We start from the raw sequence: 53,133 nt of genomic DNA, 5'->3' as shown, positions 1-53,133 counted from the left end.
TGAACCGCCCCGGGTTTGGTGGAGGGTCTTGATTTCTACGGGAGAGTGGAGTCATGCCTGCACCGAGGAAGTACAGCGACGAGCTGCGTGAGCGCGCGATACGCGCGGTGAACGAGACGATCCGGGAGAGTCCGGGGTTGCCGGTCAAGCGCGCCTGCAACCAGGTGGGTGAGCAGCTGGGCATCCCGGGTGCCACGCTGCGGAACTGGTTCCGTGGCCCAGCACCGGCAGCGGGGTCGTCGGCGACGGCGGCTGATCCGCACGAGCGGCTCGTGCAGCTGGAGAAGGAGAACCGGGAGCTACGCCGGGCCAACGCGATCCTGCGGTCGGCGTCGGCTTTTTTCGCGGCGGAGCTCGACCGCCCATCGAGTCGTTGATCTCCTACATCGACGAGCACAAGGACCAGTTCGGGGTCGAGCCGATCTGCACCGTCCTCACCGAGGCCGGCGCGAAGATCGCCCCGAGTACGTACTACGCGGCCAAGACACGTCCCCCGTCGAGCCGGGCGCTGGCCGACGCGGCCCTGGATGAGCGGATCAGGGCGACCGACGAGGCCAACTACGAGGTCTTCGGGGTGATGAAGATGTGGAAGGTGCTGAACCGGCAACACGTCCTGGACGAGCACGGCGAGCCGACCGGTGTGCGCTACCCACCGGTGGCGCGGTGCACGGTGGCCCGGCGGATGAAGGCGTTGGGCCTGGTCGGCGCGGTCGCCGGCGACCACAAGCAGCCCCGGACGACGGTATCGGCCAAGGACGGGCACCCGGCCGACCAGCTGAACCGGGACTTCACCGCTGCGGCCCCGGATGACCGGTGGGTCGCCGACATCACCTACGTGCCGACCTGGGCCGGGTTCGTCTACGTCGCGTTCGTGATGGACCTGTACTCCCGACGCATCGTCGGATGGAGGGTTACCGCCTCGCTGCACACCGACCTGGCCCTGGACGCCCTGGAGCAGGCGATCTGGCAGCGCCAGCGTCAGGGGCGCGACCTGACCGGCCTGGTCCACCACGCCGACCGCGGCGTGCAATACCGAGCCATCCGCTACACCGAGCGCCTCGAGGAGCTCGGCATCGTCGCCTCGGTCGGGTCCAAGGGCGACTCCTACGATAATGCGGCCGCGGAGGCGCTCAACCGCGTCTTCAAGACCGAGCTCATCCGCCGCCGCGGCCCGTGGAAGACCCTGGAACACGTCGAGCTCGAGACCCTGCGGTGGGTCGACTGGTACAACACGACCCGCCCGCACTCATGGTGCGACTACCTCGCACCCGCAGCGTACGAACACGACCACTACGCTGCCCACAACCCTTCGCCGGCAACCGCCGCCGAAGCACACACGACTCTCCACTGAACCCGGGGCGGTTCANNACAACCCGGTGTTGCAACGACCGGTTGAACCCAAGCAGTACACCAGCATCCGGCTGACCGAGCACCTCGCGCTGCAGGAGATCCGTCCCTCGATCGGGACCGTCGGCGATGCGTACGATAACGCGCTCATGGAGACGGTCAACGGCCTCTACAAGGCCGAGTGCATCCGCACCACCGTCTTCCACGACGGGCCCTACAAGACCATCGCCGACGTCGAGTACGCCACCGCCGGCTGGGTCGACTGGTACAACAACCGCCGGCTCCACTCGACCCTGGGCAACGTCCCACCGGTCGAGTTCGAGCAGGTCCACTACGCTGCCCTCAACCCCGAGCCGCAGCCCACATGAGGACGGCAGAGAACCTGGGGCGCTTCATAGTTGCTCAGAGTCATGGCGCTTTAGGCTGGGAGCGTGGGTGGCTTCACCTCAGCCAGAGGGAAACGGCCTCCGGGCCGGAACGTGACTTGCAGGTCTCGAATCTGACACCGGGCTGACACAGGGGGAGTGGAGCGAGCATTGATGCTGGTCAGAGCACTGGCGAGCAGTTTCCCCCACCTCTCGCCGCTGGCACCCACCAGCAGCGTCGACGCACCAGATCATCCTGGGTCGCCTTGTGCCATGGCGGAAAGGGCTGCAGCGATCTGAGCGTCGCGACCTTTCGCAGCATGTTGGTAGCGCATCGCTGCGGCTGGGGTGGAGTGCCCTAGCCTGCCCATGAGTTCGGCCAGCGTCGCGCCCGTTTGAGCAGCGAGCACTGCGCCGGTGTGGCGCAGGTCATGCCAGCGGAGATCAGGCCTTCCGGCGACGTCGCGAGCCCGGTAGAACACTGTGTAGAGCGAGGCGGGAGCCAGGTGTTTCAAAGGGTCGCCAGCAGCCGGAAACAGCAGGCCGTCCTGGCTTGTCACGTTCGCGGCAAGGTGCTCACGCACGGAGGGCAGCAGGTGAGGGGGGATCGCCACGTCCCGGATCCCGGCCTGGGACTTTGGGGTGCCAACGACGAACTTCCCACCAACGCGGGTGACGGCACGGCGCACCTTGACGACACCGCTCGTCAGGTCGACGTCCTTGCGGCGCAGTTCCGTCAGCTCCCCGAATCTCAGTCCGCACCACGCGGCGAGCAGTGTCATGACCTTGTAGCGCTCCGGCATAGCGCTCACCAGACTGGCGAGCTGTTCGAGGGTTGCAGGCTCGGTCTTGGTGGCGCGCTTGGCGTTCCCAGCACCCCGGATGTGCACGGGGTTTGCCGCGATCTTCTCGTCCAGCACCGCGGTGCCCATGATGGTGCGGAGCAGGCCGTAGGCGTGTGAACGGATCGTCGGTCTCTGGGGATCGAGATCGGCATACCAGTCCCTGACCACTTCGCGCGTGATCGCCGTGAGTGGAAGCGCGCCAAGGGCTGGGAGGATCTGCCGCTCCAAGAGCTGCGTATAGTGCTCGCGGGTGCGTGGCTTGAGCTCGCGATGCCTCAGCCATCTCTCGACGTAAGCTGCGAGGGTGGTGGCCTCGCGCTGATGTCGGATGCTCACGCGCTCCTTGGGCGATGACCACTCATTGCCCGTTGTCAGTCGACGCTCGGCGGCCAGCCATGCCTCGGCGTCTTCGGCGGTCTCGAAGGTGGTCGCGGCGTAGTGCAACCTAGCGTCTGGCCCCGTGTAGAACGCTTGCCATCGCTTACTGGGGAGGCGGCGCAACTGGCCGAAGCCACGCTTCTTGCGACCAGGCATGTGCTTCCTCTCGTGCAGGATACGTGCAGGATCAGAGTACATCGGTGTCGATTTAAGTCCTCCCATGTCATGCGATACTGTTGACCGTACATGCAGGTCAGAGTCCCTTTCCGCAGGTCAGTATCAGTATCGGGTTTTGGTGGTGGAACTGATTCGATCCCAGTATCGTCCACCAACAAGCCCCTGACCAGCAGGTATACCGGTCGGGGGCTTTGGTGTGTCCGCAGCACGAGACCAAGGAGATCCGTTGAGCCATCCGCACCCCGAGCTGGGCGCCCCGCCCTCCCTGCCCCGCAACGGCCTGAGGGTGGTGGCGCTCGGAGGCCTGGGCGAGGTCGGCCGCAACATGGCCGTGCTGGAGCACCGCGGCAAGCTGCTCATCATCGACTGCGGCGTGCTGTTCCCCGAGGAGCACCAGCCCGGTGTCGACGTGATCCTGCCCGACTTCACCTTCCTGCAGGGCCGGTGGCAGGACGTCGTCGGGGTCGTCCTCACCCACGGTCACGAGGATCACATCGGAGGGGTGCCGTACCTGCTCAAGGAGCGGGGGGACATCCCCCTCGTCGGCTCGCGCCTGACCCTGGCCTTCGTGAGCGCCAAGCTCAAGGAGCACCGGATCAAGCCCAGGACCACGCAGGTCGCCGAGGGTGACCGGCTGACCCTGGGCCCCTTCGACTGCGAGTTCGTCGCGGTCAACCACTCCATCCCGGACGGGCTGGCCGTCATGGTCCGCACCTCGGCCGGGTCGGTGCTGCACACGGGCGACTTCAAGATGGACCAGTTCCCCCTGGACGACCGGATCACCGACCTGCGCGCCTTCGCCCGGCTGGGGGAGGAGGGTGTGGACCTCTTCATGGTCGACTCCACCAACGCCGAGGTGCCCGGCTTCACCACCGCGGAGAAGGACCTGTCCCCGGCCATCGACACCGTGTTCCGCACCGCGCCCGGGCGGATCGTGGTCTCCAGCTTCGCCAGCCACGTCCACCGCATCCAGCAGGTCATCGACGCCGCCGCCGCGCACCGGCGCAAGGTCGCCTTCGTCGGCCGCTCGATGGTGCGCAACATGAAGATCGCCCAGGACCTGGGATATCTCGAGGTGCCCCGCGGGCTGGTCGTGGACGTCAAGGAGCTCGACAACCTGCCGCCCGAGAAGGTCACGCTCGTCTCCACCGGCTCCCAGGGCGAGCCGATGGCCGCGCTGTCGCGGATGGCCAACCGCGACCACCAGATCCGTATCGGGGAGGGCGATACCGTGCTGCTGGCCAGCTCGCTGATCCCCGGCAACGAGAACGCCGTCTCCCGCATCATCAACGGCCTGACCCGCTGGGGCGCCAAGGTCGTCCACCAGGGCAACGCCAAGGTGCACGTCTCCGGTCACGCCAGTGCCGGGGAGCTCGTCTACTGCTACAACATCATCCGACCCCGCAACGTCATGCCGGTCCACGGTGAGTGGCGGCACCTGCGTGCCAACGCCGACCTGGCCATCGCCACGGGGATGCACCCGGAGAACGTGGTCGTCGTCGACGACGGCATGGTCGTCGACCTGGTGCAGGGGAAGGCGAGGGTCAGCGGCAAGGTCCGCGCCGGCTACGTCTACGTCTCGGCGGGCAACGTGGGGGACGTCACCGAGGACGAGCTGCGCGACCGGCTGACCCTCAGCCAGCAGGGCACCGTGACCGTCGTCGCACTCGTCGACGCCGACACGGGCAGGCTCACCGAGGCACCGGACTTCGTGGCGCGCGGCCTGGGCACCGACGAGCGCATGTTCGAGGCCTCGGTCCCGGCGATCGAGAAGGCGCTGGCCGAGGCCGCCGCCCAGGGCATCGGGGACACCCACGAGCTCGAGCAGCGGATCGCGCGGGCCGTCTCCCGGTGGGCGTTCCGCACGCACCGTCGCAACCCGCTCGTGGTGCCGGTGGTCATCGACGCCTGAGGGCGTAGCGGCTCAGGAGCCCTGCGGGGCCGGTTGCTCCGGGAGCCGTCGGGTGGAGACGATGGACTGCGCGATGTCGAAGAGCTTGCTGTTGCTGTCGCGGGAGAGCCGGACCAGGACGTCGAAGGCCTGCTGGCTGTCCAGGTCGAAGCGTTCCATGAGCAGACCCTGCGCCTGTCCGATGGTCGTACGACGGTCCACGGCCAGCTGGAGGTTCTCGATCTTCTCGCTCGAGGACAACGCGAGCGCGGCCTGGCCGGCGAGGATGAGGCCCTCGGCGTGGTCGTCGGTGGTGAAGGCGTCCGGGGTCAACGAGTAGAGGTTGAGGGCGCCGACCAGGCTCGAGCTCGTGAACAGGCGGTAGGACAGCATGGAGCGGACCCCCAGCTCGTCCACCACCCGAGGCGTCCAGCGGGGCCAGCGGACCTCGGAGCGCAGGTCGGTGCTCTCGATGAGGAACTCGTGGGGTTGCATGGCCTCCAGGCAGGGGCCCTGTGCCTGCTCGTACTGCCACCGGTCGCCCGCGGCGCACCAGTCGTGGGACGAGGCGACGGTGCGGACCCTGCCCTTGCGGACCAGGGAGACACCCGCCGCGTCGCACCCCGAGACGAGGGACATCGCCAGCCCGACCACCACCTCGGCCGTCAACGCCACGGTCGGCTCGCCGTGCACGATCCGGGCCATCTCGGCGGTGCGGCGGGGCAGGTCGCTCTGGACGGCGCTCATGGGGGTGACAGTATGCCCGACGGGAGCCGCCCGGGCCACCCTCCCGGTGGACGGTGGCTGGCTGCCCGGCTGTTCACGCCGACACCGAGTCGGTGCCGTCGCTCTCGTCGATGAGCTGGTCGCCCCTCCCGTGCATGTAGCGCGCCGTGGCGGCAGCAGGGTGCTGCCGGTAGACGACGGCCCCGCGCAGCTGCCGGCTCGAGCCGGCGCCGGCCATCGCTGCGGCGGCAGGGGTGACGGCGGCCCTGCCGTCCTGTGCGAGCTCGCGCCAGGAGTCCCGCACCTGGTCCCAGTGCCTCGTGAGCAGGCCGAAGGACGCCGGGGTCGGGCCGGGCCGGCTGTCGGCTCCGCGGTCCTCGGTGGTGGCCCACGTCTCCAGCTCGCTCGAGACGGGGTACCCCAGCGGGCCGGGCGGTGCGAGGGCGACGACCTGCGCCTCCAGCACGGTGGGTGGGGTTCCCTGCACGTCCCCGGCCTGCTCCGCGTAGGCCTGGAGCAGCCCGGGAGCAGGGATGCTGTCGACCGCCATGAACACCAGCACCTCGGCGTCGCTGTCCGCGGCGGCGTCCATGGCACGCACGAGGGCCTCGTGCTCCCACGGGCGTGTGCCACCCGGCATCTGCAGCCGAGGCACCCGCGTCTCCCAGCGGTCGGACCGGATCGGCAGGCGGTTGCGGGTCAGCTCGCGGTCGCTGACCGAGAGCACGACATGCAGGTCGGGTGGCCAGGTGCTCATCGCGAGCCCGTCGACCTGGCCGAGCAGGGCCTCGTGCTCGTGGTGCACGATCGTGGCCACCGCGAGGCGGGGCCGGTCCTGACGGGGCGTCGTCATCATGCTGCTCCCACAACGGTACGTCGGACGCCCGCTGTGTTGGAGGCTCGAAACAGGGTACTACGCGCCGAGCCCCACCAGGGATGGGCGCGGCATCACCCGGCGCCGCGACGGGTGCGGGCCCGGCCCACCTCGCGGAGCCGTGGTGCGGTGCGCACGGCCAGGATCGCGGCACCGGGGAGCGTGGACAGCAGCGCCAGGATGCCGTAGCCGATCGAGACCGTGACCCCGGTGCCCATGTCGAGCCCGCGCACCATGAAGATCCATCCCGCGGCAGCCTCGCGCGTCCCCCATCCGCCGACGGTGAGCGGCACCGACATCGCGGCGACGGAGACGGTGGCCAGACCCGGGGCGAGGGACACCTCCACGTCGGGTGCGACGACGACGACGGCCAGGACGAACATCGCGACGAAGGCTGCCCACCCGGCGACCGACAGCAGCAGGACGAGGGCGAGGTCCCGCAGCGGCAGCACCCGCAGCCACCGCCAGGCCACGGCCGCGGTGACGACGGCGCCGGCCAGGCAGGCGACCCCCACCAGGGGGACCGGTCCCAGCAGCGCCACCGCCGCGGCGAGCAGCACGACCGTGGTCCCCACCAGACGCTCCGCGGCCACGGCGGCGAAGCCGCTGGCGAGCGCGCGCCGCCCGTCCGGCGCCTGGGCGTCGCTGCTGTCGTCCGCCGCGCGCAGCGCGTCGCCGGCGACGCCCCCGGGCAGCACGCTGTTGAGGAAGGCGGCCTGCCAGCAGCGGGCCACGGCGGGCCCCACGGGCAGGGAGATCCGGTGGTGCCGGGCCACGATGCGCCAGCGCAGCGCCTGGAGGACCACCCCGGCGGCACCCAGGCCGAGGCCGGTCAGGACCGCCCACCAGGGCAGTGCTCCCGCCGCGGTGGTGAACGGGCTGAGCCCCCACAACGCGACGACGGCACCCAGCAGGCCCAGGGTGAGGAGCACCTGCAGCGTCGCCCCGACCACGAGGCGCCCGCGGCGGGGCCGTGGTCGGGTCGCGACGAGGCTGTCGCTCACCGGCTCCGCGGTGCCGCGCCGGCACCCTCGTCGTCGGCCCCGCGGGGCAGGCTCAGCAGGTCGAGGTGACCGACGCGCGCCCGGAGCGAGCCGGTCTCGAGCTGGTGCGACCGCTCCTGCAGCCACTCCCGCACCACGGGAGCCAGCCCGGGGTCGTGCTCGACCGCCACCGCGGCGCGGTCCTCGAGGTAACGGCGCAGCAGCGGCTCGTCCGCGGCGTCCAGGACCCAGTCCGTCGCCCGGAGCTCCACGCGCGCCCCGCGCCGCCGCAGGGCGCGGGCCATGACCTCCGCGGCGTCCGGCCCGGGCCGACCCTCCCGCCGCTGGTGCGCGTCGAAGGCGGCCGTGACGGCCGCGTCGCCGGGGTGGCCGGGGGTGAGCGCGACCTCGCCCGTGACGCTGAGGCTCAGCAGGGCTGCCGCACCGGGCGCCGCCTCCGGTGCCACCACCTCGGCGAGCGTCTCGATCTCCGCCTCGGACAGCAGGTCGAGCAGCGCCGCGCACGTCAGCAGGACGGCACCGTCCTGCGGGACCAGGGAGGGCAGGTCCTCCACCGTCGCGACGGCCCGCTCGGTCGTGACACGGTCGCCCGCCTCGGCCGCCGTCTTGAGCTCGAGGAGGTCGGCGTCGTGGTCGACGAGGAGCCACCGTTGCCGTCCGGGCAGGCGCGGCGCGAGCCAGGCCTGGTTCGAGCCGGTGCCGGCCCCCACGTCGACCACCACGGTCTCGTCGACGCCGCGCGCCCGCAGGTGGTCGGTGAGCAGGGCCAGCAGGTCGCGAGCCTCCTCGCGGGCACGGTGGTCGGCGCGACGCCGCAGTGCCAACCAGTCGGCGGGCACCGGGCGGGCTACCACCCCAGCGCCTCGGTGACGTCCGTCGCGGTCGTGGCCCACCCGCGGAGTCTATCCCGGTGGGCCAGCGCGGCCTCCCGCCAGGCGCGCCGGACGTCGCCGTCGTCCAGCCACCGGGACAGGGCCCGGGACCAGGCCTCCGGGTCGGTGGCGTCGACGGCGGCGCCCGGCGACGGCAGACCGTCTCGTTCGCCGGACCCCAGCAGCGCCTCGACGGCCCCGGTCCCGGCCGGGACCAGGACCGGTATGCCGTGCGCGAGCGCCTCGGTCACCACCATCCCGTAGGTCTCGGCGCGGGAGGGCAGGACCAGGAGGTCGGTGGCCTCCCAGACCTGCTCGAGGTCCTCGCCGGCGCGGGGACCCAGCACCCGGACGCGCCCCTCGAGCTGCGCCGACCGCTCCCGCACCGCCGCGACGTAGGTCTCGTCCGGGCCGGCCGGCCCGACCAGGGAGGCGGTCCAGGGGCGGTCCGCCACCGTCCGGAGCGCGTCGAGCAGGGCGAGCGGGTTCTTGCGGGGGGTGACCGCGCCGAGGTGGAGCAGGTGCGGGGGAGTGCTCCCGCCCGCCGGTGTCGCCGCGTCCGCCCCGGGGGGCACGGAGTGCACGGCAGCCAGCCCGTAGCGGCGGCGCAGGTCCTCCCGGGCCCAGCCGCTGGTGGCCACCACCGTGTCCGCGACGTGCAGGGCGGCCCTCTCCAGGGCCGCGAGCCGACGCTGCTCCCGAGCGCTGGCACCGCCCTCGGCGGGCAGCGGCAGGTGAACCAGCACCGCGACCCGTACGCCGTGCACCCGGGCCCACGACAGCTCCTCGGGTGCGGCTGACCCGATGATCCCGTCGACGACGACGTCGGTATGCCGTCCCAGCGCCTCGCGCAGCACCGACCGGTCCACCTCGGTCGGTCGGGGCCACGTCCCGGGCACGTGCTCGACCGCCACCGCGAGCCCGCGGGCGAGGAGCTCCTGGACGACCCGGTCGTTGTAGTGGTTGCCCCCGCTGGGCCCGGCGAGGTCCCCGGGGACGATCAGCGCCCGCGAGGCAGCGTTCTCACGAGCGGAGGTCGAGGTCATACGTCACCCAGGCCTGCGGATGCTCGCGCACCACCACGCCGATGCCGTCGATGGCGGGCTCGGCGCGGGCGGCCAGCGCGTGCGCGACGTGGGCGGCGACGGCCTCGGTCGTGCTGAGTCGGCCCGCGAAGTCCGGGTGCTCGTCGAGGTTCTGGTAGCGCAGCGGGTCGAGCACCGCGGCCAGATGGCCCCCCGCCTCGCCGATGTCCACCACCACCCCGTGCTCGTCCAGCTCGCGGCGGCGCCAGGTGGCCTCGACGACCAGGGTGGCTCCGTGCAGACCCTGGGCCGGCCCGAAGAACGGGTCGGGCAGGCTGTGGGCGATCATGACGTGGTCGGTGACGGTGAGTCCGAACATCGTGCTCCTCGTGGGACGGGGGGACAGGGGGTCAGGGGGTCAGGGGTGCCGGCCGGGGGTGGTGGGCTCGGTGCCGTCCGCGTCGGGGTAGGCCAGCAGGACGCACCCGGCGAGGTCGTCGTGGTGCTCGAGCTCGTCGAGGGCGCTGGTGACCGCGGCGAAGGGTCGGACCCCGCCGAGGAGCACCTCGAAGGCGGGGTCGGACAGCAGGTCCAGAGCGGTGCCCAGCCGGGCCGCCGGGTCCCGGCGGTGGCGGCGGGCCGCCCCGACCCGCGAGACCTGGCTGGCGACCAGCCGGAGCCGGCGCGAGTGGAAGTCCTCGCCGAGCGGCACCTGCGGTGCGGGGGAGCCGAACCACGAGAGCTCGACGACGTCGGCGTCGTCCCCGGCGAGCGAGAGCGCCAGCGCGAGGCCCGGCTCGCTGGCCGAGGCGTGGAAGACGAGGTCGCAGTCGCCCTGCGCCTCCTGCGGGGCCACCGCGTCCAGCCCGACGTCGGCCAGCTGCCGACGCCGGGCGGCATCGGCCTCCACCACCTGCAGCCGGGCCAGCGGGAAGCGGTGCAGCAGCAGCGCGAGCGCGCCGCCGATGAGCCCGGCCCCCACGACGGCCACGCGGTCGCCCGCGCACGGCGGGGCGTCCCAGAGGGCGTTGAGCGCCGTCTCGGTCGGGCCGGTGAGGACCGCGCGGGGCGAGGGCACCTCGTCCGGGACCCGGGTGAGGGCGTCCACGGGCACGACATACCGGTCCTGGTGCGGGTGCAGGCAGAACACCCGCGCCCCGACCCACTCCCGCGGTCCGCGTTCGACCACCCCGACGGACAGGTAGCCGTACTTCACCGGGAAGGGGAAGCCGCCCTCCTGGAAGGGCGCACGCATCCGGTCGACCTGCGAGTCGGGCACGCCGCCGCGGCGCACCAGCAGCTCGGTGCCCCGGCTGATGCCGCTGAACGACGCCCGCACGAGGGCCTCGCCCGGCCCCGGCTCGCCGAGCTGCTCCTCACGCAGCTCGCCCTGGCCCGGCCCGGTGGCCCAGTAGGCCAGGGCCGTCTGCGCTCCGGCGCTCACCCGCGCGTCTCCAGGTCGACGACGTCGCGGACGAACGAGGCGGCGAGCGCCACGAGCGCCAGGGCCACCCCACCTGCGGCCCACGCGGGGGGCACGACCGGCACCAGGGCGACCCACAGGGCGATGCCCTGGACGGCGGCGACCGTCCGGCGGGCCAGGCTCGGCCTCAGCTCCGCCCGCAGGGCCGGGCGCACCCACGAGGCGAGCACGAAGACGTAGCGCATCGCTCCGACGGCCACGACCCACCAGCCCAGCGTCGCGCCCACGAGGGCCGACAGGACGAGCAGGAGGGCGGCGTCGGACTCCATGTCGAGCCTCGCCCCTGCTGCGCTCGCGGTGCCCGTGGCCCGGGCCAGCCACCCGTCCACGGCGTCCAGCAGCAGCGCGGCCCCGACGACCAGCGCCACGGCCCACGTGCGGGCGGGCAGCTGGCCGGCGAGGACGAGGACCGTCGCGGTCGCGACCACCCCCGTCAGCGCGACCCGCGCCAGGGTGACCACGTCCGGCGGGCTCACCGTCGCGGGGCGACGACGCACCAGCGCCGCGGTGGCCACGACCGGTACCACCAGGCCGACGGCGACCGCGAGGACGCCCACGCCGAGACCGGGACCGACGCGGGTGACCAGCCCCACGCACAGGGCCAGCGGGAGGAGGACGACGGCCGACTCGACCACCCCGCCGCCGCGCAGCCGTGCCGCGGGCGCCTGTGCCGACATCAGCTGGCGTCCGGCACGTCGGCCGCCAGCGTCGAGGGCACGGCGTCCCTGCGCCGGAGGTCCAGCTCGGTGACCATGTCGTCCCCGAGCTGGTAGCGGCGTGCGGGCGGCCGGAGGGCGTCGGACAGCAGGTCCTCGCCGGCGACGCGGAGCCCCGGCACCCCGTCCCCGATGAGCACCGGCGCGGTCGTGAGGTAGAGCCGGTCGACGGCCCCGGCCCGGACGAAGGCCGACACCAGCCGTCCGCCACCCTCCACGAGCACCCGGTGGAGGCCGCGGGAGGCGAGCAGGTCGAGCACGGCGCGCGGCTCCATGGGGCCCTCGCCGGGCCAGCGGACGACCTCGACGTGCCCACCCACGGGGCCGACGGGGGTGTCGCCCCCGCGGACCCACAGCGTCGGCGCCGCGCCGTCGGTGAGCACCGCGGCGTCGGCCGGGGTCACGCCCCGCGGGTCCAGCACGACCCGGACCGGGTGCGCTCCGCTCACCGCGCGAACGGTGAGCCGGGGGTCGTCGCAGACCACGGTGGCCGCGCCCACGACGACGGCGTCCACGAGGGCGCGCAGCCGGTGGAGGTGCTCACGGTCCTGCTCCCCGGTGACGAAGGCGGCGTCGCCGGTGCGGCTGGCGATGAAGCCGTCGAGGCTCTGGCCGAGCTGGGCCAGGACGAGAGGGCCGTCGGCCCGGTTGAGGTCGCCGTAGCGGTGGGCGAGCTCACCGGACGCCGGGATCCGCCCGGCGAGCAGCTGCTCCCACTCGCCCTGGTCGGCCTCGTCGTGGCCCATCCGCGTCCGCTTGGTGGCCAGGTAGAAGGCGTTCTCCTCGCGGTCCGGGACGACGAGCGGCACCCGCTCCACGACCTCGATCCCCAGAGCGCTGAGGGCGAGCTCCTTGGCCGGGTTGGACGACAGCAGCCGGACGCGGCGCATCCCGAGGTCGAGCAGCATCGCGGCGCAGTGGTCGTAGGTGCGGGCATCCGCCGGGTGCCCGAGCGCGAGGTTGGCGTCGACCGTGTCCACCCCGCGGTCCTGCAGGGCGTAGGCCCGCAGCTTCTCCGCGAGTCCGATGGCCCGGCCCTCGTGGCCGCGGGCGTAGACGACGGCGCCCCGGCCCGTGCGGGCCAGCAGGTGGAGCGCCTGCTGGAGCTGCTCGCCGCAGTCGCAGCGGCGGGACCCGAGGGCGTCCCCGGTGAGGCACTCGGAGTGCACCCGCACCAGGGGGGGCGGGAGGTCGGGGCCGTCGTCGTCGCTCACGCCGAGGCTGAGGACGACGTGGTCCATCCCCGTGTCGTCGCGGTATGCCGTCATCCGGAAGGTCGCGTGGTCGGTCGGGAGACGGGTGTCGGCCACCCGTTCGACCCGCCGCGGTGCGGTTCTCGCCTGCTCACCCATCCTCCACATTATGGTCGTGGCCGGCGATCTTCTCCTGCGGAGGGGTGAGCAGCGTGTCGACCGCCCGGGACGACGAACGCGTCGACCCCGGGGACCGCGGCCACGGTGCCCGCCTCGAGCAGCTCCTGGCGACGACCCTCGTCCTCGGCCACCCCGACCACCGGCACACCGGCCGACCGGCCGGCCTGCACGTCGGTCACCGAGTCGCCGAGGAAGACCGCGTCCTCGGGCCGGGCGTCGAGGAGGCGCATCGCGCGCAGCAGCAGGTCCGGAGCCGGCTTGAGGTCGCTGACACGGCCCGCAGAGCGTCCGACGACGAGCAGCCGCCCGCTGGTGCCCGGCCGGGCGCGGTCCAGCACGCGGGCCACGACCTGCGGGGTGTTGTTGGTGACGACGGCCAGCGAGGCACCGCGCTCGAGGGTCCGGTCGACGAGGTCCAGCGCTCCGGGTCGGGGGGACACCCGGGAGGCGGCGTCGAGCTCCAGCTCGGTGACCAGCCGCTCCAGGGGTGCGAGCAGGCCGGGGGAGTGCTCGTCCACCAGGCGCAGGCACTGCACGTGGTCCGGCTCGTCCTGCAGCCGCTCTGCCAGCCCCGGACCCCCGAGCCGGTGCGCCTCCGCCCGCACCCGGTCCCCCAGCTCGGCCCAGGACGACCCGGGGAAGAGCCGGGCGAGCGGCCCGTCGAAGTCGACGAGCAGGGTCCGGGCGTCCTCGACGAGGCGGCGGGCGGTCTCCATCCGACCGACCCTAGCGAGGTCACCCCGTCCGGCCACCGACACCCTCCGGGGGTCCGCACGTAAATTCACGCAAACCCTTGTGAGCCCCGGAGGCGGTGACCTATACCTGTCAGGGCAAAGACGCAAACGTTTACGCACGCAAGGAGAGACAATGACGTCACGGCTCCGACCACACCGGTCCCGGAGATGGACAGCCCTCACGCTCGCGACGACGGTCGGCATCACCGGCCTCGCACCCGCCGCCCTGGCGGTCCAGCCGGCCACGCAGGAGGCCGGGGGGACGGACCAGGAGGCGGCCGACTTCACCGCCCTGCTCGACTTCGAGACCTACACCCCCGGCCCGCTGGACGGTCAGGACGGCTGGGTGGGTTCGGCGGCCGCCTCGGTGGTGCAGGACCCGCTCAACCAGAACAATTTCGTGGGTCAGCTCAACGGGCCCGGGGAGAAGACCTACCGCGAGATCCCGTCCATCGAGGACGGTGAGACCGGGACGCTGTTCTTCCGGTTCCTGCGCACGGAGACCGTCGACACCTCCTTCGGGATCACCGACGTGGACGTGCCCGGCACCTACACCGACAGCCGCGCCTACGTGAACAACCAGAACGACGACATCCTCCGCGCCCGCGACGGAGGGGCGTTCGAGTCCGTCGGCATCTGGGGCCAGGACTCCTGGCAGTGCGTCTGGATCGTCGCCGACAACGCGGCCGACGAGGTCGCCGTCTACAGCCAGGGCGGCCCCTACGAGGAGCAGACCCGGCTCCCGGACGGCGCCGAGGAGCAGTTCGACTTCCGGGTCCCGGTCTCCGGCGCCCTGGACCGGTTCTTCTGGATCAACGGCTCACGCAGCCCCGGCGACCTCTACCTGGACGACGTGGGCATCGACACCGCGGGGGAGAACCTCGCCATCCCGAGCGGCAACCCCGCCGACTGCGAGGCGGGGGAGATCCCCGAGCAACCGCTGCTGAACCCGCTGCCCGACCCCGAGCCGTCGACCCTGGGCATCGAGGTGGAGGAGCTCGTCCAGCTCCCGGAGTCCACGACGACGCCGGCGGCCAGCGACCAGCGGCTCATCCGGCACAACCGGATCACCCACCTGGACGAGATCCCGGACGGCTCGGGCCGTCTGGCGATCCCGGACATGAACGAGATGCTCTACCTGGTGGACAAGGAGACGGGGGACTACAGCCCCTACCTCAACGTCCGCGACCAGTTCGTCGACAACTTCCACAACCACGCGGGCCTGGGCACCGGGTTCGGCTTCGTCGAGCACCACCCGGAGTATGCCGAGAACGGCATCTTCTACACGGTGCACACCGAGGCCGGCAGCGCGCTCACCGAGGACGAGCCGGACTTCCCCGCCTTCGGCGGCACCGGCTACCACAGCGTCGTCACCGAGTGGACCGCCGACGACCCCGCCGCCGACGTCTTCTCCGGCACCAGCCGTGAGCTGATGCGCGTGCCGTTCGCGGGCCGCGTGCACACCCTGCAGCAGATCGCCTTCAACCCGACCGTCAGCCCGGGCGACCCCGACTACGGGATGCTCTACATCCTCTCCGGCGACGGCGGCAACGGCGTCGGCAACGACAACCCGCAGGACCTGGCGACGCCGCACGGCAAGATCTTCCGGATCGACCCGATGGGCGACGACAGCGACAACGGGCAGTACGGCATACCCTCCGACAACCCGTTCGTGGAGACCGAGGGCGCCCTCGGCGAGATCTACGCCGTCGGCCTGCGCGACCCGCACCGCATCAGCTGGGACCCCGAGGGCGAGAACACGATGTACCTCGGGCACATCGGCGAGTGGCAGGTGGAGTCGGTGTATGCCGTGGAGCCGGGCGACAACTTCGGCTGGTCCGACCGCGAGGGTCCCTTCGTGGCGCAGAACCGGCAGATCTTCCCGCTGCCCGAGGACGACGCCGAGCAGTTCGACTTCACCTACCCGGTGGCGGCCTACGACCACAACCGCGACCCCGGCCAGACCGGCGACGCGGGCGTGGCGCTCAACGGCGGCTTCGTCTACCGCGGCGAGATCGAGGAGCTGCAGGGCAAGTACCTCTTCACGGACCTGGTCCGGGGGTGGGTGCTCTCCACCGAGGCCGACGAGATGAACCGCAACGACGGCGACCTCGAGGACCTGGCCGACATCGAGCAGCTCAGGGTCTTCGCCGACGGCGAGGAGACCACCTTCGCCGAGCTCGTCGGTGACAGCCGGGTCGACCTGCGCTTCGGGTCCGACGCCGACGGCGAGCTCTACCTCGTGTCCAAGGCCGACGGCAAGGTCTGGGAGGTGACCGGCGCCCGCGAGGACGTCCTGTCCTCGCCCTACGTCCTGGAGGACATCGCCGCCGACGTCGTGGCCCGCTACGACTTCGACCACCCGGTCGAGGGCGACGCCACCCAGGAGGCCGACCAGGGCCCGTCCGGGACCGACATCGACCTCGTCAACGGCGGGGTGGAGATGCGGGTGGCGGACGCGGCATACCCGGGTGCCGGCGAGGCGCTGCAGACGCAGCAGCTGAGCCCGGACCAGGACTCCGACGACGACTGGAAGGCCGGGGTCTACGACGCCGACGGCGTGCAGAGCCTGTCCCGCTTCGCCGGTGCCGAGGAGACGACGGTCATGGGCTGGTTCAAGCCCACCGGCGAGCTGCCGGCACCGAACTCGAACACCACGAACCCGGACGACCGCTACAACGCGATCGGCCTGGCGGGCGTCCTCTCGGGCGACTCCGACGGGCACGGTGTGCGCGCCCTGCTGGAGGTCATCGACGTGGGCGGCGAGCAGAAGCTCGTGGCCCTGGGCCGCCGGGTCGACGGGTCCTCCTCCTGGACCTACGCGGCCGACCTGCCCTGGGACGAGATCCTGGAGCAGGGCGAGTGGGTGCACCTGGCCGCCACCTTCGACTTCGTCGAGGGCGAGATGGCGCTCTACATGAACGGCGAGCCGCTCGAGGGCGACTACACCGCGTCCAACCCCTGGGGCTCGGGTCGGACCTCCGACACCGACCCCGCGGGGATCAAGATCGGTGGGAGCTTCCCCCAGGACACCCAGGAGCGCAACCCCTGCGACTGCCGGATGGACGACCTCATGTTCCTGGACGCCGTGCCGACCGCCGAGCAGATGGCGGCGCAGTACGCGCTGTTCGAGGTCCCGGAGGAGCAGCCGGTCTTCGACCCGGGCTGCACCCCCGGTGACACGGTCATCACCGATGTCATGGACGCCTCGAACTGGGCGCCGCGGACCCCCGAGAAGTGGGAGTTCCCCGGTGACGCGGTTGTGCTGGCCGAGGCCGGTGACAACCCGGACGACGGCATCCGCCGGCCGTTCGAGTACGCCGTGCTCACCGAGGGGCCCGAGCTGGGCTCCGTGGTGATGGACGCGCAGGTGCGGCTCGACGAGCCGGTGTCGGTCAACAACAGGGACGTCATCCTCGTCTTCGGCTACCAGTCGGACACGGAGTACTACTACGCGCACCTGTCGCAGGACAACACCATCTACGCGCACAACGGCATCTTCAAGGTCGACGGCGCCGACCGGGAGCGGATCGACGACCAGTGGGACGGCACCATCGGTGCCCCGCCCGCGGTCACCGACGACGCCTGGCACGACGTCCGGCTCGTGCACTGCGCCGACACCGGCCGGGTCGCCGTCTACCTCGACGGGCTGGAGCGTCCGCTGCTCACCGCCACGGACGACACCTTCGGCTCCGGCCGGGTGGGCTTCGGCTCCTTCGACAACGTCGGCCGGATCCGCGGCGTCACCGTCACGGGAGACAGCGCCGAGGTCCCGGTGGTGCAGCCGAGCGTGACCATCACCGGCGGTGGTGGTGAGGTCGCGACCGACGAGCCCGTCGAGGTGACGGGCGAGGCGACCCCGGGAAGCACCGGCTGGCGCAAGGACGTCGAGGCGGTGTATGCCGAGCTCCAGGACGCCGAGGGCCGCAAGGTCGTCGGACGGGAGGTCCCGGTCACCGACGGCACCTTCGCCACCTCGTTCGACGTCTCCGGCTTCACCCCCGGTGACTACACGATCAAGGTGTCGGTCCGGTCCAAGGGCCACGGCAACGCCTCGGACACCGCGGCGCTGACGCTGGTGGCCCCGGCGACCCCCACGGACGAGGTGGACCTGCGGATCTCGACCAACGCGCAGTGCTCCAACAAGACCGCCGTGGTCGCGGTGCACGTCGTCAACGAGGACGGTCACCGGGTGGACATCCGCGCGACCACCGCCTTCGGCGACAAGAAGTGGACCAACGTCAAGGACGGCAAGGCCGTCTACCACGTGTTCCGCTCGGGCGAGGGCTCCATCGAGGCCGGGACCGTCACCGTCGCGGGCTACGCGTTCTACGACGGCGTGGGCCACTACGAGCGCTACGAGGTGGACCACGGGGCGGTGAGCTGCTCCTGAGTCGCGACTGACCGGCCCTGACGAGGCCCCCCGGTGGTGGTGCTCCGCCCACCACCACCGGGGGGCCTCCCGCACGTGCGCCACCGGCACCGGCGGCGTCGGGTGGTCTGAGACGTCCCACCGAGCAGGCAGGATGGGAGGATGACCTCTCCCGCTGCCCAGGACCGCACCCGATGAGCTCGCAGGACGGCGACCTCGACCAGAGCACCGAGCCGGAGGCCGGTGGCCAGGGCGACCAGTACGAGACCGTCGAGGTCGGGGGAGTGGAGCGCCGGCTCGAGGAGGAGCTGCACGAGGAGTTCAACGCCACCGTCTCCGAGGGCGAGGAGCGGCTCAAGCGCACCCACCGAGGACTGGTGGTGACCGGCCTCTTCGGCGGGATCGACGTGGGGCTGGGCATCATGGCGATGCTCGCGGTGATGCACGCCACCGGCAGCACGCTGCTGTCCGGCCTGGCCTTCGGCATCGGCCTGCTGGCGCTGCGGCTGGCGCACTCCGAGCTGTTCACCGAGGACTTCATGCTCCCGGTCAACGCCGTCCTGGCCGGGCACGGCACCTTCGCCCAGCTCTTCCGGCTGTGGTCGGTCACCCTGGTGACCAACCTGGCCGGGGGATGGATGTTCATGTGGCTGGTGGTGTATGCCTTCCCGCAGTTCCACGAGGACCTCACCAGCTCCGCGGTCGACTACGTGACGGCCGGGTTCACCATGGAGACGATCGCCCTGGCGCTGCTCGCCGGGAGCACCATCACCCTGATGACCCGGATGAACCAGGGCACCAGCTCCGACGTCATGACGGCCGTGATCTCGCTCATCGGCGGGCTCCTCGTGGTCGGCCTGGAGATGCACCACGGGGCGCTGTCCTCGGTGCTCATCTTCGGTGCGATGCAGGCCGGCGCAGAGATCTCGATCGGCCAGTGGCTGGGCTGGTTCTGGTGGGTCACCCTGCTCAACATGGTCGGGGGCCTGGTCATCATGACGGCCCCGCGCATCGTCCGGACGTGGGAGCTGGTGCGCGAGGAGCGCGCGCGCCGGCTCTCCGAGGGCCACCTCCGCTGACGACCGGAGACGCCACCACCGCGCCGGCCGGCGTGCTGCACGGTGGCGTGGCGCTCAGGAGCGTCGCGGCGGCCCGCTGGAGTCCCGCTCCACCAGGGTGGCCGGCATGACGACCCGGCGCGGCCGCTTGGCCGCCGGGCGCAGCGCGAGCTCCAGGGCCTTCTCGCCCATCTGCTGCATCGGCAGCCGGACGGTGGTGAGCGACGGGGAGAGGTCGGCGGCCACCGGCACGTCGTCGAAGCCGGTCACCGACATGTCGTCCGGCACCCGCAGCGACCGGGACCGGAGCACCGACAGCGCACCGATGGCCATGTCGTCGTTGAGCGCGAGCACGGCGGTGCTGCCGGGGTGCTCGCGCAGCACCTCGAGGGTGGCCGTCTTGCCGCCGTCCCGGGTGAAGGGGGCCACGACGACGGGCACCTCCTCGCGGGGGATGCCCGCCTCGGCGAGCGCCCGGTGCACGCCGGTGAGCCGGTCGGCGACGGTGGTGAGCCCTAGCGACCCGGTGACGACGGCGACCCGGCGGTGGCCCAGCGCCAGCAGGTGCCGGGTGACGGCCTGGGCGCCGTCGGTGTTGGCGGGGAGCACGGCGTCGGTGGCGTGCTGGTGGCGGCCGATCGCCACCACGCGCCCGCCCGCCTGGGTGAAGCGGGTCAGCTCGCGGTGGATGCTGCGCTCGGCCTCGGCGTCGAGGTAGCCCGACCCCGCCACGACGATGACCCCGACCCGGTTGGCGATGAGGGTCCGCAGCTGCCGCAGCTCGATCTGCGGGTCCCGCCCGCTATGGCACATCTGCACGGACAGCCCCCGTCGGCCGGCCACCCGCATGACGCCGCTGGCGATCTCGGAGAAGTAGGGGTCGGCCACCTCGTGGACCACCAGGCCGACGCTGGAGCTGGTGCCCCCCGCGAGCGACCGGGCGTGGACGTTGCCGATGTAGCCCAGGGACTCGGCGATCTCCTTGACCCGCTCGGCGACGGCGGTGCTGACGCCCTGCCGGCCGCTCAGCGCCCGGGAGGCCGTGGCCACCGAGACACCTGCCGACTGCGCGATGTCCACCAACCGTGGTGCCGCCGCTCCGGTCATCATCGACTCCTCGTCCTCGTGGTGCGTCCGCTGGTCGGCGGGCCGGGCGTCCCGGGAGACCCGCGCCGGTACCTCCTTGCCAACGCCCAAGACGCACGTTATCGTACAACGCAATCGTTTGTGCAAACGTTTGCGTAATCGGTTGACCTTCCCCCGTGGGCCGCAAAGGAGCGCCAGATGAAGCACAGCACCCGCCGATCCGTCCTGATGTCCGTCGACCAGGCCGGGGGGACCTCCACCGCGGTCGGCCGGCCGGGCCGCCGCCGCGCCGCCCTGGCCGTGGCCGCCGCCGGGGCCCTCACGCTCAGCGCCTGCGGCCTCGGTGGCGGCGCAGGCTCCTCCGCCGAGGGGGAGGAGGGCGAGGGGGACGAGGGTCCGGTCACCATCGGGATCTCGCTGCCGCTCACCGGTGACTTCTCCGAGCCCGGCAAGGGCGTCCAGCGCGGCTACGAGGCCTGGGCCGAGTACACCAACGCCAACGGCGGCCTCCTGGGCCGCGACGTCGAGCTCATCATCTACGACGACCAGTCCAACGCCGACCGGGTCGCCTCCGACTACGAGAAGCTCATCAACCAGGACCAGGTGGACATCGTCGTCGGCCCGTTCTCCACCCGCCTCGTGGTGCCGGCGGCTCAGGTGGCGCAGGACTACGGCTTCCTCTTCGTCGAGCCGGCCGGCGCCGCCGAGGAGGTCTTCACCCAGGGCTTCGACAACCTCTTCTACGCCGCGCCCGCCATCGCGAACGACCACTACAACTACCTGGCCGAGCACATCCTGGCCATGCCCGAGGGGGAGCGCCCGACCACGGCCGCCTACGCCTCGATGGACGACCCCTTCGCCCAGGGCACCGCCTACGGGCTCAAGGAGAAGCTGGAGGAGGGCGGCATCGAGACCGTCGCCGACGAGGTCTACCCGCCCAACACCACCGACTTCTCCAGCATCGCCAACAAGATCGCCAACACCGACGCGGACATCCTCGTCGGCGGCACGCAGTACCAGGACGCGGTCAACCTCATCGTGGCCCTGCAGCAGCTGGACTACCAGCCGCGCCTCGCGGCCTTCTCCACGGCGCCCACCAACCCGGAGTTCCCGGAGGCCATCGGCGAGACCGAGGGCATCCTGTCGCCCACCGGCTACACCCCGGACGCGGACTACCCGTCGAACGCGGAGTTCGTGGACTTCTACACCGAGCAGCACGGCAACCCGCCCAACGAGGACGAGGCCAACGCCTGGACCACCATGCAGGTGGTCGCCGCCGCGGCCGAGGCCAACGAGTGCGCCGACCCCAGCCCGGAGTGCCAGCAGTCGATGATCGACTGGCTGCGCGAGAACGAGGTGGAGACCGTCGTGGGCCCGCTGTCGTGGGACGCCGAGGGCCGCCCGCAGGCCGCCCACCTCATCCAGCAGTGGCAGGACGACGAGATCGTCATCGTCCTGCCCGAGGACGCCAGCGACGCCGAGCTGAGCTTCCCCAAGCAGGACTGGTGAGCCCCATCCGCCTGCTGCACCGCACCCGCGACCGATCAGAAGGGAGCCTCTCGTGAGCGCCCTCATCACCCAGGCGGTGATCCTCGGGATCCTGCTCGGGGGCCTCTACGCCCTCCTCGCCGCCGGCCTGACGCTCTACTTCGGGGTGATGCGCGTGGTGATGATCGCCCACTCGGCGTTCCTCATCCTCGCCGCGTACCTCGCCTGGGCGTTCCACCGCGCCACCGGCATCGACCCGTTGTTCTCGCTCATCGCGACGGTGCCGCTGTTCTTCCTCCTGGGCGTGGTCATGCAGCGCTTCCTGCTGTCCCGGCTCAAGCCCGTCACCCTCACCATGATGTCGGTCCTGCTGACCTTCGCCATCGCCCTCATCATCGAGGGGATGCTGGGGTTCGTCTGGACCGGGACGCAGCGGCGGATCAGCCTGAGCTACTCGACGGCGAGCATCGAGATCTTCGGGGCCAACATCGCCGTGGTCAAGCTGGTGGCGTTCGGGCTGGCGGCGGTCAGCCTGCTGGCGCTCTACCTGCTCATGAAGGCCACGAGCTTCGGCCAGGCGCTGCGCGCGACCATCCAGCACAAGGAGGCCGCGGCGCTGCTGGGGATCGACACGGAGAAGGTGGCCGGGTACGGCTTCGGTCTCGGCCTCGCGACCGCGGCCATCGGTGGGACCGCGCTGTCCCTCGACTCCACGATCTACCCCTCGTTGCACTGGCACTGGATCGGCCCGCTCATGGCGATCATCGTCGTCGGGGGCCTCGGGAGCATCCCGGGCGCGGCCATCGCCGCGCTGGTCCTCGGCCTCAGCCAGAGCCTGCTGCAGATCCCGCTGGGCACCACCTGGGCCCAGACCGTGTTCTACCTCGCCCTGTTCATCACCCTGATGGTCCGTCCGCAGGGATTCTTCGGAGGTCGCCTTGCCCAACGCTTCTGACCTCGCCACCCCCACGCCGACGGCAGCGGCCGCCGGGCGACCGGACGACAGCGCCGGCGAGCGTTTCGACCGGCGCCTGGGCCTGGCCAAGGCCGGCCTGGGAGTCGTGGCGGTCGTGCTCGCGCTCATGGTGCCCTGGCTCGCGCCGGACGCCTTCATCCTGTCGGTGGCGGTCGTCATCGCCAGCTACGCCGCCTTCGCCGTCGGCTGGAACTTCGTCGGCGGGTTCACCGGCTACATCTCCCTGGGCCACGCCTCCTACTCCGGCCTGGGCGGGTATGCCGTGGCGCTGCTCACCACGCACACCGGGATCAACCCCTGGGTGGCGCTGGTGCTGGGAGCGGTCGCCGTCGCGCTGCTGGCGGTCCCGATCGGCATCGCCTCGCTGCGGGTCCGCGGCGCCTCCTTCGTCATCGTCTCCATCGCCCTCGTGCTCATCCTGCTCCTGGTGTTCCAGAGCTGGGCCTCGGTGACCGGCGGGTCGGAGGGTCTGCGGGTGCCGCGGCCGTTCGACAACTCGGTGCTGCGTCCCGAGCAGCACACCCGCTTCTACTTCCTCTTCCTCGTCCTCATCGGCATCGCGCTGCTCGTGTGGTGGCTCATCGACCGCTCGCAGTTCGGTGCCGGGCTCAAGGCCATCCGCGAGGACGAGGACAAGGCCGAGGCGCTCGGGGTGCCGACGTTCCGCTACAAGCTGGTCGTCTTCGTCATCTCCGCGTTCTTCACCAGCCTGGCCGGCGGCCTCTACGCGCTCTGGTTCGGCAACCTCGACCCGGTCTTCCAGTTCTCCATCCTCACCGGCTCCTACATGGTGCTCATGTCCCTCTTCGGGGGCATCCGCTCGCTGGTGGGCCCGGTGGTGGGTGCGGTGGTCGTCGGCTACGCCATGGAGGTCTTCAAGGCGCAGTACGGCGACAGCCAGTTCCACCTCGTGGCGCTGGGTCTGCTGCTCGCGGTCGTGGTCCTCTTCATGCCCGAGGGGGTGGTGCCCGCCCTCCTCGGGCTCGTGCACCGCCTGCGCCCCGCGGCCACCTCCATCCGCGAGGAGAGCGCCGCCCAGCTGCTCGAGCGCAACAAGGCGATCGACGCCGAGCGCCGGGCCCAGAGCGAGACCGAGGCCGAGCGGGAACCGGTCGAGGACGTGCACCACGCGAGCACCGGGAAGGGACGATCATGAGCGTGCAGCAGGACGTGCGCCCCAGCCTGCAGACCGAGGGCCTGTCCAAGGCGTTCGGCGGCGTGCAGGCCGTGAACGGCGCCACGGTGACCTTCCACGAGGGCAAGGTCAACGCCCTCATCGGCCCCAACGGGTCCGGGAAGTCGACCTTCTTCAACATCGTGACCGGCATGATCGCGCCGGACTCCGGCACCGTGCGGTTCCGTGGCCAGGACATCACCCGGCGGGCGCCGCACCGCATCTGCGCGGCGGGCATCGGGCGCAGCTTCCAGCTCTGCCGCACCTTCCCCCGGATGACCGTGCTGGAGAACCTCCTCGTCGCCGTCCGCCCCTCGGGGCTGGGTCAGCTGGTGGGGTCGAGCCGGAACCGCCGCCAGGTGGAGCGGGCGCGCGAGCTGCTGCGCCGCGTCGGCATCGACCACCTGGAGGGCTCGCTGGCCCAGGACATCTCCTACGGCCAGCAGAAGCTGCTGGAGCTCGCGGGCGTGCTCATGGGAGAACCCGACACGATCCTGCTCGACGAGCCGGCCGGCGGCGTCAACCCGGCCCTCATCGGCCGCATCGGCACGCTGGTGAAGGAGCTCAACGCCGAGGGGCGGACCTTCATCATCGTCGAGCACAACATGGACATGGTGATGAGTCTGTCCGACCACATCGTCGTGTTCGACCGAGGTGCCCCCATCGCGGAGGGCACGCCGTCCGAGGTCCAGCAGGACCCCCGAGTGCTGGAGGCCTACCTTGGCGTCTGACCACCTTCTCGAGCTCAACGACATCGAGGCCGGCTACGGCCGGGCCGCCCTCGTGCTGCGCGGGCTGACGGTCAAGGTCCCGGCCGGCTCGGTCGTCTGCCTCGTCGGTCCCAACGGCGCCGGCAAGTCCACCGTGCTCAAGGTCGCCAGCGGCATGCTGGCGCCGCGCTCGGGCTCCATCGTCGTCGACGGCGAGGAGGTCACCGGGGCAGGTCCGCAGTCGATGATCCGGCACGGGCTCTCGCACGTCCTCCAGGGCCACAGCGTCTTCAAGGAGATGACGGTCGCCGAGAACGTCTCGCTGGGGGCCTACACCGTCAAGGACAAGGCCCAGGTGCAGGAGCGGGTCGAGTTCGTCAAGAACCTCTTCCCCGTCGTCGCCGACCGGTGGGCCGCCCTGGCGGGCGCGCTGTCCGGAGGCCAGCAGAAGCAGGTCGAGTTCGCCCGCTCGCTCATGGTCAGCCCCAAGGTCGTGCTCCTCGACGAGCCGAGCATGGGCCTGGACCCCAAGACGACCTCCGTCGTCTTCGAGCAGGTCGTCCGGATGCGGGAGGCCGGGATCGCGGTGCTCCTGGTGGAGCAGAACGCCCGGCGCGCCCTCGAGACCGCCGACATCGGCTGCGTGCTCGACCTGGGCCGGGTCCACATCACCGGACCGGCCCCCGAGCTGCTGGAGGACCCGCAGCTCGCCGAGCTCTACCTCGGCGGAGGTGGCGCCCGTGGCGCCGACCCGGCCGAGGACCCCACCCCCTCCGGGTCGCGCTCACCCGAGCTGAGCAGCCCCGCCCCCGAAAGGACCTGAACACCATGGCCACCCACACCACCCGCATCATCATGAACGGCGTGACCGGCCGGATGGGCTACCGGCAGCACCTCGTCCGCTCGATCCTGGCCATCCGGGACGCCGGCGGGGTCGAGCTGCCCTCCGGGGACCGCATCCAGGTCGAGCCCGTCCTCGTGGGGCGCAACGCCGAGAAGCTGCAGGAGCTGGCCCGGCGGCACGACGTCGAGGACTGGACGACCGACCTCGACGCGGCGCTCGCCGACGAGAGCGCCACCGTCTACTTCGACGCCCAGGTCACCAGCGAGCGCAAGGGCGCCATCCTGCGGGCCATCGCGGCGGGCAAGCACATCTACACCGAGAAGCCCATCGCCGAGACGGTCGGCGACGGCCAGGAGATGGTGGACGCCGCGGTCGCCTCCGGCGTCATCAACGGCGTGGTCCACGACAAGCTCTACCTGCCCGGCCTCGTCAAGCTCAAGCGGCTCATCGACTCCGGCTTCTTCGGGACGATCCTGTCGGTCCGCGGCGAGTTCGGCTACTGGGTGTTCGAGGGGGACGTGCAGCCCGCCCAGCGACCCAGCTGGAACTACCGCGCCGAGGACGGCGGCGGCATGGTGCTCGACATGTTCTGCCACTGGAACTACGTGCTGGAGAACCTCTTCGGCGCGGTGGAGTCGGTGACCGCCCGCGCGGTGACCCACATCCCGACCCGGTGGGACGAGCAGGGCCGGGAGTACCGCGCGACCGCGGACGACGCGGCATACGCGATCTTCGAGCTGGAGGGAGGGGTCATCGCGCAGGTCAACTCCTCCTGGGCGGTGCGTGTCGACCGGGGCGAGCTGGTGGAGTTCCAGGTGGACGGCACCCGTGGCTCGGCCGTCGCCGGGCTGTTCGGCTGCCGCATCCAGCCGGCCGTCAGCACCCCGAAGCCCGTGTGGAACCCCGACCTGCCGACCGAGGAGGACTTCCGGTCGCAGTGGGCCCAGATCCCGGACAACACCGAGTTCGGCAACGGCTTCCGTGCCCAGTGGGAGCAGTTCCTCCTGGACGTGTACGCCGGCCGCCCGCACGCCTACGACTTCGCCGCCGGCGTGCGTGGGCTCCAGCTGGTGGAGGCGGGTCTGCGGTCCTCGTCCGAGCGCCGCAGCGTCGACCTGACCGAGGTCGCGACCCCTCCCGCCGACCAGGCGTCGACGGAGCGGCTGCGCGCGACGGAGCCGGTGGCGTGAGCACGGCGACCGCGCGCCGGGCTCCCTCGACGACGGGGTCGGACACGGTCGCGCTGCCCGGGGCCGACGGCCGCTGGCGCGAGGTCGCCCTGCACGCCCCGAGGCAGTGGCAGGAGCACCCGGAGCCCTACGCCAGCCGGGTCGCCTTCGCGGCGGCCCACGTCGTGGCGGACCCCTACGGTGACAACACCCCGGGGGCACCGGCCCGCGTCGACTGGGACTCGACCCTCGCCTTCCGCCGCGGCCTGTTCCGGTACGGGTTCGGCGTCGCCGAGGCCATGGACACCGCCCAGCGCAACATGGGGCTGGACTGGGCGGCGGTGCAGGAGCTCGTCACCCGCAGCGCGGCGCAGGCGGCCGAGCTGGGCGCCCGCATCGCCAGCGGCGCCGGCACCGACCACGCCCCGGACGCGACGACCCTGGGGGCGGTGCGTGACGCGTACCTCGAGCAGGTGGACTTCGTCCAGGGCACCGGCTCGCAGGTCATCGTCATGGCCTCGCGCCAGCTCGCGGCCGCCGCCGAGGGCGAGACGGACTACCGCAGCGTCCTTGACCCGGTGCTGGACCGCGCGCAGGAGCCGGTGATCCTGCACTGGCTGGGGGAGATGTTCGACCCCGCCCTGTCCGGCTACTGGGGGAGCAGCGAGGTGCCGGCGGCGACGGAGGCGTTCCTGCGCCTCGTGCACGACCGCGCCGACGTCGTGGACGGCGTCAAGGTGTCCTTGCTGTCGGCCGAGCACGAGGTCGGCCTGCGGGCGGCACTGCCCGAGGGTGTCCGTCTCTACACCGGCGACGACTTCAACTACCCCGAGCTCATCAGGGGCGACGGGACGCACCACTCCGACGCCCTGCTCGGGGCGTTCGCCGCCATCGCGCCCGCGGCCTCCGCGGCCCTGGCGGCGCTCGACGAGGGAGACGTCGAGACCTACGACCAGGAGATGGCGCCGACGCTGGCGCTGTCGCGGCACATCTTCGAGCGTCCCACCTTCCACTACAAGACCGGCATCGCCTTCCTCTCGTGGCTCACCGGTCAGCAGCCCGGATTCGTCATGGTCGGCGGTCTGCAGTCGGCGCGCAGCGCGGTGCACCTGGCCCGGCTCTTCGAGCTGGCCGACGAGGCGCGGCTGCTCCCCGACCCCGACCTGGCGGCGCGGCGGATGCGCACGTGGCTCGTGGGCGCGGGGCTGACGCCGTGACGGCGGCGGCGGGCACCGTCCCGCTCGACGTCCCCTCGGGCCGCCCGGCGGCGGTGCCCACGCCGGAGCCGGGGGACCCCCGGCTCGCGCGGCTCTCGCTCAACCAGCGCACCTGCGCCGGCTGGTCGCTGCGGGAGGCGATCGACGGCTGCCTGGCCGCGGGGCTGCCCGCGATCGGCGTCTGGCGCGAGCCGGTGGCCGAGGTCGGGCTGGAGACGGCCGTCCGGTGGGTCCGGGAAGCCGGGCTGCGCGTCTCGTCGGTCTGCCGCGGAGGGTTCTTCACCGGGTCCGACCCGGGGGCCGTCGCGGCCGCCCACCAGGCCAACGTCGAGGCGGTCCGGGAGACCGCGGCGCTCGGCGCGGCCACCCTGGTGCTCGTCCCCGGTGGCCTGCCCGAGGGCGACACCGACCTGCCCGGGGCGCGCGCACGGGCCACCGAGGCCATCGGCGCGCTGCAGCCCGTCGCGGCCGAGCACGGCGTGCGGCTGGGCATCGAGCCGATGCACCCGATCTTCGCGGCGGACCGTGGCGTGGTCTCCACCCTGGGCCAGGCGCTGGACATCGCCGAGCAGCTCGACCCCGAGACGGTGGGGGTGGTCGTCGACACCTTCCACCTGTGGTGGGAGCCCGGCATCGAGCAGCAGATCGCCCGGGCGGGCAGCCGCATCGTCAGCTACCAGGTGTGCGACTGGATCACGCCGTTCCCGGCCGACGCGCTGCTGAGCCGGGGGATGATGGGCGACGGCCACATCGACTTCCCGGCCTTCACCCGCCAGGTCGCGCAGGCGGGCTACGCGAGCGACGTCGAGGTGGAGATCTTCCACGCCGACGTGTGGGCCGCCCCCGGTGCGGACGTCGTCGCCACCATGGCCCGCCGCTACGTGGAGCTGGTGCAGCCCCACCTCTGAGGCCACGCCAAGGTATCTGGCGGCCCCCACCCGACTCCTCCCAGCATGCACCGGCGCAGGGGCCGGTGCGCCCGAGGAGGAGAAGAACCCATGTCACACGACGACATCAACCCGCACGAGCCGGTCGCGCCGGAGGCGGAGCCGGCCGACGAGGTCGGCACCGAGGAGCTCACCGAGGAGCCGGGGGCCGGGGGCGGTGCGCACGAGGAGGCCGCCGCCGGGCTGGACATCGAGCCGGTGGCGGCCGTCATGGCGCAGGCGCTGGGCGAGGTCGAGCAGGCCCCGGACACGTCGGGCCTGCGGCCGGTCGGGGAGGCCACCTACGGCCCCCCGGTCGACGCCGAGACCGTGCAGGGCCCGGACAACCGGGTCCAGATCACCGCCACCGGCAGCTACCCGTGGCGCGTCCACTGCTCGCTGCTCATCACGGCCAACGACGGCTCGCAGTGGATCGGCACCGGGTGGTTCAACGGGCCGCGCAGCATCATCACCGCCGGGCACTGCGTGTTCATCCACGCCCCCGGCACCCAGCGGCACGGGTGGGTGCGCAGCATCGACGTCATGCCGGGGCGCAACGGCGCGAGCCTGCCCTACGGCCGGTTCCTCGTGCCCCGCGCCCAGCTGCGCAGCGTCCACGGCTGGACGAGCTCGCCGGACCACGAGTACGACTACGGTGCGCTGCTGCTCACCGAGCCCAAGGGCGACGCCACGGGGTGGCTCGGCTTCGCGAACTGGTCGGACGCCACGTTGAACGCCAAGAGCCTCAACCTCTCCGGCTACCCGGGCGACAAGCCCTCCGGCACCCAGTGGTACCACTGGAGCGGCGTCGCCGCGCTGAGCGCGCGCAAGGTGTACTACACGCTGGACACCGCCGGCGGCCAGAGCGGCAGCGGGGTCTACGTGTTCCACGAGGGAGGCCGCTACGCCGTGGCGATCCACGCCTACGGTGGGTCCGGGAGCAACAGCGGGACGCGCATCAACAAGCCCGTGTTCGACAACCTCAAGCTGTGGAAGGGCTGACCGGCCGGATGACCGCACGGGTCCGAGGCGTCGTGCTCGACGCCGACGGCGGCCCCGTCCCCGGCGCCCGCGTGGCGCTGGAGGCGGGGCCCGTCCCGCTGCCCGACGTCGCCCTGCTCACCGGCGCGGACGGCACCTTCGCGCTGGACCTGCCGACCCCCGGGGAGTATGTCGTGGCCGCCCACGGCGACGACGCGAGCGCCCGGGCACGGCTCACGGCACCCTCGGAGCACGTCCTGGAGCTCCGGCTGGTCCCCCGCGGCCCGTAGGGCCGGTCAGCGGCTCAGGGGGAGTCCACGACGAACCCGGCCGAGCGCCGGTCGTCGGCGAACCCGGTCACCGTCCCCTGCTCCCAGTCGACCGCCAGCGCCTGCACCGAGCCGAAGTCGGCGCGCCGCCCCGGGTCGGCGACGTCCACGGCATACCCCATCGAGCGCAGCTCACCGGCGAGCGCGGGGTCCTCGAGCCGCAGCCGGCCGTCGCTGAGCAGGAAACGCCCGGCCGGGACGGCGGCGTCCAGGGGCTCGCCGTGCAGGCCCCACCGCAGCACGACCGAGGCGGTGGTGCTCGGGATCTGCCGCCCGCCGGGGGTGCCGACGACGAGCACCGGTCGGTAGTCCTCGTCGACCACCATCGACGGGGCGCTCCACGACACGGACCGTCGCCCCGCCTCCGGCTGGTTGGCGTCCGAGACGCCGATGGCGAAGAACCGTGAGAGCTGGTCGTTGAGGAAGTACCCGTCCAGGTAGCGCCCGCTGCCCCAGAAGCTGGTGAGGGTGTTGGTCATCGAGACTCCCACGCCGTCCTCGTCGACCACCGAGATGTGGGTGGTGTTCGGGTCGCTGTCGTAGGGGTCGGCGACCGCCGCGACGCCGCCGTCGCCGTCGTAGAGGTCGGCGGCCAGCGCGGCGTTGGCCTCCTGGTCGGTGATGCGCTCGACCGGCACGTCCACGAACGCCGGGTCGCCCAGCTCCTCCTGCACCGTGCGGTCGGCCACCAGCCACGCCTGCGAGAGCCGGTCCACGAACTCGGCGGAGTCGGGGTCGACCTCACCGATTCCGCCGGCCTCGGCGATCTGCGCCATCTGCACGATCGCGGCGCCCGGCAGGGGCGGCGCCCCGGACAGCAGGACGTCCCCGGCCAGGTCGCCGGCCGCGGGGGCGGACACCTGGACCTCGTAGTCCTGCAGCGTGCGGGCGTCCAGCCCCGGGACACCGGCGACCCGTCCGGACAGGGATCCGGTGTAGAAGGACGGCGCGCCCTCCTCGGCCAGGGTCCGCATCGTCGCCGCCAGGTCGGTCTGGACGAGGGGGTCGCCGGCCTGCAGCGGGGCCCCGCCGGACCGGAAGTGCGGCAGGTCGCCGGTGGCCGCCTCGCCGTTGGGGGTCCGCAGCGCCGCGGCGACGAAGTCCGACACCGGGTGCCCGTCCTCGGCGACGGTGATGGCCGGCTCCAGCAGCACCTCCCAGGGGAGCTCGCCGTGCTCCTCGTGCAGCCGGTGCATGCCGGCGACGAAGCCGGGCACGCCGACACCGTCCTCCGGGACCGCGCCCTGCGCGTTCACCACCTCGCGGTAGTCGTAGTTGACCGCCTCGCCGTCGGCGGCGACGATCGTGACGCCCCCGCCGCCGATGCCCGACGAGGACGGCTGGGTCACCGCGTCGGTGAACGCCGCCGCGATCGCCGCGTCCACCGCCGACCCGCCCCGCTCGAGCATCTGCATCCCGGCCTCGGCGGCCAGGGGGTGCCCCGCGCTCACCCCGCTGGCACCGAGCCCGGGCTCCGGCGGGGGCTCCGGCGCCGTGGTGCTGGGCGCGGCCTCCGGGGGAGCGGGCTCGGTGGTGGCGGCGGCGTCGTCCGGCGGCGCGCTGGTGGCGGCCGGGGCCTCGGGAGCCGTCGTCGGCGCCGCGTCCGGTCCTGGGTCGCCGCCGCTGCAGGCGGCGAGGGTGAGCGCCACGAGGGCCACGGGGAGGGTATGACGTCGGGTCACGACAGGCGCTCCTGCGAGGGTCGGGGGGAGGGTGCGGTCGGCCGCAGCCACGGCGTGCGCAGGAGGCGCTCCAACGGCCCGCTGCGGCCCTCCCGCTGCCAGGCCACGGCCAGCGCGAGCAGGCCGGTCCAGAGCACGGTGGCGATGAGCACGCCGACGACGAAGGCGAAGCCGTCCTCCGGCTTGATGACGGCCAGGACGAGCACGTGGAGGACGTAGAGGGTGAGCGCCATGGTGCCCCCGCTCGCCAGCCACCGGCTGACGCGCCCCCGCAGGCCCCAGCGCAGGCAGGCGCCGACGACGCAGCAGGCCCCGGCGGTCGCGCTGACGATCCACAGCGGCATCTGCCCGTGCGCGACGCCGGTGAGGATGCGGGTCCAGCCGACGTCGGCCTCGGGCCCGAGGGCGGAGTAGGCGAGGTCGGCCACGACGAAGCTGACGACCGCGGTCACCGCTCCCCACACCATGAGGCGTCGCTGGACGAGCGGGTCGCCGAGGGCGGTGCGCGACAGCCACAGGCCGACGAGGAAGGGCACCGACCAGCTGGCCAGCGGGTAGGGCCCGGCGAAGAGCAGCGAGTGGACGATCTCGTCGCGGGGGGTCAGCAGGCTGACGGCGCCCTGGGCGTGCCCGTGGACCTCGAGGTCGTGCCACACGATCCACAGCGGCCCGGCCACGGTGAGGACGCCGGGCACGAGCAGGAGGCGGCGGGAGGGTAGCCGCCACGCCAGCGGGGCAAGGAGGAACAGCAGTGCGTAGGTCGTGAGGATGACGCTCACGCTGGTGGTGAGGGTCTGCAGCACCAGGCCGAGGACCAGGAGCAGGACGATGCGCCAGGACAGCTCGCGCCACCGGCGGGACCCGGTGCGGCCGCGCAGGAAGAAGCCCATGCCGATCCCGGCGATCGTCACGAAGAGCACCGAGGCCCGGCCGTAGGGGAGCAGGTAGAGCCGCTGCAGGAGGGAGTCGACCTGGACCGGCCCGACGTTGACGACGATCATCCCCACGATCGCCAGGCCGCGCGCGACGTCCAGCCCGTGCAGTCGTGCGGACCGTCGGGTCGGGCCTGGCTCGGCAGTGGTCATCGGCGTCCCGGGTCGAGGGCGGGGAGCGGTCCGCCGGCAGGGGACCGGAGGGACATCACCCCCCATTCTACGGGGCGCCGCACCCGACGCCCGGGAGGTCGGACCGTGCGGACGGCGCCGGCTCAGAGCTCGGGCGGGGCCTCGAACAGGTCCACCCGCGCCGGGGCCAGGATGGACCGGGAGACGTTCTTGAAGTCGAAGCGGTCGAGGATGCGGGCGGCGTCCTCGTCGCTGAGGTCGTAGGCGTGTGCCAGCATCCGCACGTGCTCGGTGTAGAACGCGTGCAGCTTGTCGACACCCTTGATGAACTCCAGCTCCCTAGCCACCGCAGCGACGCTAACGAGGCCACGTTGCGGGTGGGTGGACGAGACACGAACGTTGGGTCCGGGACCCGACTGGACACCGGCGGCCCCGGTGCAGTGGGGTGGGGCGGTGACCTCCCTGCTGCACCTGCGCGCCGCCGGCACCTCCCTCGTCCTCGACCTCGCCGACGACCTGCTCCCGGTGGTCCGCCACTGGGGCGCCGACCTCGGCGACCTGGACGAGCAGGACCTGGAGGCGGTCACCGCGACCGGGCGCGTCGCCCGTGGGGACAGCCCCTTCGACGTCGCCGACCAGGTGAGCCTGCTGCCCGAGCACGCCCGCGCGTGGCTGGGCCGCCCCGGGGTCGAGGGCTCGCGGCAGGGGCGGGACTGGTCGCCGGCGTTCCGCACCGACGGGCCCGCCGACGTCTCGACGACGTCCGACGGCACCCAGCGGGTCGTGGTGCGCGGGGCGGACGACACGGCATACCTCGCCGTCGTCCTCGAGCTCGAGCTGCACCCGGGCGGGCTGCTGCGCACCCGGGTCACCCTCACCAACACCGGCGAGGAGACGTATGACGTGGGTGCGGTCCGCGTGGCGCTGCCGGTGCCGGAGCGGGCCGGGGAGCTGCTGGACTTCGCCGGCCGGCACACCATGGAGCGGGTGCCGCAGCGCCAGCCGTTCTCCGTCGGCGTGCACAGCCGGGAGGTGCGCACCGGACGCACCGGCCTGGACGCGGTGCACCTGCTGTGCGCGGGGGAGCCGGGCTTCGGGTTCGGGCACGGCCAGGTCTGGGCGGTGCACCTGGGGTGGAGCGGCAACCAGACGACGTACGCGGAGCGGCTCTTCAACGGCTCGCGGGTCCTGGGGTCGGGGGAGCGGCTCGAGCACGGCGAGGCGCGCCTCGGCGCGGGTGGGGAGCTGACCACCCCCTGGCTGTACGCCGCGCACGGCACCGGGCTCGACGAGGTCGCCGGGCGCTTCCACGCCTGGCTGCGCAGCCGACCCCACCACCCCGACCGGCCCCGCCCGGTGACCCTGAACAACTGGGAGGCGACCTACTTCGACCACGACCTGGACCGGCTGACGGACCTCGTCGACCGGGGTGCGCGGGTGGGGGCCGAGCGGTTCGTGCTCGACGACGGCTGGTTCGGCGGACGCCGCGACGACACGAGCAGCCTGGGGGACTGGGTGGTCTCGCCGGACGTCTGGCCGGACGGGCTGGACCCCCTCATCGAGCACGTGCACGCCGCCGGGATGGAGTTCGGCCTCTGGGTGGAGCCGGAGATGGTGAGCCTGGACTCCGACCTGGCGCGGGCGCACCCGGAGTGGATCTTCTCCGCCGGGGGTCGTCGAGGTCTGGAGTCGCGCCAGCAGCACGTGCTCGACCTCGGCCACGAGGGCGCCTACGCGCACGTCCGCGACCAGCTCATGGCGCTGCTCGACCGCTACGACATCGCCTACCTCAAGTGGGACCACAACCGCTACCTCAACGACGCCGGTCACACCCCGGGCGGCGAGCCGGGGGTGCGGGAGCACACGCTCGCGGTCTACCGGCTCATGGACGAGCTGCTGGCCGCCCACCCCGGGCTGGAGATCGAGTCCTGCTCGGCCGGCGGCGGGCGGGTCGACCTGGGGATCCTGGAGCGGGCGGTGCGCGTCTGGGCCTCGGACTGCATCGACCCGCTGGAGCGCCAGCAGATCCAGCGCGGCACCATGCTCCTGCTCCCGCCCGAGTTCGTCGGCACGCACATCGCCTCGGGCCGCTCACACACCACCGGCCGCCGCCACGACCTGGACTTCCGCGCCGGGACGGCCCTGTGGGGGCACCTGGGGATCGAGTGGGACCTGGCCACCTGCACCGAGGCCGAGCTCGCCGAGCTGGAGGCGTGGGTGGCCTTCCACCGCGCGCACCGGGAGCTGCTGCATACCGGGCGGGTCGTCAACGGCGACCACCACGACGAGGCGACCTGGGTCCACGGCACGGTGGCCCAGGACCGGTCCGAGGCGCTCTTCCAGGTCGCCGCGCTCGCGCGGCCCGCCACCACCGGACCGCACCGGGTGCGGCTACCCGGGCTCGACCCGGACGCGCGCTACCGGGTGACCCTGGAGCGCCCCGGCCAGGAGCCGCTGCGGGCGGGTCCCGGGGTGGTGCCGTGGGCCGTGGACGGGGTCGTGCTGCCCGGCCGTTTGCTCGCCGAGGTGGGCCTGCCGATGCAGCCCCTGGACCCCGAGCACGGCCAGATCTGGCGCGCGGCCCGGGCGTAGGCTGAGCGGATGGCACCAGCACCCGGACGGACCTGGGCCGGCAACCTCGCCTACTCGGCCGGTGAGCTGGTCGAGCCCACCAGCATCGATGAGCTGGCCGAGGTCATGGGCGGGGCCGGGCGCGTCCGGGTCCTCGGCTCGCGGCACTCCTTCAACCGGGTCGCCGACACGACCGGCACCCTCGTCGGCCTGCGCCGGCTGCCGACCGAGCTGGAGGTCGACCGGGGGCGAGGCGTCGTGCGTGCCGGGGCGGGCCTGACCTACGGCGAGGTGGGCGTCCGGATCCAGGAGGAGGGGTGGGCGCTGCACGCCATGGCCTCGCTGCCGCACATCACCGTCGGGGGAGCGGTGGCGACCGGGTCGCACGGCTCGGGCGACGGCGCCGCGTCGCTGGCCGAGGGGGTCGCCGCCGTGGAGATCGTCACCACCGGGGGCGAGCAGGTGCGGCTGGAGCGCGGGGACCCCGACTTCGGCGGTGCCGTGGTCTCGCTGGGCATGCTCGGTGCCGTCACTGTGGTCGAGCTGGAGGTCGAGCCCACCTACGACGTCGCGCAGACCGTCTACGAGGGCCTCACCTGGGACCGGGTGGTGGAGGACCTCGACGCCGTCACCGGGCTGGGCACGAGCGTCTCGGTCTTCACCGACTGGCGGGACCCGGACCGGACGACCCAGGTGTGGGTCAAGGACCGGGTGGACCGGCCCCGGGGCGGCGACGGTGCCGTCGGTGCCCTCGGGCTGCGGCCTGCGGACGGGCCGCGGCACATGATCAGGGGCGGGCGGCCCGAGCACTGCACCCCGCAGGGCGGCGTGCCCGGCCCCTGGCTGGACCGGCTGCCGCACTTCCGGATGGGGTTCACCCCCTCGGCCGGCGAGGAGCTGCAGTCGGAGTGGTTGCTGCCGCGGCGCGCGGTCGGCCCGGCGCTGGAGCAGCTGCGGGGGATGGCCGGCGAGCTCGCCGGTCTGGCCCTGAGCGCGGAGATGCGCACCGTGTCCCGCGGCCGGCAGTGGCTCGACCCCGCGCAGGAGGACAGCGTCGCCTTCCACGTGACCTGGCGGCGGGACCAGCCCGCCGTCGAGGCACTCCTCCCGAGGATCGAGGAGGGGCTGGAGCCGCTCGGGGCACGGCCGCACTGGGGCAAGCTGTTCGACGAGCGCGCGCTCGCGCGGCGCATCGAGGAGCTCTACCCGCGGCGTGGGCGGATGCTCGAGCTGGCCGCCCGACTGGACCCGCGCGGTGCGCTGCGCAACGACTACCTGGAGAGGGTGGGACTGTGACGGACGAGGTGCGGTGGTCGCCGGCGACGGCCGACGAGGAGGTCGAGCCGGACCTGCGGGCGGCGTTCGCGCGGGAGATCGGAGGTGCCCCCGACGGGGTGTGGGCCGCCCCCGGGCGGATCAACCTCATCGGCGAGCACACCGACTACAACGGCGGCTGGTGCCTGCCCTTCGCGTTGGCCCACCGCACCTACTGCGCGGTGCGGGCCCGGCCGGACGGGCGGCTGCGGGTGGTCTCGCGGCAGGCGCCCGAACAGGCCTGGGAGGGCGAGGTGGAGCAGATCCGCGCCGGGTCGCCCGGGGGCTGGGTCGCCTACGTCGCGGGCGTCGTCGCCATCCTGGCGCAGCGGGCGGGTGGCCCGGTCGGCGCCGACATCCTCGTGGACGGCCGCGTGCCGCTCGGGGCGGGCCTGTCCTCCTCGGCCGCACTGTCCTGCTCCAGCGCCCTGGCCCTGGCCGAGCTGGTGCCGGGGCTGGCCGCGGTCGACCGGGCCGAGCTGGCGCAGGTGTGCGTGCGCGCGGAGAACGACTACGCCGGCGCGGCGACCGGGGGGATGGACCAGACCGTCTCGCTGCGCGCGGTGGACGGGCACGCCCTGCTCGTCGACTGCGACGACTTCTCGCTCACCCGGGTGCCGTGGACCCTGCCCGGTCACGAGGTGCTCGTCATCGACACCCGGGCCCACCACAGCCTGGCCGACGGCCAGTACGCCGCGCGCCGGGACACCTGCGAGCGCGCATGCCGCAGCCTCGGGGTGGCCAGCCTGCGTGAGCTGCACGGCGCGGACGTGGACGAGGCGCTGGGCCGGCTCGAGGGGGACGACGAGGCGCAGCGCCGCGTGCGGCACGTGCTCACCGAGAACACCCGGGTGCTCGACCTCGTCGCGGCCCTGGGCCAGGAGGACGCCGAGGAGGTGGGCCGGCTCATGGTGGCCTCGCACGTGTCGCTGCGGGACGACTACGAGGTCTCGTGCCGGGAGCTCGACCTCGCGGTGGAGGCGGCCGGGCAGGCGGGGGCGGCCGGTGCGCGGATGACCGGCGGCGGCTTCGGCGGCTCGGCGCTGGCCCTGGTGCGGCGCGGCGACGTCGAGGACGTCGCGGCCGCGGTGCACGAGGCCTTCCTCGCCGAGGGGCTCGAGGCCCCTCACCTGCTCCGGGCCACGCCGAGCGCCCCGGCGCACCGGCTCTCCTGAGCCGGCCCGGCCCCATACCCACCGAGCGTCGTGAGTGGTTGGCCCCATACCCACCGGGCGTCGTGAGTGGTTGGCCTTGGACCCACCGGGCGTCGTGGGTGGTTGTTCTTGGTGCCACCGAGCGCTGTGAATGGTTGCTTCTCGCGTCCTCCGGTCGACGACCTCACGGTGCGAGGACGCCACCCTGTCTCAGACGGCGGCGGTCATCAGGCGTTGTGCCAACCATTGGCGGCGTTCGGTGGGTGGTGTGCCAACCATTGGCGGCGTTCGGTGGGTGGTGTGCCAACCATTGGCGGCGCTCGGTGGGTCCAGGGCCAACCATTCGCGGCGCTCGGTGGGAGGGGGGAGGGGTCAGGTGCGGGTGACCAGAGCGGCGGCCTGCCGGGCGATCTCCCACTCCTCCGCCGTCGGTATGACGTAGCCCGCGACCCGGCTGTCCGCGGTGGTGATGAGGGTCTCCCCGTCGGCAGCGGCGTTGGCGGGTGCGTCGAGGAGCACGCCGAACCCGGCCAGCCGCTCCAGGACGGCCGCGCGGAGCTCGGCGTTGTTCTCGCCCACCCCCGCGGTGAAGACCAGTGCGTCGAGCCCGCCGAGCACCGCGGCGAAGGCCCCGACGTAGCGCAGCAGCCGGTGCACGACCACCTCGAAGGCCAGCACTGCCGCCGGGTCCCCGTCCGCCCGCCGGGCCATGACCTGCCGGAAGTCCGCCGAGCCGGTGAGCCCGAGCAGCCCTGACTCCTTGGACAGCGCACGCTCGACCTCCTCGGTCGACAGCCCGGCCACCCGGCCCAGGTGCCCGGCGACCCCGGGGTCGAGGTCACCCGGACGGGTGCCCATGACCAGCCCTTCCAGCGGGGTCATGCCCATCGAGGTGTCGACGCTGCGGCCGCCGTCGACCGCGGCGGCGCTGGCCCCGTTGCCCAGGTGAAGCACGATGCTGCGCACCTCCTCCAGCGGACGGCCCAGGAGGTCGGCGGCCCGTCGGGAGACGTAGGCGTGGGAGGTGCCGTGGAAGCCGTAGCGCCGCACCCGGTGCTCCTCGCGCCACTGCCGGGGCACGGCGTAGGTCGCGGCGGCCTCCGGCATGCCCTGGTGGAAGGCGGTGTCGAAGACCGCGACCTGGGGCACGTCGGGGAACGCCTCCTGCGTGGCGGCGATACCCGCGAGATTGCCGGGGTTGTGCAGCGGTGCGAGCGGCACGAGGCGCTCGACGGTCGCGATGACCTCCGGGGTGATGAGCGTGGGGTCGGCGAACTCCGCGCCGCCGTGCACGACCCGGTGCCCCACGGCGAGCAGGTCGACGTCGGCGAGGGTGGGGCCGTGCTCCTGGAAGGCGCGGGTCGCCAGCTGCAGCGCCGCCGCGTGGTCGGGCACGTCGAGAACCTGCTCGTGGGTCCTCCCGCCCACGGTGTGGCGCGCCACCCCATCGCTCAGGCCGATGCGCTCCACCAGCCCCTTGGCCTGCGAGGCGCCGGTGCGCGGGTCGAGCAGCTCGTACTTCACCGACGAAGATCCGGCGTTGACGACGAGCACGACCGGGTCGCCTCCCGCGGCGCCGCTCCGGCCGCCCGCCCCGGCGCGGTGGTCCGCGCTCCGGCCGCCCGCCCCGGAGCGGTGGTCCGCGCTCCGGCCGCCCGCCCCGGCGCGCTGGTCCGCGCTCATCGGCCCGCCCCCGCCTGGATCCCCGTGATGGCGACGGTGTTGATGATGTCGCGGACCGTCGCGCCTCGGGACAGGTCGTTGACCGGGGCGTTCAGCCCCTGCAGCACCGGACCGACCGCCACCGCGGAGGCGCTGCGCTGCACCGCCTTGTAGGTGTTGTTGCCGGTGTTGAGGTCGGGGAAGACGAGCACGGTGGCCTGGCCGGCGACGGGGGAGTCCTTGAGCTTGGTGGCCGCGACGGAAGGGTCGACGGCGGCGTCGTACTGGATCGGCCCCTCGACGAGGAGCGAGGGCTCCCGCTCACGCACGAGGTCGGTCGCCGTGCGCACCTTGTCGACGTCGGCCCCGCTGCCCGAGCCGCCGGTGCTGTAGGACAGCATCGCCACCCGCGGCTCGACACCGAACCGGGCGGCCGTCGCGGCCGAGGAGATCGCGATGTCGGCGAGCTGCTCGGCGTCCGGGTCGGGGTTGATGGCGCAGTCGCCGTAGACGAGGACCTTGTCGGCCAGGCACATGAAGAACACCGAGCTGACGACCGAGACACCGGGGGAGGTGCGGATCACCTCCAGCGCCGGCCGGATGGTGTGCGCGGTCGTGGTGATCGACCCGGAGACCATGCCGTCGGCCCGCCCGGTCTTGACCATGAGGGTGCCGAAGTAGGCCGGGTCGGTGACGATGTCCTGGGCCTGCTCCAGGGTGACGCCCTTGTGCGCCCGCAGCTCGGCATACGTCCGCGCGAAGTCCTCGCGCCAGTCGCTGGTGAGCGGGTCGACGACCTCGGCGGCGTCGAGCCGCAGGCCCAGTGCCGCCCCCCGCTCACGCACCTGCGCCTCGTCACCGAGCAGCGTGAGACGGGCGACCCCGCGGGCGAGCACGGTGTCGGCCGCGCGCAGGATCCGGTCCTCCCCGCCCTCGGGCAGCACCACGTGCGCGCCCGTCTCCCGCGCCCGGGCCATGATCTCGTGCTCGAACATGAGGGGGGTCACCACGCCGGACCGGCGACCGGTGTCGTCGTCGACGGGGAGCAGCCGGGTGAGGTCGACGTGCTGCTGGGCCAGGGACCGGGCGTGCTCGATCTTGCGCTGCGAGCGGGGGGTGATGCGGCCGACGACGTCGTGCATGGTCATCGCCGTGCGCATGGTCCCGCCCTCGCAGCCGATGATCGGCAGCTCCACCGCGAGGCCCTCGACGAGCCGAGACACCTGCTCGCTGGGGCGCAGCCCACCGTTGAGGACGATGGCCCCGAGCGAGGGGAAGGTCGAGGACCGGTGGGCGAGGATGGCGCCCAGCAGCACGTCCTCGCGGTCGCCGGGGCAGATGAGCACGTTGCCCTCGCGCAGCCGGTCCAGGACGTTGGGCATGGTCATCCCGGCGATGATGAGCCCGGTCGCCTCCCGCTCGAGCAGGGTCTCGTCACCCGCCCGGAGTATGCCGTCGGTCGCCGCCATGAGGTCGCCCACCGTCGGGGCGGCGAGCAGCGGGTCGGCGGGCATCGCGAGGACGACCGGGTCGCTGCCACCGCCGGCCACCTGCTCGGTGACCGCGTCGCGGACCGCCGCGGACACCTCGTCCAGGTCGTCGTCGACGCGGTTGGCGAGCACGCCCGCGACCGCCGCGTGCCGGCTCAGCGCCTCCTGCACGGTGACGGCCGCGGCCGTGGCGGTGTCCTCCACGCTGCGGCCGGCGGCCGGGATGATGAGCAGCATGGGCGCGCCGAGGTGGGCGGCGATGCCGGCGTTGGTGGAGAACTCGGTGGGGGCGGTGACCCCGGTGTAGTCCGAGCCGACGACGAGCACCCGCTCGTGCTCGGCGGCATACCGGTGGAACCGGTCGACGATGTCGCCGATGGCCGCATCGTGCTGGTGGTGCATGTCGTCGTAGGTCACCCCGACGGCGTCCTCGATGGCCGACGCCGACGTCGAGAGCGGGTGCAGCAGGTGCAGGAGCGGGTCGTGCTCCCGGTCCTGCACGACGGGGCGGAAGACGCCGACCCGGCCGCCGAGGGCGCACAGCTGGGCGAGCAGCCCGACCGCCACCGCCGACTTGCCGGACCGGGGCTCGGCGGACGCGACATACAGGGAGGTGCTCACGGGTCCCACGATAGCCACGCTTTACGCTGCGTCCATGGACACGTCGAGCTCGCTGACCGCTGCCGGTGGACTCTCCGCGGTGCGGGTGTGGGTCGACGGCGCCCTCGTCGGGCCGGAGGGCTCGGTGCCGGCGCTGGACCACGGGATCACCGTCGGCGACGGGGTGTTCGAGACCTGCAAGGTGGTCGACGGGGAGGTCTTCGCGCTCACGCGGCACCACGACCGGATGGACCGGTCGCTCGCGGCGCTCGGCCTGGAGCCGCTGGACCGGGACCGGGTCGGGGAGGGCATCGCCGCGGTCCTCGCAGAGGGAGGTATGCCGTTCGGCCGGCTGCGCTACACCGTCACCGCCGGGCTCGGGCCGCTCGGCAGCGACCGGGTCCCGGGAGCGGCGACGTATGTCGTCACCGCGGTCGAGCAGGACCCCATCCCGGCGACGACCTCCGCGCTCGTGGTGCCCTGGGTCCGCAACGAGCGGGGGGCGCTCACCGGGGTGAAGTCGACGTCCTACGCGGAGAACGTCGTCGCGCTCGCGGCGGCGAAGGCGCGCGGGCACTCCGAGGCGATCCTCGCCAACACCGCGGGGATGTTGTGCGAGGGGACCGGCACCAACGTCTTCGTCGTGACCGGCGACACCGTGCGCACCCCGGACCTCGGCTCGGGGCCGCTGGCCGGGGTCACCCGCGGGCTGGTCGTCGAGTGGCTGCGCGAGGACGGCGTCGACGTGGTCGAGGAGGCGCTGCCGCTGTCGGTGCTGGCCGAGGCCGACGAGATCTGGCTCTCGAGCAGCATCCGCGACATCACCGCCCTGCACCGGCTGGACGTCCACGACCCGGTGCTGCTGGCGAGCGGTCAGGAGCTGGCCGTGCCCGGGCTCACCCCCCGTGACCTGGGGGAACAGCCCGGCCCGATGGCGCAGCGGGCCCTGCGGGTCTTCGCCGAGCGGGCCGCGCGGACCCTGGATCCTTGACCCAACCTTGACGGAGAATTGACCTGTAAGCGGTTACAACCGCGCGGGAGCGTGGCTACGTTCGAGAGAGGACGCCAGCGACGGCGTCCGTCCCTCTCACAAGGAGGAGACGTATGCGTCCTGCTGGAAAGCGCACCCTGGCCCTCATCAGCACCGGTGCCGTGGCCCTGTCCCTGGTCGGAGCCACCGGTGCGGGAGCCGCACCCGGCAACGGTGCGGGGAACGGTCAGGATGAGGCGGTCGCCAAGCACGCCGCCGCCTCCACGCGGTCGGCGCAGGCCGAGGTCCGGGCCTACTGGACCCCCGAGCGGATGAAGAACGCCACCCCCCGCGAGATGGCCAGGCCCGACGGCAAGGGCAAGCCCGGCGGGACGACGAGCTCGGCCCAGGCCGTGCAGGCGCCCGCCCAGGCCGAGCTCGGCAAGGTCTTCTTCACCCTCGGCGGCGCCAACTACGTGTGCTCGGGCACCGCGACCGACAGCGCCAACGGCGACGTGGTGACCACGGCTGGCCACTGCCTCAACGAGGGTCCGGGCGCCTACGCCACGAACTTCGCCTTCGTCCCCGCCTACGACAACGGTGCCCGGCCCTACGGCACCTGGGTCGCCGAGTCGCTCGTCGCCCCCCAGGCCTGGGTGAACAGCGGCGACTTCAACCACGACGTCGGCTTCGCCGTCATGGCCGAGCAGGGAGGCCAGAGCCTCACCGACGTGACCGGCGACTACCCGATCGCCTTCAACCAGGGCTACGGCCTGACCTTCGACGCCTTCGGCTACCCGGCGGCCAGCCCCTACGACGGGGAGGAGCTGTGGCGCTGCTCCGGGGTCGCCGGACAGGACACGCGCGGCACCACCGACCACCGTCTGCCGTGCTCGATGACCGGCGGCTCCAGCGGGGGTGGCTGGATCACCGGCGGCGTCCTCAACTCGGTGAACTCCTTCGGCTACCAGGGGGAGCGGGACGTCATGTACGGCCCCTACTTCGGGAACGTCGAGCAGCAGGTCTACACCGCCGCCAGCACCAGCTGAGGCACCAGCCGAGGCGATTTCGTCGCTCGGGCACGGGGAGGCTAGACTGCCTCCTCGTGCCCGCGGGCACGTCCGGACGTGTAGCTCAGTTGGTTAGAGCGTTCGCTTCACACGCGAGAGGTCAGGGGTTCGAGTCCCTTCACGTCCACCCTGCTATTCCAGGGGTCGGAAGTCTGATGACTTGGGCAAACGCGGTCCAGCGGTCGCTTCCACCACATGCGAGATTGCCTAACGTGCATCTTGCGTGCATCTTGAGTGGGACTGCGGCAGAGACAGGTGTGAGTAGGTGCTTCCACAGCAGACTCCAACATGCGGTAGATGCGCGCGTGCGGCGGTGCGCCTCACCGGGGTCTAAGTGCAGGCCTCCTTGGGCTACAAGGGACGACTCTCGTGGTGGTTCAACGGATGCCCGGGGACTGCTGCACGGATGGGTGACAGTGGTTAGTCACGTAGCCTGATCGGCTGGTGCGGTCATGATCATCTCGTACTCGATGGGGGTCAACCGGCCGAGAGCGGCTTGTCGTCGGCGGCGGTGGTAGGCCGTTCGATCCAGGTGGCGATGGCGATGCGTAGGTCGTGGCGGGTGGCCCAGGCGTGGCGATCCAGGACGTTCTTCTGAAGCAGCGCGAAGAAGGACTCCATGGCAGCGTTGTCGCCCGCGACACCGACTCGCCCCATTGACCCGACCATGTCGTGGCGGTTGAGAGCGTGGACGACCTTCCTGCTACGAAATTGAGAATCGCGATCCGTGTGGACCACGCACCCGGTGACGTTTCCGGCTCTTCAACTTTGAGCGTGGTGCAGGTGTTCACGCCGCGATCTGTCGGGGCGCATAGCCAATGATGCGGCACCGGTAGTTGTCGTGATTGCGGTACCCCCGACCGACCCTCTTGATCGTTTTGGCGGTCAGGTTCGCGGCCTCGGTCTTTGCGTTCGTGAGCCTCGTGCGGCAGAACGTGAGGAGCTCACGTCGCCACGCGCGCAGCGTCCGGAACAGCGCGACCGGTTCGCCAGGCGGGTGGCGCGCACGGCGCTCTCGAGCCGGGCCCAGGCGCGCTGGAACGTGGCGTTGTCCCGGGCGACGGGGAGCTGGCGGACGTGTTCCTTGATGCCCCACGCCACGGCCAGCTCGACGTCCTCTGCCAGGATCTGCTGCAGCTTGTCGCGTTGCCGTACGGAGAGCTTGTCGCCGGCGCAGGTGAGCAGCTTGCGGTACTTCCACGGGGTATCGGTGGCCCGGCCGCGGCGCTCGTGCAGCTCCCACACCCGGCGCCGGCGGACCTTGGTGACCATCTCGTTGGCCAAGCGCACCACGTGCCAGTGGTCGACGCTGACCCGTGCCCTGGGCAGCGCCTTTCGGACGGCGGAGCGGAACTCACTGGACATGTCGAGCGCGACCAGGCGCACCCGCTTGCGCCACCACCGTGGCCGCGCCGCGAGCCACTTCTTCACGGTCGCGCCGCGCCGACCGTCGACGACGTCGAGGATGGCGCCGTCGTCCAGGTCGGTGAACACGATCGACCACGGCTCGACCCGCGTCACCGCGTGGGTGTCGGGGTCGCGCAGGTACCGCACCGTGCGGAACCGGTGCTCGTCGATCCCCAGGTGGCGCACGTGCCGGCGGTCCACGCCGGTGTCCAGACCCAGGGTGGTCGTGAGCATCCGCATCACCGTGGGCCAGGCCAGGTGCGCCTCGTGCGCGACGCGGGAGACCGCGCGCGGCTCGGCCCGGCAGGCGCTAATCACCTGCTCCGCGAGCCGGGTCGTGACCCTGGCCCGGGCCGGCAGCTGCTCGGTCTCCTCGGTGAACGAGCGCCGAAAGGCACAGCGACTCACGGCAGGCGTAGCGGCGCTTGCGCACGACGACGTCGAGGCGCCCGCCGCCGCAGGCGACATCCTTGACGTGCTGGGTCGGTCGGGCCTGGACCCGCGAGGACAGCACGCCGCAGGACGGGCAGGCGCCCTCCGTCGCGACTGTCTCGATGAGCACCTGCCGCGGCTGGTCGCCGACGGCAGGGCTGGCCGAGACGACTCGGTAGCCGGGCAGGTTGAACAGGATCGACGCCGCATCGACGTCGAACGTAGGCTGGTGCACGCTCGCGGTCCTCGCTCTTGGATGCTTCGACAACACCCATGTTGGGGCAGGGCCGCGAGCCCTACTTCAGGGCCCCACCACGCTCAAAGTCGAAGAGCCACGTTTCCGCGGCGGGCGACGGCGTTGTTGAGTGCGGTGACGGCGATCCGGGACTTCATGCGAGAGTCGATGGAGTAGCCCACGATCCGGTTGGAGTACACGTCCTTGAACGCGCAGAGGTAGAGCTTGCCCTCACCGGTCCAGTGTTCGGTGATGTCACCGACCCACAGCTCGTTCGGTGCCGTGGCGGTGAACGCGTGCCGGGTCCGGCCGTGCTTGTCGGTGATGGCGCACCGGTCCTCGTGGACCGGCGGGCCGGGCTCCTTGCCATTCTTGCCGCGCTTCTTGCCGAACGCTGACCACCAGCCGTTGTCCGAGCACAACGCCCCGCCGTCCGCTCGCTCATCACCTGGCCGGCCTCGCGGGCTTCGTCGACCAGGTACCGGTAGCCGAACTCGGGGTCGTCGCGGTGGGCATCGAACAGGGCGTTCGCGCGGTGGGCCGCGGCGAGGTCGGCGTCGGTGACCGGGTTGGCCAGCCACCGGTAGTACGGCTGTCGAGCGATCTTCAGCACCCGGCACGTCACCGTGACGGGGATCCCGTCAACGGCCAGCTCGCGGACGAGCGGGTACATCATTTCCCCGGCAGGTTCGCCTGAGATAGATAGGTCGCAGCACGGCGCAGGACCTCGTTCTCCTGCTCGAGAAGGCGGATCCGCTTCCTGGCCTCGCGCAGCTCAGCAGAGGCGACCGCAGCACCAGGCCGGCCACCCTCGTCATCCTCGTCGGCCCTCTTCATCCACGAGTACAGGGTCGTGAAGTGGATCCCGAAGTCCTTCGCGATCTGGTCAAGCCCGACACCGGGCTCACGGTTCCGAGCGACCCGCAGGACATCATCGCGGAACTCCTGGGGGTAGGGCTTGGTCACGGTGAACATCCTTCCAGCCCAGCCCGAAGACTAGGCAGCTCAGGTGTCACCTATCCGTGCAGCAGTCCCATGGGGGGTTGACTTTCGGTGGTGAAGGGGATTCACTCAAGGAGTCGAACTCGATCGATCGAGGGAGGGGGTGAAGCAAGATGCAGCACGCAACCACGGACATCGTTCCCGCCGAGAGTGACTTCGAGGTAGTTGAGGTCATCTACGACCGGACCGACTGCGGCGCCAACAACATCGGCTGCTGAACGTCACCGGGACCTCCGCTGTTGGATTTGGCCTTCCGACACGCGAGTTGCAACACGCCAGAGAAGGAACAAATAAGGAGGTCCCGGTGAGCGCAGCAACTAGCCCCCCACAGTCATTCCGCATCGTCTCTAGCCCAGAGAACGATTGGATCCTCAGCCCCCGCGCCACGATAAAGGTCCGGCGCCAGCCTCAAAGCGCGCATAGCGGGAACGACAACAGTCCTAGCCTTGAACGTGCCCTTGAGAAGATGCGAGCCCTGGGGTACCAAAGCCCGCCAGACACCAAACTCTTCTCCGCTACCGTCCTCACTTCCACTGACTGCAACTTTCGCTGCTTCTATTGCTTTCAGAACGAGAAGACTGAAGAGGATGTTGTGCGGCGCATTCCCAAAATGCGTCTGACAGTGCCCCAAGCGAGCCGAATTTCTCTTTGGGTCAAAAACCGAATGGAAAAAGCCGGGTGCGATCGCATCTCTCTCTTACTCTTCGGGGGAGAGCCTCTGCTCAGCCCGCATGCTTGCCTTGCCCTCCTAAATGGCATGCAGGACAAACTCGAGCACGCTCACATGATATCAAACGGCTACATGCTCACAATGGAGACAGCAACCGCGTTAGCTGATGCAGGCCTCGAGTCCATTCAATTGACTTTTGACGGCAATAACCGTGACCATGACGCCGTCCGGAGTACGACTGGGGGACAACCCTCGTATCGTCGAATCATACGAAATCTAGCCACAGCCGTGGACGATACGCCCCTTAGGATTGGCGTAAGAATTAACGTCACTCGTTCCAATATTGACGGCGTGCCGGGAATAATCAGCGACCTCGTAGACAACGTTCAAGACCTCTCGCGTCTGACTCTTTCGTTCGCCATCGTCCGCGACTACTCGTGGAACCGAGACCTCGAGACGCAACAAGCAAAAGACACTGTTGACAGCATGGCGTGTAGCCTACTTGATGCCGCGCAAACGGCTCACAAGGCGGGCATGTTGCTTGGCAAGCCCGCAAGCAACGACTGCGCCTTTTGCGCGGGCACACCCGGTCACACCGGGGCGGTGGTGACACCTGATGGGGGGCTATATAGTTCCTGGGAGACGGCAGGCCGCGCCGACTACAAAGTCGGTGATATCTATGCTGGGTATCAAGTTGATCTTGAGAGCAAATGGTTGTCGTGCCATGATTTCTATGAAGACAATCAACAAGCTGCGACAGTCTCGCAAAAGATACGTAGTGCATATGAGGGCCGCCTCCTCGATTATCTCTATAGCCCGTAGATTCGCGCCACGCTATGCAAAGTTCACGACAGTATGACGGTGCAGGCTTTCTCTACGATCTGGTCTATGCTGACGCGCCGGACGATACCACTTTTTGGGAGAGTGTCGCGAGCGACGCCGCAGAAATACTTGAAGTGGGCTGTGGAACCGGGCGCGTGCTTAGACAGTTTTCAACGCGCAAAATCATGGGTCTGGATATAGACTCAACTATGCTTTCCTGGGGCAGGCAAAACACTCTTAAGCATCAGGACATCCCACTCGTTGCTGGGGATGCCGCTCAACTGCCTCTTGCTGACGAGTCCTTCGACACCGTTATTGCACCGCGTGGTCTCCTCTCTCATATGATCAGTACTCGCCGGCAGGGACTCGTTGCCAATGAGCTTCTTCGCGTTTGCCGCCAAGGGGGGACTGTGGCCGTCGATGTTCCGGACCTACGGCCCTACACCAAGGTTGGGCACCGTTCTGTGAGCTACACTAAAACGCTTAGAACTCGAACGCGCGAGTGGACGGTCAAGACGACCAGCAATTATCGCCCAGGCAAGAATTCGATGGTTACGCGACACGCGGTATGCATGTCCGAACCTGCGGGTCAAACTACGCATGGCGCCTTTGAGGTAGAGTCCTACGTCTTTACACCAAGCAGCCTGTGGCGCGTGTTTGCTTCAGTAGATGCCGCGCAGAGACTCGCCCTCCGGCCGCGAGCGGCGACCAGGTACAACGCTGGTCGTCTTCGACTGATAGTACGTAAAGGGTGGACCGTGTGACCAACCAACTGCAGGCCCTGGACGCCGGCTCGGTTCCAAAGATCGCGCAGCTGTGGCAGGCCAAAGGCCTCAGCACACCACTTCCGCGGGCGCGAGCTGAGTGGTTTGATTCGCTTGCATCGGAAGAGGGCCTCTGCGCGGTTCGGGACGGGTCCCTAGAAGGAGCGATTCTTACTTTACGTCGTTCAGTCCGTGTCTCCCACTCGGGAGCGCCTCTGCCTGTCGCCGTGATGGGTTGGTGGGCCACCCACCCAGAGACAACTGACCCTCGGCTCGGATTACTCCTACCTACTCGCGCCATTTCCCATGTCAAGAACGAGATGGGCTTGCCGATGGGCTTGACTATGTTGGCGCAACCAAGACATGCCAAGTACCTCGGGTGCCGCAGACTAACGCGGTCTGTGGTTGCCGATATAGCTTACAGCGATGTTCGAACGGGCAAGGGTCCCTTCGACTATTCGCTATACTCAGAAATGGAGGTCGAAGCCTCCGCTGTTGACTCCGAAGCGGCTATACTGGCCGCGAATCTGGTTGGACATCGCGATTCGGCGCAATGGGGGCGTCTTGGGGCCGTAGGAAACTCGGCTCTTGACCTCTTGGCGTTCTGGACGGACCCTCAGAGTTCAACCTTGGGTGAAGTTCGAATGCTGAAGTTGGTAGACGGTAGTGGTCGTATGGCGGGCTATGCGGTTGTGGCTCCGTTCGTCCGAGAGGCGAAAAGATGGAGTCTTCTAGACATGCATTGTAGTCCACAACACGAGTTCTTCTTGGTTCGCAAAATCTTTGAGGCATTCGGCGCGGCCAGTCTGAAGTCGGGGCCGCAAGCCCTGGACAGTTTTGCAGCTGGTCCACAGTTTGAGGCTCGACTTAGGCCTGTACAAGTTCTTGATGGTATATATGCAAGAATCTTTGATCCAGTGCCGTGTTTGTTGGCCAGGTCCTACGCTGTCGAAGGCCAGTTCGTGTTGGAACTGATTGACGACTTGTTTCCTGAGAATTCAGGGCGCTACGCCATTGAGGTGCGTGAATTCGAGGCAAGCGTCACTGAGACAAAGGCCGAGCCAGACGTTTGTTTAGGAATCGACTGGCTGACGCAGCTGTTTTTGTGTGACGCCACGTGGGTGCAAGCGCGAAATGCTGGTGCAATCTATGAGAATGTGGTTGGGGCATGTGAGAGGCTGGACAGATTCTTCGCTGTACCACACCAACCCCATCAGGGTATGAACATATGACAGTGCGACGGCGTGGGAATCTCCGGGTCACCTATTTTGTTTTGAGTGCGATGCAGATCATGGGTACTGCGGCAACGTTCCCTGTCTTAGTTATCCTCATGGCGGATCGCGGACTGTCTACGTCTGCTATCGGTATTGTCCTGGCCCTAGGTGCCTTCACAATCGCTTGTGCCGAAATTCCGCTGGGGATGGGCTCAGATCGCCTCCCTCGATCGGTTTCAATTATTGCGGCAAGTGTTCTACGGTTGTGTGCGTTCGCTGTGTTTGCCACTTTTTCGGAACCATTCTGGTTTGGTATCGCCTCAGTAATTTTTGGTTTAGGTCGCGCGGTTGAGTCAGGACCGTTGCAGGCGTGGTTTGTTTCAGCGAACCGAGCGCATCACAGGGTGGGGGACGCTGTTCCAGGCGACGTGGATCAGCAGCTTTCTGAAGGTCTGGGTAGTGGGTTCGCGGGCGCGGCAGTTGGGGGGGCTGTGGGAGCGGCCGTGGCCGCTACTGTCTTGCATTTCGGGTCCGGACCTTTCCTGTCGTCAGCCGAGAGTCTACAGCTTCTTACCGTGCCAGTTTGGCTCGGATGCGCGGTGGAAGTGGTGTTCATCATGATGGTCATTGGTATGCGACTTGAGAAGCACGTACCACGAAAAGACGCGCGGCAGCATGGTCCTGTCGCGGGTAAACAAGGAGGCGCGTTGCGGGCCTTCATTAATTTGGGAAAAAACAAGACAATCTGGCTTTTCTCCGCTCGATGGCTGTTCATGGCGGCGGGATTCCAAGCTTTCGAGTTGCTCACCCCCCTCAAGTTGGCGGATCTGGTGGCGTCGCCCAGTAGCGCCGCAGCATTCTTTGCCGTTCTGTTTGTGGGCACGCAGGGGTGCGCGGCGGTAGGTGCGGCTTGCGCGGGGGCTATCCGTAGGTGGGGTCACTGGGGCCGGGCGGTAGTCTCCCTGACACTCCTTTCGGGCGTACTGCTCGTAGCTGGTGGGCTGGCCGGCCATCTGTGGATATTGGCCCTGTTCTTCGGGATGGCGTTCCTGGTGGGGGGACCATCTGGCGCACTCCTGGGGCCTCTGCTGCACAGCCAAGTAGAAGATGACCAGAGAGCAACGCTTCTCAGTGTTGAATCGACCTTCGCCAATGTTGCTGTAGGGCTAGGTTCTGTCGGGCTCGGTGGTGTCGCTTCGGCGTATGGTCCGTCAACTGGACTGGTGGTTGGCGGCTGTTTCGTCATTTGCGCCGTCGTGCCAACGCTCTTCGTGCTTCGCTCAGAGCGGCGGAAGGGGCTGCTGCACGGATAGGTGACATCTGATCTGGGGTGCCGAGAGGTGCTGCTGGAAGGATGTGCACTGTACTTAAGCCCTTTCCCCGAGAGTCCCGCGATGTCGTCGTGCGTGTCGCAAGGAACCTTGAGGCGGGAGTCATCCGAAGCAGATCGCTGCCAAGTTCGGTATCAGCGAGTCGTGCCTGGCGAACTGGATGAAGACCGCGGACGTCGAGGACGGTGTGAAGCCGGGCCCCAGCGCCGCCGAGAACGCCGAGAACCGGGAGCTGTAGAGGAGAGTGCGACCGCTGGAGCAGGAGAACGAGGTCCTGCGCCGGGCTGCGGCCTAGCTGTCCCAAGCCAACTTGCCGGGAAAATGATGTACCCGCTCGTTCGCGACCTGGCCGGCGTCTGGGATGCCCGTCACGGTGACGTTCCGAATGCTAAAGATCGGTCACAAGCCGTACTACCGGTGGCTGGCGAGCCCGGTCACCGACACCGAGCGCGGGCAGGCCTATCCGCGAACGCCCCTGTTCGACGCGCACCTGGATGACCCGGAGTTCGGGTACCGGTTCCTCATGGACGAGGCTGCTGAGTCGGGCCAGCTGATGGCGACGCGGACTGCTTGGCGGGCCTGCTCGCACACCGGTTGGTGAGCGCGTTCGGGAAGAAGCGTGGGAAGAACGGCAAACCAGGACCGCCCTCACGAGGAACTCGTCGAGCGAGACTTCACCGCTGACGGTCCGAACCAGCTGTGGCTGACTGACATCACCGAGCGCCCCACCGGGGAGGACAAGCTCTACCTGTGCGCCGTCAAGGACGTCTGGTCCGGCCGCATCGTCGGGTACTCCATCGAGGCCCGGATGAGGTCTCGCCTGGGGATGCAGGCCCAGGACAACGCCGGTCCGTTGACGCTCATCGAGTACGAGGCCGACCGTGGCCGCAGTCGCCCCTCAGGCGGCCTGACCCAGCCGGTCACCTACCCGTGCAGCAGTCCCTTGCGGCATTTCCAGATGTCTCATGACCGTGTCCCGTGGACAGGTCGACGATCCCGGTCAGCGCCTTCGGGCCCCGGCTGCCGTCCTAGGGTGCCTTGGCGGACACGTTGTGCCACGCGTGCTCGGCCACGCTCAGAGTGGCCACGCCGGCGAAGCGGGTCTCATCCTCGGCCGCGGCGGCCAGGATTCGCTTGATCGCCGAGCACACCGTTCGCCACCGCGCCCCGAGCTGGCGCGCGGCACCCCACACAGAGGCGTGCTCGGACCGGATCTGAGCGATGGCCTTCCGCGCCGGCCGTGTCGTCAGCAGCCCCGCGGTGGGAACAGGTCGGACACCTGCTCGGTGAACGTACCCACCGCCCAGGCCTCCTCCCGGCACCGGTACCGGCGCTTGCGCCACAGCACCACGACGGGGGTGTCGAAGCAGGGCGCGTGGACCAGTCGCACCGTCCGTCGGCTGTGCACCTCGGCAACCGTCCGGTAGCCCGGGCCCCCCGCCGGTGCCGGGGCTCACTCTACGGTCACGGTCAGCTGGTCCGGGTCCCGCTGGACTGAACCGCCCCGGGTTCAGTGGAGAGTCGTGTGTGCTTCGGCGG

Annotated in this window: 41 protein-coding genes, 1 tRNA gene, 5 pseudogenes and 1 other annotated feature; of the genes and pseudogenes, 26 read left to right on the top strand and 21 right to left on the bottom strand. The window is 70.9% G+C overall.

Annotation, left to right across the window (positions count from 1 at the left end):
* Positions 1 to 53 precede the first annotated feature (53 nt).
* Together AVL62_RS03925 and AVL62_RS16925 are read left to right on the top strand one after the other, a co-directional pair.
* Positions 54 to 1,351 (top strand): annotated as a pseudogene (locus tag AVL62_RS03925) (IS3 family transposase).
* Positions 335 to 463: a sequence feature (AL1L pseudoknot), on the top strand. Its footprint overlaps the pseudogene before it by 129 nt.
* 46 nt (positions 1,352 to 1,397) lie before the next feature.
* Positions 1,398 to 1,715: pseudogene (locus AVL62_RS16925) on the top strand (transposase); the annotation flags it as partial.
* Positions 1,716 to 1,963: 248 nt separating this feature from the next.
* Here the strand turns inward: AVL62_RS16925 and AVL62_RS03915 are convergent.
* Complete coding sequence (locus AVL62_RS03915) at positions 1,964 to 3,091, bottom strand: tyrosine-type recombinase/integrase (RefSeq protein ID WP_058890373.1); 1,128 nt, start codon at positions 3,089 to 3,091, stop codon at positions 1,964 to 1,966.
* A gap of 247 nt (positions 3,092 to 3,338) precedes the next feature.
* On the opposite strand from AVL62_RS03915, the gene AVL62_RS03910 reads away from it, so the two are divergent.
* Entirely contained in the window at positions 3,339 to 5,024 is a 1,686-nt protein-coding gene (locus tag AVL62_RS03910; protein WP_058890359.1) for a ribonuclease J, read from the top strand.
* A gap of 12 nt (positions 5,025 to 5,036) precedes the next feature.
* On the opposite strand, the gene AVL62_RS03905 is transcribed toward AVL62_RS03910, so the two are convergent.
* The 10 genes from AVL62_RS03905 to AVL62_RS03860 form a co-directional block, all read right to left on the bottom strand.
* Complete coding sequence (locus tag AVL62_RS03905; RefSeq protein WP_058890358.1) at positions 5,037 to 5,750, bottom strand: GAF and ANTAR domain-containing protein; 714 nt, start codon at positions 5,748 to 5,750, stop codon at positions 5,037 to 5,039.
* Positions 5,751 to 5,823: 73 nt separating this feature from the next.
* A complete protein-coding gene (locus AVL62_RS03900) occupies positions 5,824 to 6,585 on the bottom strand; it encodes a hypothetical protein (RefSeq protein ID WP_058890357.1) in 762 nt (253 codons plus the stop codon).
* A gap of 92 nt (positions 6,586 to 6,677) precedes the next feature.
* A complete protein-coding gene (locus tag AVL62_RS17220) occupies positions 6,678 to 7,607 on the bottom strand; it encodes a lysylphosphatidylglycerol synthase domain-containing protein (RefSeq protein WP_058890356.1) in 930 nt (309 codons plus the stop codon).
* Positions 7,604 to 8,461, bottom strand: coding sequence for a class I SAM-dependent methyltransferase (locus tag AVL62_RS17215; protein ID WP_161937827.1), 858 nt, complete (start codon positions 8,459 to 8,461; stop codon positions 7,604 to 7,606). Before AVL62_RS17215 ends, AVL62_RS17220 begins: the two co-directional genes overlap by 4 nt.
* Positions 8,455 to 9,525 (bottom strand): glycosyltransferase family 4 protein, encoded by a 1,071-nt coding sequence (locus AVL62_RS03885; RefSeq protein ID WP_058890354.1) that lies wholly within the window; start codon positions 9,523 to 9,525, stop codon positions 8,455 to 8,457. The genes AVL62_RS17215 and AVL62_RS03885 overlap by 7 nt, the downstream gene beginning before the upstream one ends.
* Positions 9,503 to 9,883 carry a 6-pyruvoyl trahydropterin synthase family protein gene (locus AVL62_RS03880; RefSeq protein WP_058890353.1) on the bottom strand — a complete coding sequence of 127 codons (381 nt, stop codon included), beginning with the start codon at positions 9,881 to 9,883 and terminating at the stop codon, positions 9,503 to 9,505. The genes AVL62_RS03885 and AVL62_RS03880 overlap by 23 nt, the downstream gene beginning before the upstream one ends.
* 39 nt (positions 9,884 to 9,922) lie before the next feature.
* The gene (locus tag AVL62_RS03875; protein WP_058890352.1) at positions 9,923 to 10,948 is read right to left on the bottom strand and encodes a zinc-dependent alcohol dehydrogenase; all 1,026 of its coding nucleotides are present in this window, start codon (positions 10,946 to 10,948) and stop codon (positions 9,923 to 9,925) included.
* A complete protein-coding gene (locus tag AVL62_RS03870; protein WP_058890351.1) occupies positions 10,945 to 11,664 on the bottom strand; it encodes a CDP-alcohol phosphatidyltransferase family protein in 720 nt (239 codons plus the stop codon). The genes AVL62_RS03875 and AVL62_RS03870 overlap by 4 nt, the downstream gene beginning before the upstream one ends.
* Positions 11,664 to 13,055: a GTP cyclohydrolase II gene (gene ribA / locus AVL62_RS03865; protein WP_235585512.1), complete on the bottom strand. Its 1,392-nt coding sequence runs from the start codon at positions 13,053 to 13,055 to the stop codon at positions 11,664 to 11,666. The genes AVL62_RS03870 and ribA overlap by 1 nt, the downstream gene beginning before the upstream one ends.
* A gap of 8 nt (positions 13,056 to 13,063) precedes the next feature.
* A complete protein-coding gene (locus tag AVL62_RS03860; protein WP_058890350.1) occupies positions 13,064 to 13,792 on the bottom strand; it encodes an HAD family hydrolase in 729 nt (242 codons plus the stop codon).
* Positions 13,793 to 13,943: 151 nt separating this feature from the next.
* Here AVL62_RS03860 and AVL62_RS16450 point away from each other — a divergent pair, with 151 nt between their 5' ends.
* Together AVL62_RS16450 and AVL62_RS03850 are read left to right on the top strand one after the other, a co-directional pair.
* Positions 13,944 to 18,203, top strand: a complete 4,260-nt coding sequence (locus AVL62_RS16450) for a PQQ-dependent sugar dehydrogenase (RefSeq protein ID WP_083518656.1) — start codon at positions 13,944 to 13,946, stop codon at positions 18,201 to 18,203.
* A 173-nt stretch (positions 18,204 to 18,376) separates the two neighbouring features.
* Positions 18,377 to 19,261, top strand: a complete 885-nt coding sequence (locus AVL62_RS03850) for a formate/nitrite transporter family protein (RefSeq protein ID WP_058890349.1) — start codon at positions 18,377 to 18,379, stop codon at positions 19,259 to 19,261.
* Positions 19,262 to 19,315: 54 nt separating this feature from the next.
* Here the strand turns inward: AVL62_RS03850 and AVL62_RS03845 are convergent, their stop codons facing one another.
* Positions 19,316 to 20,437, bottom strand: a complete 1,122-nt coding sequence (locus AVL62_RS03845; RefSeq protein ID WP_235585510.1) for a LacI family DNA-binding transcriptional regulator — start codon at positions 20,435 to 20,437, stop codon at positions 19,316 to 19,318.
* Positions 20,438 to 20,524: 87 nt separating this feature from the next.
* Between AVL62_RS03845 and AVL62_RS03840 the strand changes: the two genes are divergently transcribed.
* From AVL62_RS03840 to AVL62_RS03795, 10 genes are all read left to right on the top strand, one after another.
* A complete protein-coding gene (locus AVL62_RS03840; RefSeq protein WP_235585508.1) occupies positions 20,525 to 21,835 on the top strand; it encodes an amino acid ABC transporter substrate-binding protein in 1,311 nt (436 codons plus the stop codon).
* A gap of 52 nt (positions 21,836 to 21,887) precedes the next feature.
* Positions 21,888 to 22,769: a branched-chain amino acid ABC transporter permease gene (locus AVL62_RS03835; protein ID WP_058890348.1), complete on the top strand. Its 882-nt coding sequence runs from the start codon at positions 21,888 to 21,890 to the stop codon at positions 22,767 to 22,769.
* Positions 22,753 to 23,946: a branched-chain amino acid ABC transporter permease gene (locus tag AVL62_RS03830; protein WP_235585506.1), complete on the top strand. Its 1,194-nt coding sequence runs from the start codon at positions 22,753 to 22,755 to the stop codon at positions 23,944 to 23,946. Before AVL62_RS03835 ends, AVL62_RS03830 begins: the two co-directional genes overlap by 17 nt.
* Complete coding sequence (locus tag AVL62_RS03825) at positions 23,943 to 24,695, top strand: ABC transporter ATP-binding protein (protein WP_058890347.1); 753 nt, start codon at positions 23,943 to 23,945, stop codon at positions 24,693 to 24,695. The genes AVL62_RS03830 and AVL62_RS03825 overlap by 4 nt, the downstream gene beginning before the upstream one ends.
* A complete protein-coding gene (locus AVL62_RS03820) occupies positions 24,685 to 25,497 on the top strand; it encodes an ABC transporter ATP-binding protein (protein WP_083518655.1) in 813 nt (270 codons plus the stop codon). The genes AVL62_RS03825 and AVL62_RS03820 overlap by 11 nt, the downstream gene beginning before the upstream one ends.
* 5 nt (positions 25,498 to 25,502) lie before the next feature.
* Positions 25,503 to 26,708 carry a Gfo/Idh/MocA family protein gene (locus tag AVL62_RS03815; protein ID WP_201023193.1) on the top strand — a complete coding sequence of 402 codons (1,206 nt, stop codon included), beginning with the start codon at positions 25,503 to 25,505 and terminating at the stop codon, positions 26,706 to 26,708.
* Positions 26,705 to 27,904 (top strand): dihydrodipicolinate synthase family protein, encoded by a 1,200-nt coding sequence (locus AVL62_RS03810; RefSeq protein ID WP_058890346.1) that lies wholly within the window; start codon positions 26,705 to 26,707, stop codon positions 27,902 to 27,904. The genes AVL62_RS03815 and AVL62_RS03810 overlap by 4 nt, the downstream gene beginning before the upstream one ends.
* A gap of 53 nt (positions 27,905 to 27,957) precedes the next feature.
* Entirely contained in the window at positions 27,958 to 28,812 is an 855-nt protein-coding gene (locus AVL62_RS03805; RefSeq protein ID WP_201023194.1) for a sugar phosphate isomerase/epimerase family protein, read from the top strand.
* A 90-nt stretch (positions 28,813 to 28,902) separates the two neighbouring features.
* Entirely contained in the window at positions 28,903 to 29,832 is a 930-nt protein-coding gene (locus AVL62_RS03800) for a trypsin-like serine peptidase (RefSeq protein ID WP_058890344.1), read from the top strand.
* Positions 29,820 to 30,101, top strand: coding sequence for a carboxypeptidase-like regulatory domain-containing protein (locus AVL62_RS03795; protein WP_153011649.1), 282 nt, complete (start codon positions 29,820 to 29,822; stop codon positions 30,099 to 30,101). The genes AVL62_RS03800 and AVL62_RS03795 overlap by 13 nt, the downstream gene beginning before the upstream one ends.
* Before the next feature lie 14 nt (positions 30,102 to 30,115).
* On the opposite strand, the gene AVL62_RS03790 is transcribed toward AVL62_RS03795, so the two are convergent.
* The 3 genes from AVL62_RS03790 to AVL62_RS03780 form a co-directional block, all read right to left on the bottom strand.
* Complete coding sequence (locus tag AVL62_RS03790) at positions 30,116 to 31,822, bottom strand: gamma-glutamyltransferase (protein ID WP_153011648.1); 1,707 nt, start codon at positions 31,820 to 31,822, stop codon at positions 30,116 to 30,118.
* Positions 31,819 to 32,907, bottom strand: coding sequence for a DUF418 domain-containing protein (locus AVL62_RS03785; RefSeq protein WP_058890341.1), 1,089 nt, complete (start codon positions 32,905 to 32,907; stop codon positions 31,819 to 31,821). The genes AVL62_RS03790 and AVL62_RS03785 overlap by 4 nt, the downstream gene beginning before the upstream one ends.
* 122 nt (positions 32,908 to 33,029) lie before the next feature.
* Positions 33,030 to 33,233, bottom strand: coding sequence for a hypothetical protein (locus AVL62_RS03780; protein WP_058890340.1), 204 nt, complete (start codon positions 33,231 to 33,233; stop codon positions 33,030 to 33,032).
* 106 nt (positions 33,234 to 33,339) lie between these two features.
* On the opposite strand from AVL62_RS03780, the gene AVL62_RS03775 reads away from it, so the two are divergent.
* From AVL62_RS03775 to galK, 3 genes are read left to right on the top strand one after another with little or no spacing between them, the layout of a single operon-like run.
* Positions 33,340 to 35,478, top strand: coding sequence for an alpha-galactosidase (locus AVL62_RS03775; protein WP_058890367.1), 2,139 nt, complete (start codon positions 33,340 to 33,342; stop codon positions 35,476 to 35,478).
* A gap of 9 nt (positions 35,479 to 35,487) precedes the next feature.
* Positions 35,488 to 36,753: an FAD-binding protein gene (locus AVL62_RS03770; RefSeq protein ID WP_058890339.1), complete on the top strand. Its 1,266-nt coding sequence runs from the start codon at positions 35,488 to 35,490 to the stop codon at positions 36,751 to 36,753.
* The gene (galK, locus tag AVL62_RS03765; RefSeq protein ID WP_235585505.1) at positions 36,750 to 37,946 is read left to right on the top strand and encodes a galactokinase; all 1,197 of its coding nucleotides are present in this window, start codon (positions 36,750 to 36,752) and stop codon (positions 37,944 to 37,946) included. Before AVL62_RS03770 ends, galK begins: the two co-directional genes overlap by 4 nt.
* A gap of 351 nt (positions 37,947 to 38,297) precedes the next feature.
* On the opposite strand, the gene AVL62_RS03760 is transcribed toward galK, so the two are convergent.
* Together AVL62_RS03760 and pta are read right to left on the bottom strand one after the other, a co-directional pair.
* On the bottom strand, positions 38,298 to 39,608 hold the full coding sequence (locus tag AVL62_RS03760; RefSeq protein WP_083518654.1) for an acetate/propionate family kinase: 1,311 nt from the start codon (positions 39,606 to 39,608) through the stop codon (positions 38,298 to 38,300).
* A complete protein-coding gene (pta, locus tag AVL62_RS03755; RefSeq protein WP_058890338.1) occupies positions 39,605 to 41,698 on the bottom strand; it encodes a phosphate acetyltransferase in 2,094 nt (697 codons plus the stop codon). Before pta ends, AVL62_RS03760 begins: the two co-directional genes overlap by 4 nt.
* Positions 41,699 to 41,732: 34 nt before the next feature.
* On the opposite strand from pta, the gene AVL62_RS03750 reads away from it, so the two are divergent.
* From AVL62_RS03750 to AVL62_RS03740, 3 genes are all read left to right on the top strand, one after another.
* The gene (locus AVL62_RS03750; protein WP_201023191.1) at positions 41,733 to 42,668 is read left to right on the top strand and encodes an aminotransferase class IV; all 936 of its coding nucleotides are present in this window, start codon (positions 41,733 to 41,735) and stop codon (positions 42,666 to 42,668) included.
* A 113-nt stretch (positions 42,669 to 42,781) separates the two neighbouring features.
* Positions 42,782 to 43,696 carry a trypsin-like serine peptidase gene (locus tag AVL62_RS03745; RefSeq protein ID WP_235585499.1) on the top strand — a complete coding sequence of 305 codons (915 nt, stop codon included), beginning with the start codon at positions 42,782 to 42,784 and terminating at the stop codon, positions 43,694 to 43,696.
* A 74-nt stretch (positions 43,697 to 43,770) separates the two neighbouring features.
* Positions 43,771 to 43,844, top strand: a tRNA-Val gene (locus AVL62_RS03740).
* Between the two features lie 297 nt (positions 43,845 to 44,141).
* On the opposite strand, the pseudogene AVL62_RS16920 reads toward AVL62_RS03740, so the two are convergent.
* The 3 pseudogenes from AVL62_RS16920 to AVL62_RS17745 all read right to left on the bottom strand — a co-directional run.
* Positions 44,142 to 44,455: pseudogene (locus AVL62_RS16920) on the bottom strand (integrase core domain-containing protein); the annotation flags it as partial.
* A 49-nt stretch (positions 44,456 to 44,504) separates the two neighbouring features.
* A pseudogene (locus AVL62_RS03730) lies at positions 44,505 to 45,791 on the bottom strand (ISL3 family transposase).
* Positions 45,792 to 45,898: 107 nt separating this feature from the next.
* Positions 45,899 to 46,766 (bottom strand): annotated as a pseudogene (locus AVL62_RS17745) (DDE-type integrase/transposase/recombinase); the annotation flags it as partial.
* Positions 46,767 to 47,097: 331 nt separating this feature from the next.
* On the opposite strand from AVL62_RS17745, the gene AVL62_RS16440 reads away from it, so the two are divergent.
* From AVL62_RS16440 to AVL62_RS17465, 5 genes are all read left to right on the top strand, one after another.
* Positions 47,098 to 48,285: a radical SAM protein gene (locus AVL62_RS16440; protein WP_153011645.1), complete on the top strand. Its 1,188-nt coding sequence runs from the start codon at positions 47,098 to 47,100 to the stop codon at positions 48,283 to 48,285.
* Between the two features lie 14 nt (positions 48,286 to 48,299).
* Positions 48,300 to 49,049, top strand: coding sequence for a class I SAM-dependent methyltransferase (locus AVL62_RS18175; RefSeq protein WP_083518651.1), 750 nt, complete (start codon positions 48,300 to 48,302; stop codon positions 49,047 to 49,049).
* A 401-nt stretch (positions 49,050 to 49,450) separates the two neighbouring features.
* Positions 49,451 to 50,281 carry a sterol carrier protein domain-containing protein gene (locus AVL62_RS16430; protein ID WP_161937825.1) on the top strand — a complete coding sequence of 277 codons (831 nt, stop codon included), beginning with the start codon at positions 49,451 to 49,453 and terminating at the stop codon, positions 50,279 to 50,281.
* Complete coding sequence (locus tag AVL62_RS16905; RefSeq protein ID WP_153011643.1) at positions 50,278 to 51,576, top strand: MFS transporter; 1,299 nt, start codon at positions 50,278 to 50,280, stop codon at positions 51,574 to 51,576. The genes AVL62_RS16430 and AVL62_RS16905 overlap by 4 nt, the downstream gene beginning before the upstream one ends.
* A 403-nt stretch (positions 51,577 to 51,979) precedes the next feature.
* Complete coding sequence (locus AVL62_RS17465) at positions 51,980 to 52,195, top strand: hypothetical protein (protein WP_201023190.1); 216 nt, start codon at positions 51,980 to 51,982, stop codon at positions 52,193 to 52,195.
* Positions 52,196 to 52,840: 645 nt separating this feature from the next.
* Here the strand turns inward: AVL62_RS17465 and AVL62_RS16420 are convergent.
* Positions 52,841 to 53,002 (bottom strand): transposase family protein, encoded by a 162-nt coding sequence (locus AVL62_RS16420; protein WP_083518649.1) that lies wholly within the window; start codon positions 53,000 to 53,002, stop codon positions 52,841 to 52,843.
* Positions 53,003 to 53,133 lie beyond the last annotated feature (131 nt).

This window comes from Serinicoccus chungangensis (assembly GCF_001483745.1).
Taxonomy (GTDB): domain Bacteria; phylum Actinomycetota; class Actinomycetes; order Actinomycetales; family Dermatophilaceae; genus Ornithinicoccus; species Ornithinicoccus chungangensis_A.
Note: the sequence above shows the minus strand (reverse complement) of the source record. Positions and strands in the feature narration are given on the sequence as shown.

Coding starts and splice junctions, on each gene's coding strand:
- AVL62_RS03750 (WP_201023191.1), top strand. CDS start 41,733: ATGGACACGTCGAGCTCGCTGACCGCTGCCGGTGGACTCTCCGCGGTG.
- AVL62_RS03850 (WP_058890349.1), top strand. CDS start 18,377: ATGAGCTCGCAGGACGGCGACCTCGACCAGAGCACCGAGCCGGAGGCC.
- AVL62_RS03770 (WP_058890339.1), top strand. CDS start 35,488: ATGGCACCAGCACCCGGACGGACCTGGGCCGGCAACCTCGCCTACTCG.
- AVL62_RS16450 (WP_083518656.1), top strand. CDS start 13,944: ATGACGTCACGGCTCCGACCACACCGGTCCCGGAGATGGACAGCCCTC.
- AVL62_RS03885 (WP_058890354.1), bottom strand. CDS start 9,525: ATGACCTCGACCTCCGCTCGTGAGAACGCTGCCTCGCGGGCGCTGATC.
- AVL62_RS03840 (WP_235585508.1), top strand. CDS start 20,525: ATGAAGCACAGCACCCGCCGATCCGTCCTGATGTCCGTCGACCAGGCC.
- AVL62_RS03905 (WP_058890358.1), bottom strand. CDS start 5,750: ATGAGCGCCGTCCAGAGCGACCTGCCCCGCCGCACCGCCGAGATGGCC.
- ribA (WP_235585512.1), bottom strand. CDS start 13,055: ATGGGTGAGCAGGCGAGAACCGCACCGCGGCGGGTCGAACGGGTGGCC.
- AVL62_RS18175 (WP_083518651.1), top strand. CDS start 48,300: ATGCAAAGTTCACGACAGTATGACGGTGCAGGCTTTCTCTACGATCTG.
- AVL62_RS03745 (WP_235585499.1), top strand. CDS start 42,782: ATGCGTCCTGCTGGAAAGCGCACCCTGGCCCTCATCAGCACCGGTGCC.
- AVL62_RS03915 (WP_058890373.1), bottom strand. CDS start 3,091: ATGCCTGGTCGCAAGAAGCGTGGCTTCGGCCAGTTGCGCCGCCTCCCC.
- AVL62_RS03785 (WP_058890341.1), bottom strand. CDS start 32,907: ATGACCACTGCCGAGCCAGGCCCGACCCGACGGTCCGCACGACTGCAC.
- AVL62_RS03825 (WP_058890347.1), top strand. CDS start 23,943: ATGAGCGTGCAGCAGGACGTGCGCCCCAGCCTGCAGACCGAGGGCCTG.
- AVL62_RS17465 (WP_201023190.1), top strand. CDS start 51,980: ATGCTAAAGATCGGTCACAAGCCGTACTACCGGTGGCTGGCGAGCCCG.
- AVL62_RS03800 (WP_058890344.1), top strand. CDS start 28,903: ATGTCACACGACGACATCAACCCGCACGAGCCGGTCGCGCCGGAGGCG.
- AVL62_RS16905 (WP_153011643.1), top strand. CDS start 50,278: ATGACAGTGCGACGGCGTGGGAATCTCCGGGTCACCTATTTTGTTTTG.
- AVL62_RS03760 (WP_083518654.1), bottom strand. CDS start 39,608: ATGAGCGCGGACCAGCGCGCCGGGGCGGGCGGCCGGAGCGCGGACCAC.
- AVL62_RS03900 (WP_058890357.1), bottom strand. CDS start 6,585: ATGATGACGACGCCCCGTCAGGACCGGCCCCGCCTCGCGGTGGCCACG.
- AVL62_RS03860 (WP_058890350.1), bottom strand. CDS start 13,792: ATGGAGACCGCCCGCCGCCTCGTCGAGGACGCCCGGACCCTGCTCGTC.
- AVL62_RS03870 (WP_058890351.1), bottom strand. CDS start 11,664: ATGTCGGCACAGGCGCCCGCGGCACGGCTGCGCGGCGGCGGGGTGGTC.
- AVL62_RS03880 (WP_058890353.1), bottom strand. CDS start 9,883: ATGTTCGGACTCACCGTCACCGACCACGTCATGATCGCCCACAGCCTG.
- AVL62_RS03815 (WP_201023193.1), top strand. CDS start 25,503: ATGGCCACCCACACCACCCGCATCATCATGAACGGCGTGACCGGCCGG.